Below are 56284 nucleotides of genomic sequence, written 5' to 3'. Positions count from 1 at the left end.
GAGGTGTCGGCGAGGAAGCGTTCATACCAGCGTAGCGTGAAGCCGACTGGTGGGAAGGTCAGATATTCGGTCTCGGTGAACGAGATGGCGACGATGATGATCAGCGGAAGTGCAAGGAAGGCGAGACCGGCCCAGACTAGCGCCACCAGCAGAAAACGGCCGATGCGTTCCGAGAGCGTCATCATCCGTTCACCACCTGGCGGCCGGAGGGCTGCCGCTCGATGAAGAGGAGGGAGAACGCGATCAGGACCAACGTCACCACGAGTAGGCCGACCGCAAGCGCCGCGCCGAAGTTGAAATCAAAGAGCGAACCGTATTGCTCGAAGATCGACATCGCCATCACCACGCTCCGGCCACCGCTCATGATGCTGGGGACGACATAGGCGCTGACGGCCAGGGTGAAGACGATGAGCGAGCCGGCGACGACACCGGGCAGGCTGAGTGGGAACGTGACCCTGGCGAAGGTTGCAATGCGGCTTGCGCCAAGGTCGAGCGAGGCTTCGATCAGCGACCGGTCGATCGTCTGCAGCACGCCAGCGACCGTCAGCACCATAAAGGGCACGAGGATATAGGTCAGGCCGATCACAATGCTCAGCTCGGTGAAGAGGATCGGCATTGGCCGCTCGGTCAGTCCGAGCGTCATCAGCGTCGTGTTCACCAGGCCCTGCCGCCCGAGCAGGATCATCCAGCCGAAGGAGCGCACGATGTTGCTCGTGAACAACGGCATGATGACGAGGATGTAGCAGAACCGCCGCGCCGCCCGACTCTGTACAACGGCTACGATGTAATAGGCGATCGGATACCCGATCAGGAACGACACCAGGGTTGCCAGGAGCGATAGCTTGAAGGTGACGTAGAGGACATTCGGATAGTAGCTGTCGCCGAGGATGCGCGCGTAATTCGCCAGGCTCCAGGCGCCGGCCCTGTCCTGGAAGCTAGCCATCACGACGACGCCAAACGGCACCAGGAAGAATGCGGCCATGAACGCGAGCGGAGCGCCGATCATCAGCGCAGCCCAGAAATTGCGGATTCTCATCGGGTCAGGACCTGACCGCTGTCGCAATGCCAGGAGAGCGTGACCGCGTCGCCGGCCGCAAAGGAGGCCGCACTGACCGTCGCGGTTTGCTGCGCAACGAACCCGAGCCCGCCCGCCGTCACCGCATAGATGCGCAACGCATTGCCGACGAACACGACATCCGTCACCCGCGCCGGAACGGCGACGGCTCCGGTAGCGGTCGGGAGCGTCACTGCGCTGACCGTGATAGCCTCGGGTCGCAGCAGATAGGTCACTTGGGCCGCGACCGCTGCCTTGTGCGTCGCCGGGACTGAAAAGCCGCCGCGCAGGTCGAGATCGCCGGTCGCGGCGACCTCCGCCTCAAGCAGATTGGCATCGCCGATGAAGTCCGCGACATAGCGTTCGGCCGGGGCATGGTAGATCTCGCGCCCGGGCCCGATCTGCGCGATGCGGCCTGACTCCATCACGGCAATGCGGTCGGCCATGACCAGCGCTTCTTCCTGGTCATGCGTCACAAAGATGAAGGTGATGCCAAGCCGCTGCTGGAGGGCCTTGAGTTCGATCTGCATCTGCTTGCGCAGCTTCAGGTCGAGCGCCCCGAGTGGCTCGTCAAGCAGAAGGACCTTAGGCTTGTTTGCGATTGCGCGCGCCAGCGCCACGCGCTGCTGCTGGCCTCCGGACAGCTGGGTCGGAAAGCGCTCGGCATAGGCGCTCATCCCAACTGTGGCCAGGCATTCCTCCACGATCGCACCCGCGGCGCGAGCGCTGGCGCCGGCTCGGCGCGGGCCGAATGCAACATTCTGGGCCACGGTGAGATGCGGGAACAGCGCATAGTTCTGGAAGACGGTGTTCACTGGCCGGCGGTTTGGCGGCAGGCGTTTCATCGAGCGTCCGTCGATCAGGATGTCCCCCTCGCCGATCTCGACGAAGCCCGCGATCGAGCGCAGCAGAGTCGTCTTGCCGCACCCGCTAGGCCCTAGCAACGCCAGGAATTCGCCCTCCGCGACATCGAGCGAGATGTCGTTGAGCACCACCAGATCGCTGTAGCGTTTGGTGAGGTGGTCGACCCTGATGAAGCTGTTCGACATGCGTGCCGGCAATCAGGTGATTGGGATCTGGATATTCATCAGCGGCACGTGCTGCTGGCAGCCATACATGTCGCCTTCGCCGGACGAGCCCTGGGCTCGCGGCCGCTTGATGGTGATCTTGATGGCGTTGGCCATGTCGATCTCGAAGAAGGACGAGATCTCAGACACCGGCAGGCCATAGGCCTTGGCGACCGTTTGGGGTGTGATCGCTCCTGATGACCGGATCAGCTCGTAGTTCGCCTTCTCCTTGCACAGGATGTCGAAGGTGATCCGGTAGGGGCCGGCGTTCTTGCTGCGGACGATGTCCGCGATCTCGCGCAGGGGACGGGTGGCCATGTCAGAGCTCCTCGAAGGTAACGGGGAAAAGTTCGGTCGGCGACGTGACCTTCATCAGGTGGTAGGCGCTGAACTCGTAGACGGGGCCGACATCGAGGTCCGACGGCGAGTACGGGAAGGCGAGATTGCCCGAGGGGTTGATGATGCCATCATAGTGATGGTGCAGCATCGCGCCGCTGATCTGGTGGCAAGCGGCGTGCGCCAGCTCCTGCGTCGCGGCCGTGACCTCGATCACCAGCCCGACCTCGCGTTGCGGACCGGATTCCCGTTCCAGCTCCTTCATGACACCATCGCGGCCATAGACGTGGAACTGGATCGAAATGGGCAGGGGAGCAAAATACGCGCTCGCCCGCTCCTTGAGCTGATCGAGAATGCCGTCCAGCGCGGCGATCGTCGTGGGGCAGCGGATGCCGGCGATCGAGATCGAGCGGTATCCTGCGAGGCGGGCGCCTTCGAGTTTGACGTAATAATCCTCTGTTTTGGTCAACTTCGCGCCCCTGACGCGAACCTGGCGCTCGCCGAGCTGCTCGAACGAACATGCCGACAGGTCGATCTCGTGGCCGGGGCCGCCCTGCTTGAACGGATTTTCGCGTTCGTAGAGCGAGTGCGCCGAAACCGATTTCACCGAGGCGCGCCGGTTGATGCTGCCGGGTTCGAGCACGAAGCTGTCCTCGTGGATCGTGCCGAGCATGACGTCCATCGCGAACGGCTCGGCCGAAAAGGCTCCGCATTCGAGGATCTTGCCCATATGGATCGCCAAAGCGGGATCGGCGCCTTTCCAAATAGGATAGGCAGCGATCACCGAATCGTCGCAGGCACGCCCGGCGATGATGACGTCCGCTCCGGCGTCGAGCGCTGCGCAGATCGGCTCGTGCCCCATTTGGGCGACAAGGGTCACGGTCTCGTCGAGAGCCTCTTGCGTCAGCGTGTAGCCGGCTTCGAAATCGATGATCTCGCCGCTGGCGACCGCGCGTTTCGCCCGCTCGATCGGAATGTCGGAGCGGATCGTGGCAAGCTTCAATGACAGTCCGTTTTCGAGCGCAATCTCGCGGACGAGCGCGGCGGTACGGTCGACCTGAACGCCCGATCCGGCGCCGCCGACACTGCCGACGATGATGGGAATGCCCGCCTGCCGGCCGGCAATGATCAGGGACGTCAGCTCTCGCTTGATGCTGACGTCGGAGACCAGCGGCTTGCCGGAGCCAAGATAATGCGGACCGGGATCGGTCGAGCCGGCATCGACGGCGATGACCGCCGGATTCAGCGACATGCCGCGCGCCAGCGCTTCGTCGCCGAAGCCATATCCCAGCGTCCCAGTCGGCGTGAGTACGGTAATGGCAGTCATCTGAGCCTCGTTCGACGGGCCGCCGATGCTGGAAATGCGCCAGCTCCGCGCCGTGTGTCGGTTATGCCCGCCATTGAGGCCGCGACCCGCGGCAAGGGTCAAATAGCTTGTTCGGCGTCAGCCATAACCAGCGGATATGCGTAAGCGCCGTGACGCCGAAGGCGATGCCGCGCTTACGGCTCGTCCCCGATCGATCTCGCCATCTCGGCTAGCTTTGCGGCGAGCTGCAGGCGGACATGGTCGATCAACGCCTGCGTTGCGAGCGAGGGCTGCCTGAAGCTTGGCGTCAGGACCCAGATGTTGAAATCGACCACCGGGCGAAATGGGCGCACGATCAGTTCGTCCCTGCCGAAGCCCTCCGTGCTCAACGGATCGACGATGGAAACGCCGACACCGCTTGAGACGAAGGAGCAGCAGGCTTCCGTCAGCTGCACCTTGATGACGATGTTGCGCTCCGATCCGCTCTCGCTGAAGACCTGGTCGATCTGGAGCTGTGCGCGGTCTTCGTCGACCATGCCGACGAAGCGTGCATTGTGCAGGTCACCGGCATGAATGATCTCTCGCGCCGCCAGCGGGTGATCCGGCGGCAGGACGCAGACAGCCCGCATCGAGCACAGCTTGTCGAAACGGACGCCTGGGCGATCGAGTGCGAACATGCCGAAGCCGACGTCGAGCCCCTGCGTCGCCATGGTCTCGACCAGGAGCCACGAGTTGCGGCTCGACATTTCGATGCGCAGGCCCGGCCGGGATTTTAGAAATCCGCCGAGGATCGGCGGCAGCACACGCGACGCCAACGACGGATAGCAAACGACATTGACCTTACCATAGTCAAAATCCCTGATCGCGCGTGCGCGAGCCGAAACGGAATCGACGCCGAGAAAGACCCGCTTCACCTCCGAATGGAGCATCTGGCCTTCTGCGGTCGCAATCACGCCGTTCTTCTGCCGATGGAACAGCGCGAAGCCGCATCGCCGTTCCAGCAGGAAGACCAGCTTGCTGACTGCGGGCTGCGACAGGCCGAGCCTTTCGGCTGCCCGGGTGAAGCTGCCGAGCTCCATGATCGCCTTAAAGGCTTCGAGTTGGCGGATATTCATAGCCGGAGGTTATCTCAGATGCCTTGATTTCAATTTGATGCTGCGCGCCCGGCGCGGCCTGATGCGTGGACCAGGGGAACGATGCCAAAATGGCGAAGGAGAAGCTATGCCGGGGATGAATTCATACATGCTGTCGAAGGCCGCGCTTGTTGCGCTGCTGGCGGCTGCGCCGGGCGCCGTCATGGCGCAGGAATCGATCACGGTCGCGACCTATGGCGGCGAGTGGGGCGCTGCGATGCAGGCCTGCATCATCGATCCCTTCACGCGCGACACCTCGATCCGCGTCGTGCCCGAGCCGGGCGTGTCCGGGGTAACGCTGAGCAAGCTGCGCCAGCAGAAGGACGCGCCTACCCTCGACGCGGTCTGGATCGATGGCGGCGTCTCCGAGATTGCAGCTGGCGACGGGGTGATCGCCTCCGTCGATCCAACGAAGGTAACCGCTGTGTCCGGCATGATCCCGGAAGGCGTCTACAAGGGCGCCGACGGCAAGATCTTCGCGCTCAGCACGGGCTTCTATTCGCTGGGCCTGGCCTACAATGCGCGCGACATCAAGCAGGCGCCTGTGTCTTGGCTCGATCTGTGGAAGCCCGAATTTGCCGGCGCGGTAACCTTCCCCAGTCCCTCCAACGCGATGGGCGTTCCGTTCATCGTGCATCTGGCGGGCCTGACGGGCGGCAGCATCGACAATGTTGCCCCGGCCTTCGAGAAGCTCAAGCAACTCAAGGTCGCCGCTTATTTCGATACGGCAGGGGCAGGCACCAATCTGTTCCAGAGCGGCGAGATCGTCGTCGGAGCGCACTATGCGAGTTCGGCCTACGCCCTGCGCGACCAAAAGCTGCCGATCGCCTTCGTCGTGCCGAAAGAGGGTGCAATTGGCGGCGACATCCGCCTCCATCTCGTCGCCAACAGCAAGAAGCAGGCGCTGGCCGAGAAATTCATGAACTATGCGATCGGCACGGCGCCAGCGCAGTGCATGGCCGAGCGCATCTATGTCGGCCCGGCGACCACAAATGTGGCGCTGTCGGAAAACGCCAAGCAGCGCATGCCATGGGGCGCCGACGGCTCAATCAAGAGCCTCGCCCTCCCGGATTGGGTCAAGATCAACGCCAACCGGGCCGCGATCATCGAGGCTTTCAATCGCACGGTGGTCGCAAAGAAGTAGGCGTTTCGGCCAGGACTAGGACCTGACAAATGGGCTGCAGCGTTGGACGCTGTGGCCCAAGTCCGGTCGCATCCATCGACATGAGAGCGGAGCCGATTCATGCTGGATGACAAGCGGTCGCACGGATTGTGGGAGCTTTCCGCACCGCCGCCACCGAAGACGAGGCCGCTGCAATGCCACGTCTCGGCCGATGTCGTCATTATAGGGGCCGGCTATACCGGACTGTCCGCTGCACTCCATCTGGCGAAGGGCGGGCGCAAGGTCGTGATACTCGAAGCCGCCGAAATCGGCTTTGGCGCGTCCGGCCGCAATTCCGGCTTCGTCAATGCGGGGCTTTGGGTCATGCCGGACGACCTGATCGCCACGCTCGGCCCGATCTATGGAAACCGCCTGATCGGTCTGCTCGGCGAAGCGCCGCGCGAGGTGTTCGCGCTGACACAACACTATGGAATAAACTGCCAGGCCGACCATCGCGGCACTTATCATTGCGCCGTCGGCGTTGGCGGGCTGAAACAGCTTCGCGAACGTCAGATGCAGTGGAGCCGCCTTGGCGTCAAGGTCGAGCTGCTGAGCATGGCCGAAACGCAATCCAGGACCGGAGCGACAGGTTATGCCGGCTCGCTGTGCGATCCGCGCGCCGGCACGATACAGCCGCTCGCCTATGCGAGGGGGCTGGCGAGTGCCGCCATCAGCGAAGGGGCGACGATCCATACTGCGAGCGCCGTGACGTCTCTCGACCGCAGCAACGATGGCTGGCTGGTCAGGACGGCCGGTGGCAGTGTGCGTGCAGGCTGGCTGGTCATGGCGACGGACGCCTATTCGGCTGGCCCGACCTCGGCGATCCGAGAGGAGCAGGTGCATCTGCCATATTTCCACGTCTCGACTGCCCCGCTCAGCCACAATGTTCGCAACACCATCCTGCCGAATGGCGGTGCGGGCTGGGACACCAAGACGGTCTTGAGTGGATTCAGGCTGGACGCAGAGGGCCGCTTGATCGTGGGCAGCGTTGGGGCCTTGCGCGGGACAGGACTCAAGATTCATGCTGCCTGGGCCAAGCGTCACATCCGCAAGCTGTTTCCACAACTCGGTGAGTTCGAACTAGAGACGGAATGGTACGGCAAGATCGGCATGACGCCCGATCATCTTCCGAGGCTGCACTCTTTCGGACCGAACGCGGTCGGCTTTAGCGGCTATAACGGGCGGGGCATCGCGCCGGGCACCGTGTTCGGGCGCGAACTCGCGCGGCTTGTGCTTGGCGAAGTCGATCTTGACGGCATGCCTTTGCCCGTCTCGAAGATCGCCCCGCCAGCGTTCCGCGCCGTAAGGGAAGCATATTACGAATTCGGCGCCCAGATCGCGCATTTGCCGATGGCGCCGATCTCTTAGGATGGGGAGCCCTTTGGTCGCAAAGCCGAAGTTCGCAATCACGGCTTCAGCGAACGGTGCCGGTAAGTGCCTGCTCTAGGAAGTTTTGGGTGTTGACTACAGCCCTAAGTCCGCAATCGGCGGATCTTGCCCGGGCGAACGGCTGGCGATTTTGGCCCATTGCCGACGTTTGGAACGTCTGTTTCCGGGCGAGTTTCAACGGTTGGCGGGCTAGCAACGGAAGTTGGCCATCCCGACGCCTGGAGAGTTCGCATTCCGGCTCGCTATCTTCGTAGCCTCGCCGTGAACCGCTGAGGCAAATCTAGGATAATTCTCGACGTCCGTGGTGGTGAGCTGCCCGCCCCGCTGGCGAAGGACACCCACCCGATTGTGCTGTGGGCCCAGATATAGTCGGAGGCGGACGGTGGGGGGCGCTTCCTTCAGCTACCATTTTGACATCGTGCGCCAGGCTGCGTCGTCGTCCGGGAAAATCGCGTCCTCGTCGCATCGACGCAACTGATAGATACCGTTGTCGGAGCCATTGAACATCTCATGCGAATGCGGGACGCTTCCTGCGCTTGCCCCGCTTATACGCATTCCGGACCAATTCCGCCTTGGACACGCCGAATTCGGCAGTGTCTATCGCGGGACGTGACTGCGATCTGGAGGGGATGAATCCGATGCGACGCCATATTGCCGCCGCCCTTTTTCTGACGCCCGGCCTTGCCAGCGCCGCCGAAACCGAATTGTCGAGCCGGATCGACCGTGTCACGGTCTTTCCGGACGGCGCGGTGGTGACGCGGCTCGGAAAGGCCAATCTGCTGCAGGGCGCCTCGCAGATCGTGCTGCGCGGCCTGCCGGCGACGATCGACCCCGCCTCGATTCGCGTGGAAGGTAACGGCGACGGCACCTTCTCGGTCGGCGCGGTCGATGTGCGCATCACGCCCGGCGACGCCAAGCCCGTGCTCGACGCGGCGCTGGAAGAGAAGCTCAAGGCGCTGCGCGACGAGAAGGAGAGGCTCTCCGGCCAGATCGGAGCGATCGAATCGAAGCGCGCCACGATCGAGCGCTTCGCGCAGGTCGGTCCCGACAAGCTTGGCCCTGACGGCAAGGCCCTGCCCGTAGGCGATTGGCCGGCGGTGTTCGAGGCGATCGGCACCGCGCTGATCAAGGTCCAGGACGAGTTGCGCGGTACCCGCAACCGTCTTGCCGATGTCGAGGCCGAGATCGCTTCATTGGAGCGCGCCCGTCCGCAGGCAGGCCGGCCCGGTGCGCCCAAGCGCGACATCGCCATCGCCGTCGAGGTGCCGCAGCCGGTCGCGGCAGAGTTCGCCATCACCTATCGCGTCACCGGCGCGAACTGGACTCCAACCTACGAGGCGCGCCTGACCACGACCGGTGACAAGCCGGAAATCGCCCTCACTCGGCGCGCCGAGATCCGCCAGCGCTCCGGCGAAGCCTGGGAAGACGTGGCGCTGACCTTGTCGACCACGCGCTCGACCGGCGGCACCCGCGCGCCGGACCTAACCCCGATGCAGGTCAGCTTCTTCGAGCCTCAGATCGTCGCCGAGGCGCGCGCACGCGCTTTGGCGCTGGCGCGTAAGGTAGAAGCCGAGAAGGCGGCGCCGGCGCCGACTGCGCCACGCTTCGGCGCGCCCCTCGCATTGGAGGATCGCGCCCCCAAACCTGTCGTAGCGGCCGAGGTCACGCTCGCGACGATCGAAGCCGGCGCCTATCAGGCAAATTTCCAGGTGCCCGGCCGCGCTACGATCCCGCAGGACGGCAGCTCCAAAACCGTGACGCTGAGCCAGCGCAAGGCGGAGGCGACGCTTGCCGCCCGCACCGTGCCGGAGATCGAGCAGAAGGCCTATCTCGAAGCCGGCTTCACCCACGAGGAAGAGGCGCCGCTGCTCGCCGGCCGCGTCGCCCTCCATCGCGATGGCACTTATGTCGGCATGGGCCAGTTCAATCTCGTCGCGCCCGGCGACAAGGTCGAGCTCGGCTTCGGCGCCGACGACCGGATCAAGGTCTCCTTCGCGCCGGTGAAGCGCCGCGAGAACGATCCGACCTGGTTCGGCCAGACCCGCACCGACCAGCGCGAGTTCCGGACTGTCGTGAAGAGCCTGCACACCCGTCCGGTCAAGGTCACAGTGCTGGAGCGCCTTCCCTACTCTGAAAGCAGCGCGATCACGGTCGAGACGATCGCCGCCCAGACCACGCCGGCGACCGAAAAGCAGACTGGCGACCGTCGCGGTGTCTCCTCCTGGACCTTCGATCTCGCTGGAGGCGCCGAGAAGGAGATCAAGCTCGCCTATCGCATCAAATGGCCAGGCGACCGCGAGCTATCCTACGAGGAGCAGCCACAGCCGCAGGCGGCGAAGTGAGGCCGAGCATGCGGTGCCGGCCCCAAAGCGCCCGTTGCGGAAGATGAAGCAACCCGTGCCGCCCCCGGGACCAACACCCATGAGCGACGGGCCGATCTGGCTATACGACGGCGTCTGCGTGCTCTGCTCGCGAGCCGTACGCTTTGCACTGAAGCATGAGCGCGACCATGCGATGCGCTTCGTCTCGATCCAGTCGCGTGAGGGGCGTGAACTGGCCGAGCGCCATGGCATCGATCCTGACGATCCGCAAAGCTTCCTCTTCATCGTGGGTGGTCGGGCGTTCGCGAAATCCGATGGCGTGCTTCGGCTGGTCGGACGCCTGAATGGCTCTGCCCGGTTGATTCTGGTCGGGTGGATCCTGCCGAAACTGATACGCGACTGGCTCTACGATCGTGTCGCACGCAATCGCTACCAAATCTTCGGCCGGAAGACCGCCTGCGAGACGCCGGGCCCGGCGCACCGCCATCGTTTCAGCCTGCCGGAGATGGAATGACCGGCCACCGCGTCCTGTTGATCGGCGGAACCGGCGTTTTTGGCAGGCGGCTGGCGCGCCATCTCGCAACCTTTGACGATCTCGACCTGATCCTCACATCCCGCGATGCCGAGAAAGCGCAGGCCTTGGCGGGGAGCCTCCGGCCTGCGCGGGGGACGCGCATCTTCGGCATCGGCCTCGATCACCGACACGGCCTCGCGGGCCAGTTGGCGGAGATCGCCCCTTGGCTTGTCATCGACGCTTCCGGGCCGTTCCAAGGCGCGGGGTACGGTGTGCCGCGCGCGGCGCTGGAAGCCGGCGCGCACGTTGTCGATCTCGCCGATGCGCGCGACTATATCCTTGGCTATGGCGCTGCACTCGATGAACTCGCGCGCTCGCACGGACTTGTGGCGCTGGCTGGGGCAAGTTCGACTCCTGCCCTCTCCGCCGCCGTCGTGGCCGAGCTGACAAAGGGTTGGCGGCGAATCGACAGCATCGACATCGCGATCACGCCCGGCGGGCGCAGTGAAGTCGGCGTGGCGGTGATCGCTGCGATCCTGACCTATGCCGGTTTGCCCGTCCCGGTCTGGCGCGAGGGCGAGTTGCAGGAAACGATCGGCTGGATCGATAGCCGCGTGCTAGCGATGCCGCGCCTTCGAACACAGCGCGTGGCCGCGGTGGAGACGGTCGACGCGCAAGGGCTCGGGCCGGCACTCCCTGTGGCTTCCCGCATCGCCTTCTATGCAGGCCTGGAATCCAGGATCGAGCAATGGGGATTGATCGCGCTGGCGCGGCTGCGCCGGGCCGGGCTCATCGTCCGCTTCGACGGGCTGATCCCGCTTTTGCTCGCCGCGCGCCGGCTGACGCGGATTACCACCTCGGATCGCGGCGGCATGCTGGTCGAGGTCACCGGGCTCGACGGGACAGGCAAGCTCCACCACGCACGCTGGTCGTTGCTCGCCGAGAAGGACCATGGGCCGCAGGTGCCGACACTTGCCGCCGCTGCGGCAGTCCGGGCTGTCCAGGAGCACCTGCTGGAGCCGGGCGCCCGTTCGGCTGCGGGCACGATGCCGCTGGCGTGCATCGAGGCTGAAATGGCGCCCTATGCGATCTCGACCCAACGCGAAACCGCCGCGCATTGCACGGCTGTGTTCGAGCAGGCATTGGGCAAAGCGGTTTTCACTACCCTCCCCGAACCGCTGCAGGCCTTCCACGTGGCGAATGGCTATCCGGTCTGGCAGGGCCGCGCGCTCGTCGAGAACGGACGCAGCCCAGCGGCGTGGCTTATCCGACGGCTGATCGGGCTGCCGGAGGCCGGCGAGGACGTACCGGTGATGGTCAGCGTCGAGAGGGTGGCTTCAGAGGCCGGCGAGGCAGAAATCTGGACGCGCAAATTCGGTGGAAAACGCTTTTCTTCGCATCTCCATCTGGATGCCGAAGGGCAGCTCGAAGAGCGCTTCGGCCGCATGACATTCCGCCTAGGCCTCGAGGTACGGCAGGGGCGTCTCGAACTGCCGGTTGTCGCAGCCCGTTTCTGTGGCCTTCCGCTTCCCCGGCTGCTGCTGCCGCGCACCGTTGCGGTCGAAGCGGTCGATGCCGAGGGCCGCTTCCGCTTCGATGTACGGCTGACACTCCCCGTTTTCGGTCTGCTGGTGCGCTACGCCGGCTGGCTCATGCCGGGCGGCGCACAGAGAGGATGCGCGGCGCCAAGTGGGGGGCGACGGTCCGCTATGAGCGGCTAAGGATTGTTGGGCGCGCTTCAAGCTGCGCGAGCGAGATCGCTGTCGATCGCGACCAGCGCCCGCTCGAGTGCCGCGAAGCAAGTCGGATCGAAAGCCGCGTCCACGTCCGCGCGCATGATGCCGAGCGCCTTGTCCAGCGGCATCGCCGCGCGATAGGGCCGGTTGGCGGTCAGCGCATCAAACACATCGGCCACGGAGACGATACGGGTCTCCAGCGCGATCGCATCGCCCTTCAAGCCCCGCGGATAGCCCTTGCCGTCGAGACGCTCGTGATGACTGCCGCCGATGATGGCCATCTCATGGAAGACAGGCACGCGGGTCAGGATCGTCTCTGACAAGCACGCGTGGTTGCGCATTGACCGCCACTCCGCATCATCCAGCTTACCGTTCTTATCAAGGATGGCGTTGGAGACTCCTAGCTTGCCGACATCGTGCAAGAGCGCGGCTCGCTTGAGCCAGCGACGGCGCTCCGAGGAATATCCGAGCTCGGCTGCGATCATGTCGGCATAGACCGCAACTCGCTCGGAGTGACCAGAGGTGAACGGACTTTTGGCATCAATGATTTGAGCAAACGCGCGGGCGATGTCGTCGAGATAATCCTCGTCCACATTTATTGAGCTAGGTGGCGCAAGCTTGAAGACAGCCAACTCGATATCTTCGGAGGCCAGCATGTCCCAGAAGCCAGGTTCGGCTGCGGCCGCCTCAAAAGCGGCCACAACCTGAGGATCGAACCATGTACCCGAGCGCGACCGCACCTCAGCGATCGCGGCCGCCGAGCCGGCTGCGCTGTGAAACACATCCACAACCTGCGCAAGCAGGGCCACCCGTGCGTAAAGCGGGATCGCGGGACCTGTGACCCGGTCTGGCCGCCCGCCGCCGTTCCAGTGCTCGTCCAATGCATAGATTGCATTGCAAACGTTGGCGGGAAAGCGCAGCTGGCGAGCGATTTCGGCACCGCGCTGACAGCGGGTCTGAATGAGGTCGTCGACGATCGTACCGCCATTTTGGAGAACGTTGAGCACCGCACGAAAGCGTTCGGCCAGCCCCGCTTTGAGGCCAGTGTGAGAGAAGACGAAGCCGAGCACCTTTGGCAGGCTGTCACTGACAGTCTTGAAGTCCCGCTTGAAGCTGAGATCGTCTGACAGATAGAGTTCGCAAATACGCGCGGCATTGCTCGAGCAACCGAGGTCCTTGAGCATCACCGTGTGGTAAAGTTCCCAAAGCTGCGAGTCGGGCAGGTGCATTTTACGGCCGATATGAAAGCCAACCCATGTCGCGCGAATGCAGTGCCCGACAGGCTGGCCTTCTGTCAGATCGAGCGCGTGGCTCAAGGCTCCGAGAACTTCCGAGAGCTGAACTGCCCCAGCGCTTCCTTCATCACCTGACAAGATCCGCATCGTCATCATCCAGCCCGCTGCCTCGACGAGCAAAACTACTTCTAGAGGTTTATGAAAGTGTTGAGCAGTCGCTTTCATCGGGCCGGCGTACGGATCCCAAGACGACAACATTATGCCACGTGGGTATAGCCCGGTCCGATCCAACGTCTGCTATCGGGCCAATCAGCCACTTTCGCTTCTGGCGCTGAGTCTCCGGCCCCCGAGCTACGCGGCCAAAAACCGACTATTGCTGCGTCCTTCGCAGCATCCGGGTGTCGTAGCCCAACGCACTGGCGCGGCTGACTAGAGCTTCGTATTGACGGGAGCTGACTTTCGGGGCTCTCGTCAGGATCCAGAGATACTGGCCCGAAGGCTCGCCGACGATCGACCAAGAATAATCGTTGGCGTGGTCGAGGACCCAGTAGTCGCCTTGTAAGGGCCAGACGAAAGTCACCTTCAGTTTCGCTCCGTTCGACCCATCCACGATCCGCGCCGAAGCCTCTGCCGTCTTGAGCGGCCCTGCTAAGGCGCCTCGCCGGCATGAGTTGACCACAGCCACGGAACCATCGGGCTGAGCGGCGTAATCGGCGGTAACGCCCTCGCAGTTCTTCTGGAAGCTCGCCTCATAACGGCCCTGCTCATACCACTTGCCCAAGTAGCGGCCGATTTCCACCGGCTTGGTCGGCTGTGGGACGCTTGTGTTTCCGACCGGTTGCTTCTCCAGCGGGTTGCAAGCGGACAAGGCCAGTCCGAAGAGCATAGCCAGCGCGATCAACGGGGGCTTATTCATTGACGATCCTCACAAGAGCTCGCCTCTCAACGCTGGCGAGTATGCTGAGCTCCGGGCCGGCTGCGCCACCGGTGCGGGCGTGCCAGCTCTTTTGGGACGGTTGTAACCGCGTGCCAGCATCCGGTTTTACATCAAGGCGAAATTGACGGCGGGCAAGGCTTCAGGCTCCCAAGCGCCCAGTATCGTTCTCAATCTGAACACCGGGCCAGCGGCGCTACCACTGCGCTGACATCTGGTCGGAGGCAACGAGGCCAGCGACCGCGCGCAGGCGCCAGATCCGGTCCACCAGCCAGCGCGAAACCGGCCCACGAGCGGGACCGATCGAAATTTCAACGAGGCCTGGAATGGCGACCTGCTCCGGCGTCCAACGCAGGCTGCTGGTCGCCGCGAAGTCCGCGACCAACTGCATCATTCCGAGCGAGACGACCCCGTGGATCGCCCCATCCCGATTGCGCAGAACGATCCACCCCGGCGCGTCGCTGCTTGAGCCAGGCATGGCGAAAAACGGAGGACGGCGGCAGATCGTCAGCGTCCAGCTTTGGTCGGGGCTGATCTCATTCATCCAGGGCTCGTCGCAGGCAAGGCGTCCTTCGGGAGCCAGGAGCAGGCACAGCATGACAAGGGCGGGCAGCCCGGCGAGGACGATGAGCAGGCTGACGCGCAGGCGCCTCACGTTGTCGAGGCCGAGCTTCGGCGGCTGCGGACCACCGACGTCAGCGCCCCGATGATGCTGGCCGCCAGAGCAGCTGCAATGACTAGCAAGGTGATTGTCCGATTCCACAGCCTGTTGAGGCCGAGATCGGTGCTGATGAGGTCGAGCCGTGCCGGGTCGGCCCTGACCCCCGTACTATAGTCGCCGACATGCAGGCCGGAGAAGACGTAGTTCACTCGGCGCGTCACCGTCCCTTGTGGCGTGTGCAGGTTCAGAGTCACGTCGCAGATGTGAATGACGATCTTGGTGCTGCAATTGCCATCGGTCATCCTGGCGGCAGCCACCGGCTGCGCGGTGTCTCGGATTTGCCAGTCCGAGACCACCACCGGCGCTGTGTAGACCAAGCAGGCGGCGAGCATGCCTCCAAGCGTCACAACGCCGAACAGGATCCAAAAGCTGGCGAGCCAGTGCTGCATCGGCTGCGGCAGATGAAGGGGCTCGGCCATGCGCGGTAGAGGCATGTCCGCAGGTGACGTCCTGGCGGGTTCGGCGGGCCCAACGAGGGGTTGGAACGAGCGGTCGATCTCAGTTTCGAGCAGGGTCTGCCGCGCTTGCGCCGCAGCCCGGTAGCTCCCGATCAGGTCGGCAAAGCTCATCGGCTTCAACCCGCGCGGCACGAGCACCGTCAATGTGACGATGCGGTCTGCGGAATCGAGAGCGGCGCCTCGCGCGCGCTTCATCCGCACCGGCCACGCAGCCGCGGATGATAACAGCAGGCGCACGATCATCCCGCCATAGGTCGTCGTCATGTCGACATCGGTTATGTCCGCCCAGGGGATCGTCCGATCCAGCCCCGGCGCCTTGAGCCCTTGTGGGCTCAAGATCAGGACGACCGGTTCCTGCCGTAGCAGCATGAATGCAGCGGGGGCACCCATGAATGCACTCAAGATAAGGAGTGTCCCAAGAACGACGCGCGCTTCATGGGGCGAAATTCCAGGGATGCCGAACGGAAGGCTGGCAAGCGCCAGCAGGGCAAAGAGAGCAGCGCCGATCGCCAGTACGGTCCCGCGGGCGCGATAGTTCGCGCGCAACACGCGCTCCTGCATGCCGACTTCCGCCACGGTCGCTTCGAGATGGGCACGGATCGCCGCTTCATGCGCGCGAACTGCACCGACAAAATCGTCCGTCGCCGCGCGGCACAAGGCATTCGGATCGGCGAAATAACCCGCAAGTTGGTCGATCGCATGAGCCGGCGGCGTCAGTCCGGCTGCGGCAAGGAGATCGGGGTCTATCACCAGTCCAAGGGCGGTGACGCGCTCGCTGGTCGGAGGATGTGTGTCGGTCGGGTGCGGCTGTCGGTTCTCGCCATGCGCTTGAGGGTCGTCGAGCCCTCGTGCAACGGCGTTGTCCAGCACGGCCGCAACGAGGTTGGGCGATGCTGACGCCGGCGCCATAGCAGCGGCGTCGAGAACCTCGGCGATGCGAGGCTCGATTGCGCCGCTGCGCAGCAGCGCCCGCGCCGATGCCTGCGCGGAGGTTACGTCAGCGCCGACCGCGTCCGCAGCGAACTCGCGGACCCGGCTCCAGTGCCGGACTGCGAGATGGAAGCGTTCCATGACGAAGATGCCCAGCCGCAACGACGGTCCAAGCAAGCCGAGCCCCCCGGCATGCCCTGCGGCCACGGCGTCGAGAGAGCGCTCGACGCCCGCATAGATCGGTAGAAAGCGCTGAGTATAGTCAGTATCGCCGCCGGCGTAATGTGCGAGCTCATGGCCGATGATCGCCGCAGTTTCGTCGCCACGCAGCAAGGCCAGATGAGGCAGCGGTAGATAGAGAGTCCGGCCTGTCAGCTGCGAGCCGCTTGGCTGGAGCACCACAGGGCCAGCTGTCACGAAGAAACCCTGGGTCAGGCCGACAATCACGGCATCTGGCCCGAGAGCCCCGAGCCGGCCGCCAAGGCCTTCGATCAGACGCCAAAGCCCCGGCGCTTCTGTTCGCGTGACCCTCCGTCCCAGGATTGTCAAAGGATCGGGCTCGAAGGCGCCACGTGCGCGATACAGCGCAAGCAGCGTTCCGCCAGCGGCGAGGACGACCGCCCCGACGGCCACGATCGCGATACCCGCGAGCTTCAGCGTATCGCCGCTGAACCCACCCTGGATTAAAATCGCAGCCTCAAAAACGACGACGGCGACGAAGCCGGCCGTCGCGGCCAGGATCTGAATCGCGAGCGCCGCCGGCAGCAGTCGGCGCACCAAAGAGAAGCCGACGACCAGCGCGGTACGCGAGAACAGACCCAGCCGCCCCAGTAGCGCACCGGCCAGCAATATGAACAGCGACAGTGCAGCTGCAAGTCCACCGCCGATGACCGCGACTGTCGGTAAGATGCGACGCCAGTCCATGATGGTGGCGAGGGTTGCGGCCTCGTCCCGGGCGTCACGCGCCTTCTGCAGCGCCAAAGGACCGGCATAGTTTTGACCCCCATGCCGAAACTGCATTGTGAAATCTGTCCGCCCATTTTGCGGCGCACGGCCTTCGAACGCGACGACGACCTCGTTGAGACGTTGCTGTTCCGCGACAAACGCACGCCAGTCGTCGATACCGCGCGGTCCCTCCCAGAGGCCAAGCAACAAGATCGAAATCGGTAGAAGCACAGTGGCAGCGATGAGGCGCAGAAGGTCGCGCGAGCGCGACACGGCGTGTGGGGTCGGTGGCATCAGGACGTAGACCTCTGGGCAGCGGCGGACTGTCTATCCCGTCGGCCGGGGAGGGTCGACCGGTTTCCCCTCAAGCCGGTCCCATGGAGTTCGGCTTTCGGGCCGCGGCGGCCGTTGCTTCCCGGCGATGTCCCATCAGGCACGTGGCGCGAGGCTGCTCCTACGTACCCACGGGGGGGCATGCCGGTATAATCCTCGTCGAAACGTCCGTGGATGTGGATGATAATCGAAGTCGGCCGGCCGGCCGGGAAACGGCAGGTTGCTCGGGCGCAGCTTTTAATTGCAGGGTCGCACGCCTCGAACAGCCGGTCGAACTTGGTAGTAACCAGCCTTGGCCTTCCATCGGAGCCCGTCAAAAGACCGTCAGCGCCTGATGGCCGCGAATGTCTACCGCCGACCCGGGCTTAAGGATTCTGGCGACGGATATCCGGACGTCATGGGCTCGAACTCCACGTCCAGCAAGGTGAACATTCTATCTACTGGGACGAAGGGCTTGGCGCCGGTTGGTAGCCTGGTGCTTGCAGCGTCGTGCAACTGGCGAGCAGGGCTTCCCATCACCGACTTCTCGCGTGGCACGCCATGGAATCGCCAACACGCATCTTTCGCAGCGTTCCAGCCTGACGGTACCACTGCTCGACCGGCTTACCCAGGCAGTGCGAAGAGTTGCGGCCAAGGCGCTACAGCCTGACGCCAAAGAGATCTGCCGCTCAAGGAAGGGATGAGGACAGCGATCCTGCTAGGCCGAGTTTGAGTCCTGAGCGTCCGCTTCATGGCAGAGCATCAATGTCAGCTGTTGGCGCATCGTCCCCGCGTGGCATTCCGCTCGACCATTCGGCCACTTGTCAGGCTCACCCAGCGGCATTTCGCCTATGTCAGCTGTTGTTATGCCCTTGGCGACGTGAGCGCTAGAAGCGCTTGTGGAGACGCCTATCGACCATCAGCAGTATGCTGCTGACCACGGCCGCAAAAGCGACGAGGAGCAGCGTGATCGCCATGATGACGTCGACGTTGTGCAGGCCGATGGCGTTCATCAGCATGTAGCCGAGCCCGCGTTGTGAGGCGAACATCTCCCCCAGTACCGTGCCGATCATGGTCAGTGAGAAGCCGATCCGCAGACCTGTGAAGATCTCTGGCAGCGCCGCTGGAAAGACGATCCTGCTGATCATATCGAAGCGGCCGAACTTCATTACCCGTCCCGTCTTAACGAGGATAGGGCGGACGTTGCGCACTGCATTGATCGTGAAAAGCGCGATCGGGATTAATCCGTGCAAGGCGCCGAAGGCGACCTTCGCCGGCATGCCGAGTCCGAAGGCGAGAAGCAGGATCGGATAGAGCGTGACCTTCGGAATTGAATAGAGCGCGACGAGCATCGGCTCCAGTATCTCGCCGGCAACCTTGCTCATCCCGAGCAGGAATCCTATGAACAGGCCTGACGCGACGGCAATCGCCAAAGCCACGCCGAAGGCCTGGGCGGTCTCCAGAAAATGCGGCCAGAAGGTCGGGCGCGTGAGCAGTTCGCCGGCAAACTTGAACGTGGCGAGCGGGGGCCGCAAAGCCAGATCGCCAACGATCCAGTAGGCGAGCTGCCACGCGACGAGGAGTGTGGCGACCAGCAAGATCGCGCCACGCAGCTTGTTGGTATCGCCGGTCATCGCAGGCCTCTCCGAATCAGGATTCGCCGCTCCCAGGCACCCAGGGCCATGTTGACGGTGATGGACACGAGAACGACCAGGACAATAAGCGGGTACATCGTTGCATTGTCGAAATTGCTGTAGGCGAAGGCAATCTCGAACCCCATGCCGTCGGTCGACATGATGAACTCTGAGCCGATGATCCCGATCAGCGCATAGGCGACGGCGAACTTGACGCCGGTCAGCACGAAAGGGGCAGCCGAGGGCAATGTGATCCGCACCGCGGTCTCGAAGCGCCGAAGACCGGAAATCTGCGCCGTCTTCAGCAGAACACCGGGCACCTTGTCCAGGCCGTTGAGCGTGTTCACAATCACGGCGATGACGCCAAGCATGAAGGCGATTAGGATCTTGGGGACGTCGCCAAGCCCGAAGACTAGGATCAGCAAGGGATAGAACGCGAGCACGGGGATCGCGTAATAGGTCGCAAAGAGCGGATCGAGTGCCTCGCGTAAAGGCCGCATGGCTTGGATGGCTACGGCCACGGTGATGCCGACCGATACGGCCAAGGCGAAAGCGATCGCCGCATTGGACAGTGTGCGCATGATAGCGCCGTTGAATTTTCCGCTCACGAGGATGGCGCCCAGATCGCTCGCGATGCGGCTGGGCGGCGGCATGGTGAAGTTGTCAATCACGCCGGTGCGGCAAAGCAGTTCGGCCAGCGCGATCAGTGCGAGGATGACGCCCAACCGCAGGATGACGACCGGTTTCATCTTGCCCCCGATCCGAGCGACTTCATCGATTCAGCCCGCAGCCACTGCCAGAGCCGGGCGGTGACGTGTCCGAACTCGGGCGTCTCGACGATCCGGCTGTCTCGGTCGGCCGGCCAGCCGGTCTCGACTGTCTCGAGCAGTCGGCCGGGACGGGCCGACATCACGCCGATGCGGTCGGCCAGCATCGCAGCCTCGTCGAGCGCGTGCGTGATCAGGAAGATCGTCGCGCCGGTCTCGCGCCACAGCCGCAGCAGTTCCTCGCCCATCAGCAGCCGCGTTTGCTGGTCCAGGGCGCCGAAGGGTTCGTCGAGCAGGATGAGGCGCGGCTGAAGCACGAGCGTCCTGGCGATGCAGACGCGCTGCCGCATGCCTCCGGAAAGCTGCGCCGGGTAGCTGTCGGCGAACCGCGCCAGACCCATCATGTCGAGCGCGCGCCTGACGCGGGTCTCGATTTCTGCGGCCGGCGTGCCCGTGCGCTTCAAGCCGAAGGCGATGTTGTCGTACACGTTAAGCCAGGGGAAGCTCGCATCCTCCTGGAAGACGACGCCAACGCCGTCCGCGATCCGGCCGCTGATGGAGGCGCCCTCGAATTCGATGCTGCCCTCGGTCACCGGCGCAAGGCCGGCGAGCACTTCAAGCAGTGTGGACTTGCCGCATCCCGACGGGCCGACGATGGCGAAGAACTCGCCGCGCCGCAGGTCGAGATCTATGGGCCCGAGAGCATGGACTTCCTCGGCGCCAGGGCGACGAAAGACCCTCGTCACGCCGCGCAGGCTGACATGCACCGCGATGTTGTTTTCCATTTTCATCGCGGCTTGCGGATATCTTCCGGGAGGAACTGCATGTCGACGATGTCTTTTGCGTCGACGTCCTTCGACAGCGCGCCCAGCGAGCGCTGCAGGTCGAGCATCCGCTGCAGACCTGACATGTTGAACTGGCCGGTGCCCCAGTACTCGATACCTTCGGTGCGCGACCCTACAAGGTTGTGGACCGCCGATCGAGCGACGTCTGGAGTCAGGTTGTAATGCTTGGCGACAATGTCGCCGGCCTCGTCGGGCTTCTCGACCATGAACGCTACCGCCTTGCGGCGAGCGCGGATGACTGCCTTAATGAAGTCACCCTTCTCAGCTGCCATGTTGGCCGTGGTGACGCCCACGACGTTGGACAGCGGCGGCAGGATATCGCTGGCGGTCGCGATCGCCCGGAGTTTGTCCTTGTACTGCGCCCAGAGCGGCTCTGGGATCGGCGCGATGTCGATCATGCCGGAGCCGAGCGCCGCGTAACCTTCGCCGAAGCCGCCGGTGCGCACATATTCGACATCCGTGGGCTGCAGTCCCGCCCTTTGGGCGACCATCTGGGCCAGCGCCTGGCTGGTCGAGCGCGGATTGGTATAGCCGATCTTCTTGCCCTTGATGTCGGCGAGGGACTTGATCGGCGAATCCAGTCGCACCGCCCAGACGAACTCGGCGACGGTCAGCACGTTGTCGGAGATGATGCGGAGGTCCGCACCCTGCTGGATCGCGGCGGCGACGACGCCGGGGTTGACCTCGCCATAGGGCACGCCACCGGCGAGCATGTTGCGCAGCGAGGTGCCGCCGCCGGCCGAGGTGATGATGCCGGTGACGGTGATGCCCTCGTCCTTGAAGAAGCCCTTATCCATGGCGACGGCGAAAGGCATCCCGTTCGCCGACACGCCGAAATTGCCGACTGCGATCTGCTGGGCCGATGCATTGGCCGACAGCGCGACCGCCAATGCGATGGCGGCCAGGGCCGAAAACGATCTCGATAGACGGTGAAGCCTCATGTCTCGTCTCCCTGAAGTGCCGCCCTTGTTGGCGGCTTTTTGTTTTATGGTCGTCGTATTGCCCCTCGAAGTCAGGGCTCGTGCCGGAACGTCACATTGACGTTCTTGATCTGCGTGCAGGCCAGAAGTTCGTCGATCGACTCCTCCCTCCCCATGCCCGACTGCTTGTAGCCGCCGAACGGAACGCCGACGTAGTGAGTGGCGGCGTCGTTTACCCAGACGTAGCCGGACTGCACCTGTCCGGCGAGACGATGCGCCCGATCGAGATCGCGCGTCCAGATCGAAGCCGTCAGCCCGAGATCGAGCTGGTTGACGCGCCTGATCATGTCGGCCTCATCACTCCATTTCAGCAGCGAGACGACCGGGCCAAAGATCTCCTCGCGCGCGATCCGCATGTCGTCCGTCACGTCTGCAAAGACAGTCGGCTCGACGAAGTAGCCCTTGGCCAGCGAGGGGTGGGCGACGCGCTTGCCGCCGTATAGCAGCCGCGCGCCTTCCTGCTTGCCGAGTTCGATATAGCTCATCGTCTTGTCGAACTGCGGCTTGCTGGAGAGGCAGCCCATTTCGGTTGCGCGATCCATCGGCAGGCCAATCCTGATCTTCGAGACCTCCTCGACGATGTGAGGCAGGCAGGCGTCGTAGATGTCCTCGTGCAGGAAGATGCGGCTCGTCGAATTGCAGGACTGGCCGGTGACATAGCGAAAGTTCATTCCGCGCACGACGGCGCGCCCGATCACCTCCGGGGCGGTATCGGGGCAGGCGATCAGCGCGTTCTTGCCGCCGAGCTCCAGCGTGAGCTGCTTCAGCGTCGCGCTTGCCGCCTGCATCACCGCGCGCCCCCCGGCGACCGAACCGATGAAACCGATCTTGGCGATGCCGGGATGGGAGGCAAGCGCCGCACCTGCATCGCGGCCGCCGGTGACGATGTTGAACACACCGGGCGGGAACACGTCCTGCCAGAGCTCGGCAACGCGAAGCGCCGAGAGTGGCGTCTGGTCGGCAGGCTTTATGATGATGGTGTTGCCGGCGGCCAGCGGCGCGCCGCATTTGCCAGCGACGAACAGCAGCGGGTGGTTGAACGCTCCGATCCGGGCCACGACACCGAGGGGCTCGCGCATCGTGTAGTTGAGTACGCCCGGCTTGAGCGGGATCGTCACGCCCTTCATTTCGACGACCAGGCCAGCGAAGTACTCCATGTACTCGGCGCTGATGTCGACGTCGTGATACATCGCCTGCCAGGGATTGCCGCCGTCCAGCGCATCGAGCGTGGCGAGTTCGTCGGCATTGGCGCGCAGGATCGCCGCAGCCTCGCGGACGATGCGGGCGCGTTCCTTGGTCGGCGTATCGCGCCAGCCCGGAAAGGCCGCCCGCGCTGCCTGCACGGCGAGGTCGGCATCGGCCGCGCCGCCCTCTGCGGCATGGCCGAGCGACTCGCCCGTCGAAGGGTCCCAGACTTCGAACCGGCCGCCAGCGACGGGCTCATGCCAGGCGCCGCCATAGAAGAGGCCGCGGTTTGCAGGAAGTGTCTTGTCTGTCGAAATGGCCATGATCGTCGCTGCTTCTCAGGAACCGGGGCTGGACTGGCGAAGCATGGCGTTCGATGTCGCCCGGGCGTATTCGGGAGCGACCGAGACGTCGATCACGGCCACCTTGCCGGCGCGGACATCCGCGACTGCCTGACGGATCATCGCGGCAAGCGCGTCGGGCGTCGCCGCCGGGCCATGGCCCACCGCACCTTGCCCCTCAGCGAGTTTCGCCAGGTCGAGCGGAGGATCATCCATGCGCAGGCCGATCGAGCGATTCTCGACCGGGCGGCCGCGCATCCGCGCCATCCGCTCTTGGTGCAGCTCGTCGTTGAAGAAGGATTTGTTGTTGGCGACCAGGACCAGCAGCGGCACGCGGTAGTGGACCGCGGTCCAGAGCGCCGTCAGGCCCATCAGGTAGTCGCCGTCGCCGAGTACCGCGACCGGCAGGCGGTCGCTGTTCATGTCGCGCAGCGCCAGCGCGGCACCAACCGCCATGCCCGGCCCCGAGCCGATGCCGCCGCCGCCGTCGAAGCCGACATAATCGAGCGGATCCTTGAAGCGGCAGCAGGAGCCGGGCCAGCCAAGCGGAAGCCGGATATAGGAGGGGTTTTCCTGCGCCAGCGTGTCGGTGACGGTGCGTGCCATCGCTTCGACCGAGATGCGTCCCTCGATCATGTCCGGGCCGGGATCGGACGGCGCGGCGACGACCGGGACAGGGGCCTTCGACGGTGCCGAGCCGAGTTCGCGCAGCAGGCATTCGACCAGGCGGTCGGGCGATGCGAGCATGTTGACGTCGGCAGGCGGCAGCGCCTGATAGTCCATGCTCCAGCCATTGTGGCTGTATTGGTCGAGCGAACACTGGATGATCTTGGCGCCGGGCATCGCGCCCTGGCAGGCCTGCCGCATCGTGCCGGCAGGATCGATCCAGTCGAGGCAGAGGATCACGTCGGCATCGCGGATCAGCCCGCCGGCCTCGGGTGTCACATACAGGGTCGGCGGAAACGGCTGGAGCGGATGGTCGGTCGGAAAGCTCGCCGCCGTCTTGATGTCGGTCAGGACATGGGTGCCGAGCTTTTCGGCGAGCGCGACGCGCTGGTCCCAGCAGGCGCGCGTCGCCGAGACCCGGCCGATCATCAGGAGCGGGCGTTTGGCACCGGCAAGCAGGGACACCGCCTGCCGCAGCGCGACCTCCGACGGGTCGGCCGAAGCGGGCGTTGCGTAGCGCGCCAATAGAGGAAGCTCCACCGGCGCGTCGAGCAGTTCCTCCTGCAGCGCGGCGTCGAGACAGACATAGGTCGGCCCGGCGGGCGCGGTCGTGGCGATCTGGTTGGCACGGACGATGGCTTCGAGCGCCGCCGGCACGGAGCCCGGCTGGTTGTCCCATTTCGTGTAGCCGCGAATGAGCGCGCCGAGATCAGTCGAAGTGTGGATCCAGTCCACCCAGGGGCGGCGCGACATCGCGTCGAGCGGACCCTGCGCGCCGATCAGCACCATCGGGATGCGGTCGCACCAGGCGTTGAAGATCGACATGGTCGCGTGCATCAGCCCGACATTGGAATGCAGCGCCACGGGCAGCGGCTTTCCGGTCACCCGCGTCCAGCCATGGGCCAGCGCCACGGCACACTCCTCATGGATGCAGAGCAGCAGTTCGGGTCGGGTGTTGCCGAGGAGATTGACCAGGCTGTCGTGCAGGCCGCGGAAGCTCGCACCGGGCGTCAGGGCGATGTAGGGATAGCCAAGCTCGCGCAGGAGCATCGCGATCGGATCGCTGCCGAACTGCTTGCTGTTGTCGGTGATCGGCTTGACCGGCTTCATTTGGTTCACGCGTTGTCCTTGGAGGTTGGGTGTTTCGCGGCGGCTTCGATCCCGCGCCAGCGCAGCAGATCGACCGCTTCATCGAGGATTTTCCTGGCCTCTTCCGGCGCGGCCATCGGCTCGAAGACACCTTGGCCGAGGCTCGTCGATCGAAGCGCGGACAGGGTGTCCGCGATCGTCCGCGTGACCCGGAAGATCAGGCTCGCCGGATAGGAGATCATACGGAAACCCATGGCCGCGAGGTCGGCGGGGGTGAACCAGGGCGTGCCGCCGCTTTCGAACATGGCGGCCGACAGCATAGCGCCCTTCAGCGTCCGGCCGACGCGGTCGAAATCTTCGGGTTTGTTCAGGCCGGCGATGAAAATGCCGTCGCAGCCGAGTTTGAGGAAGCGCTCGGCGCGTAGCAGCGCCTCATCGAGGCCGAGCGCTCCATAGGCGTCGGTCCGGCCGATGACGAAGGTCTCGGGATCGGAGCGCACCGACAGCGCGGTCGCGAGCTTCGCCTCGACCACCTCGCGATCGACGACGGCACCGCCGTGGTCTGCACGCTGCTGCTTGCGGTCCCGGTCCTGGTCCTCGATCAGTAAGCCGCCGACACCGATCTCCTCATAGGCCTTGACGAGCCTCGCGACCGATTTGACATCGCCATAGCCGTCATCGGCATCTGCCAGGAACGGTAGGTCGCTGGCCGCAGCCAGATCGCGAAGCCCCTCGACCATGTCGCGCAGGCCGATCAGCCCGATATCGGGGAGGGCATGGCGGGCAGCCAGCAGCGCCGAACCACCGACGGTGAAGGCGCGAAAACCCGCCTGCTGGATCAGCCGCGCCGACAGCGCGTCATGCGCCAGGGGAAGCACCAGCGGGGTTTCCGCCTCGAGCGCCCGCCGAAAGGCCATGCGAGTCATAACGAGGCTCCGATCGCGTGAATCCACGGGCGCGCGATGCGGTCTGCGGCCGTGAAGCGGGCGATCTCGGCATCGAGACGCAAGGTCGTCTCGATCTCGTCGTCGCCGCACAGCAGCGCCTCGCGCCTGAAGTGCGGGATACGGAAGTCCATGACGTATCCGCCAGGCCCGATGATCGTGCTGGCCGGCAGATCGACGGCAAAGCTCGCCCCGCCTGGCGCACCGGCCAGTTCGAGTGCCACCGTAAGATCGTCCTGCGCGACGATGGCCGGCAGCAATCCGTTTCGGAACGCGTTCTCGTAGAAGATGTCGGCGAAGCTCGGCGCCACGACGCAGCGAATGCCAAAGCGCACCAGAGCCCAGGCCGCAGCCTCGCGCGAGCTACCGCAGCCGAAATTCGGCCCTGCGAAGATCAGGGTAGCCGTTCTGAATGCCGGCTGGTTCAGCACGAAGTCAGGGTTTTCGGCCCCCGCCTCGTCATAGCGCCAGCGCGCGAAAAGCCCGGCCGCGAGATCGGCGGTGGTCGTGCGCAGATAGGGGGCGGGAATGATCGCGTCCGTATTGACGTTCTCGAGGGGGAGGGGCGCAGCGACGCCCGAGAAGTTGGCGAAGGGGGTGCCCATCAGCCCATCCTCCGGACATCGGCGATGGCGCCGGCGATCGCGGCTGCGGCAGCCATCGCAGGACTTGCGAGATGCGTGCGGGCTCGCGCGCCTTGGCGGTTCTCGAAATTCCGGTTGGACGTCGCAATCGAGCGCGCGCCGGGCGGCACGATATCCTCGTTGATGCTGACGCACATCGAGCAGCCGGCGCTGCGCCACTCGAACCCGGCCTCGGAGAAGACCCTGTCGAGACCCTTCGCCTCGGCCTCGCGTTTCACCGACGATGAGCCGGGCACGACCAGCGCCCGGACATGCGGCGCGACGCACTTTCCGCGTACGACCGCGGCGGCGGCCTCGAGATCGGACAACCTGCCGTTCGTGCAGCTGCCGATGAAGGCGACGTCAATAGGCAGTCCCTCAATCGGTCGACCGGGCGCGATCCCCATATAGGCCAGAGCGCCCTCGACGCGGCGACGCCGGTCAGGATCGGCAATGCCCAGAGGATCGGGGACGCATTCGTCGATGCCGACCACGTCCTCCTGCGTCGTGCCCCAGGTGACTTGCGGTGCTGCGCTTGCGGCATCAACGTTGAGCTCTCGATCGAACATGGCGCCATCATCGCTGTAGAGCGTCCGCCAGACCGCGAGCGCGGCGTCCCATTCCGTGCCCGCCGGCGCGAAGGCCCTGCCGGCGACATAGGCGAACGCCTTGTCGTCCGGGGCGATGAGGCCAAGCCGTCCGCCGAACTCGATCGACATATTGCAAACGGTCAGCCGCGCTTCCACGGTTAGCGCGCGGATGGCGGGACCGGCATATTCGATCGCGTGCCCCGCGCCGACGGCGATCCCGAAGCGGCCGAGCGCATGAAGCACGAGATCCTTGGCGGTTACGCCCACGCCCGGCTTGCCCTCGAAAGTCATGCGCAGCGTTTTCGGGCGGGGCAGCGCAAGCGTCTGGGTGGCGAGGATGTGCTCGACCTCGCTCGTGCCGACGCCGATGCCGAGCGCTCCGAGCCCTCCGGCCGTCGAGGTATGGCTGTCGCCGCAGGCGACCAGTGTGCCGGGCATTACGAGACCTAGTTCTGGGCCGATGACATGCACAATGCCCTGGCGCGGGTCTTCCAGCCCGAAATGCGCGATCCGGTTGGTCGTCGCATTGACCCGCATCAGGCGCATCAATTCGGCGCCGCCGGGGTTCGTGCCTTCGTCACGCCCTGGCTTGGTTGAAACAATGTGATCCTGAGTGGCGACGGTCAGCTCGGGGTGCCGGACCTTGCGCCCCGCGGCGGCCAGCCCGTCGAAGGCGGCAGCGCTCGTGGTCTCCTGAAGGATATGGCGGTCGACGAAGATCAGATCGCGCGTCTCATCGAGAGCGCGAATGCGATGAGCGTCCCAAATCTTCGCAAAAAGCGTGCGTGCTGGAGCCATTTCCGTCCGAGCCGTTTCCTGCCGCTCTCGCCAAGCCCCGCGCTTTATGCGCTTGTGTGGTTCGGGGCCCGTCTCCAGGCGGCATCGGAGCTTCGCCTTGCCGGAGGGCGGGTACAAACGATTAAATTGCGTCTAGCTTGAGGAAAACTCAATCATGGGCCACGCCAGGCGCCTGCCGCCGCTCAATGCGATCCGCGCTTTCGACGCGGCGGCGCGCTATCTAAGCTTCACTGCCGCGAGCGAGGAGCTCAATGTCACGCCCGGGGCAATCAGCCGACATATTGTCACGCTGGAGGAGGGTCTCGGCGTCAAGCTGTTCAACCGGCTGCATCGCAAGGTCGAGCTGACGAGTTCCGGCGAGTTCTTCCTGCGCGAGATCGGACCCGCCTTGGAGCGCATCGCCTATGCGGCCGAGACGGTCTCGGCCGGTGCCAATGACAAGGTGCTGCGCATCAAGCTGCCGCCGACCTGCGCCATCAGATGGTTCGTGCCACGGCTCGGCAGCTTCCACGCGCGCAATCCGACCTATTCCGTCCAGGTCACTACGTCACACGAACCCGTTGATTTCGAGCGAGACCAGATCGACGCGGCGATCTACTGGGGCGAGTCGATCCGGCGCGGCCTCGAGGGCGAGCGCCTGTTCGGAGAACGGCTTGTGCCGGTTTGCAGCCCCAGACTGCTGGCCGAGGCCAGTGACGGCAAAGGGTCGATTCCGGCCGCGCGTCTGGTGGAGCAGCCCCTGCTGCACTCGTTCCGCCGCCCTGACGACTGGGGGCGTTGGTTCGCTGCAGCAGGCCTGCCCGGCGTAAAGCTGGAGCGCCTGCTGATCTTCGAGAACTCTGGCCTGACCTATCAGGGCGCGATCGACGGCCTCGGCTTCGCCATCGCGCAGTTGGCTTTCATTGCCGAGGATCTCCGGTCCGGCCGCTTGGTCATCGCCAATGATCTCGTGATCGAAACCGACACCGCGTATTTTCTGACGTATCCGCGCGAGCGGGCACAGTTCCCACGCATCCGGGTGCTTCACAGCTGGCTGGCAGATGAAGCCCAGCGCAATTCATGAGAGGTCCAGTTCGACGGCGCCGCGCGCCTACGGTCTAACAACCGCCTCTCGTAAAAGCCTCGTGATCCGTTTGTGGGCGCACTCTGGCGGCACAGTCGACCATTGACAAAATCTATTGATTTGAAAAGATTTAATCGATTTTAACTCTTGCTAGGGAGCTGTTATCCATCGCCTCGCCACGCGGTTGTCCGCGCGCCGCGAGAAAACTCATGAACAGCAATATGGTCGGTCTGGGCATTGTCGGCCTGAGCCCGGGGGGCTCCTGGGCCGCGCGCTCGCATATCCCCGCGCTCAAATGCGTTCCCGGTTATGAAATCCGCGCTCTTGCGACCTCCCGGCCGGAATCCGCCGCGCAGGCCGCGACGGATTTCGGCGTGCCGTTCTTCACGGATAACCCGATGCTGCTGATAAGCCGGCCCGAGGTCGATGTCGTGGTCGTGGCGGTCCGGGTGCCATATCACCTCGAGCTGGTCGAGGCTGCGCTGTCCGCCGGTAAGATAGTCTATTGCGAATGGCCTCTCGGAAATGGCCGCGCCGAGGCCGAGCGGATGACGCAGGCCGCACTGCTCCAGGGCACGCGGAACTTCGTCGGTCTGCAGGGGCGTTCCTCGCCCGTGATCCGCTATCTGCGCGATCTCGTCGCGTCCGGACGGATCGGGGAGGTCATCTCCACGACCTTTGTTGCCTCGGCCGGGGCCTGGGGCGCGACGATCGAGCCGCGGCTCATCCATGGCCTCGATCGCCGCGTCGGCGTCTCGATGCTGACGGTACAGTTCGGCCACGCGATCGACGGTTTCTGCTGGTGCCTGGGCGAATTCCAGGATCTTTCCTCGACATTGGCGACCCGCTATCCTGTGGTCCGGCGCACGGACACGGGTGAGGAGCTCGTCAAGACCATTGACGATCAGATAGCACTGACTGGCAGGCTTGAGAACGGCGCCGTGGCAGCGGTGCATTACCGCTCGGGAACCTCGCAGGCCGCGAATTTCTTCTGGGAAATCAATGGCAGCCAGGGCGATCTCGTGATCACCGGCGATTCAGGCCGGTTGCAATATGGCGACTACCGCATCCGTGGCAGCAACGGAGCAGGGGGGCTCGAGGAGCTGCCGGTTCCCGAAAGCTACCGGATGATCGGAGGCTGCGGACCCTCGGACATGTTCTACACGCTCGCCCATGCCTATGCGGCCATGCACGGCGACATCACGCGCGGCAGCCGCAACGTTCCGACCTTTGCCGACGCCCTCGTCCGGCACCAGATGATCGAGGCGATCGAGCGTTCCTCACGGACAGGGACGCGCCAGAACTATCGGTGACCAATCGCTATCTCCGATCATTTGAACAGTTGGTGATGGGCGATCAGCTCTTTGGTCAGGTCGACGATCGCCTGCAGGTTGGGGCCGAACTGGGCGATCTGGTAGCAGAGCGAGACGCGATGCGCGCCGACAGCCGGCGACACCGGAATGCGGACCATGCGCCCCTGCGCCATTTCGTCGGCGACCACGCGGATCGGCACGAGGCCGATAGCAAAGCCGCTGCGCACCATGAGCAGCGTTACCGACAGGCTGTTGCAGGTGCTGACCCGGTCCGGCTGCACACCGCCTTGGGCAAACCAGTTGGTCATAGTCGTGTGCAGCCGCGCCGTCTGCGGGCTGACGATGAGGTGATGCGCGGCAAGCTGCGCCGGCGTCAGCGTGCCCGAGGGCAGATCCATGCTGCTGCTGGCGACCCAGGCCAGCTCGTTGCGGCCGATCGGCACCTGATGGACGTGGTTGGCCACTCCCGGCTCCGAGATCACCGCCAGATCGAGCTGGTGGTCGTTCAGCAACGTGCTGACCATGCTGGTGTCACCAACGATCACGGACGTCTTCAGCTTCGGATATTGCCGCTCCAGCCGGCGCATCAGATCCGTCAGGCAGATCAGTCCGAAGCTTTCGTTGACGCCGATGCGAAGAAGGCCGAGCAGCGGGTCGCGACGCTTGAAGCGCACCACGACATCGTCCGCAGTCTCCAGAAGCCGGTCGGCATATTCGAGCAGCGCATGACCGTCGGCGGTCAGCGCGACGCGGGGTCCGTTCCGCGTGAACAGCTCGACCCCGAGAATGTCCTCGAGATCCTTGATGCGCTGCGAAATGCTCGGCTGCGTGATGCCGACATGCTTGGCGGCCGCGTGAAAGCTGCCGAGGCGGGCGATCCGCTCGAAGGCTCTGACCTGGGCGATGGTGATGTTCATGATAGTCCAGACTTATCGCAATGGCCCTAAACAATCGATTTTTTCATCGTGGCGCAAGCTGCTATCGATGCGCCGTCGCCCTCGACGGCGATGTTGATCTCCGACGAATGGCGGAACATGAATCAAATAAGCTTAGGGGAGGACGGGGCTGTACTTGCGGATGAAGCCGCGCTCGGCCCTTCCATCACGCCGATCGAATTGCCGCGCTGGCTCGATGTGCTCGACGGGCTGATACTGGCGATGCTCAACGTCGCGCTCGCCGTCGAAGTGGTGCTGGTGTTTTCTAACACGCTGGCGCGCACGATCTTCGGCGCGCCGATCATGCTCGGCATTGAGGAAACCTCGCAGCTTCTGCTGATCGTCATCGCCTTCCTTGGCGGCGCGATCGCCTATCGCCGCGGCGACTTCATGTCCATCAAGATCATCGTCGACAGCGCGCCGGAGAGGGTTCGAACATTCCTGAACGCGACCAGCGAATGGGTCGTGATTGTCAATTCGGTGGTCATCGGCGTTTTCTCGATCCCGCTGATCAAGGCCAATGAGGGCGCCCGCACGACGATGCTGAGCCTCGATCACATCTGGCTCACCCTGCCGATGACGATCGGCGCTGCGTTTTTCGTGATCTTCGCGCTGATCTCGCTGTGGCGCGCGCCGCTCGCGGCGATGATCGGCTCGGCCGTGCTTGTCGCCGTCGCGGTCGCGCTCGTTCTGCTGAGCAAGGAAGCCGCCTGGGTCGATACCTCCTGGTATTATGGCTACCTGATCGCGATCTTCATCGTGCTGCTCGCGATTGGCGTGCCGATCGGCTTCGTGCTGGCGTCCGTGGGACTGGGTGCGATCGTGGTTAGCGGCAGCGCGCCGATGACGGCGGTGGCGATGAACGCCCAGCGTGGCGGCGGCGGCTTCATCTTCCTGGCGCTGCCCTTCTTCATCCTGGCCGGCTACATCATGGACCGGGCCGGAATCGGTGCGAAGATCGTCGATTTTCTCGCGTCGCTGATGGGCCATGTCCGGGGCGGCATGCTGCAGGTCATGATCGTCGGCATGTATATTTCTTCGGGCATATCGGGCTCGAAGGCCGCCGACATGGCGACGATCGGCATCCCGATGAACCGGCTCCTGAACAAGCGCGGCTATAGCAAGCCGGAATGCGCGGCCTTGCTGGCGGCCTCGGCGGCGATGGGCGAGTCGATCCCGCCCAGCATCGCCGTGCTGGTGCTCGGCTCCGTCACCTCGGTCTCGACCGGTGCGCTGTTCCTCGCGGGCTTCCTGCCGGCCGCGGTGATCGCCGCCAGCCTGATGCTGCTGGTCTATGTCCGGGCCCGGTTTTCGGGCTGGGCGCCGACCGCGCGTGCGAGCTTCAGCGAAGTGCGCTCGACCGGCAAGGCCGCGATCCTGCCGCTGCTGATGCCGGTGGTGCTGATCGGCGGCATCGTCGGCGGCGTCGGCACGCCGACGGAGGTCTCGACCTTCGCCGTCGCCTATGGCCTGGCGCTCGGCGTGCTCTACCGCAAGTTCAGCTTTCGCGACCTCTGGACCGTGCTCAGCGAAAGCTCGGTCCTGAGCGGCATGATCTTCTTCACGCTGGCCGGATCGACCATCTTCTCCTGGGCGCTCTCGCTCGAAGGCGTGCCGCAGGCGATCGCCGGGGCCGTTGGCGAACTCGGCCCCAAGCTGTTCCTGCCCGTCGTCATCCTTCTGACGATCATCATGGGGGCGCTGCTGGAAAGCCTGGTCACCATCGTCATTTTGGCTCCACTGCTGCTGCCGGTGGCGATCCAGTTCGGCATCGACCCGCTCCAGTACGGCATCGTCATGGTCGAGGCCTTCGGCATCGGCGGAATCCTGCCGCCGATCGGGATCGCGCTCTATGTCGCCTGCTCGATATGCAAGACCAGCGTCGAACAGGCGATGCGTCCGCTGTTCTGGTACCTCGCGGTCATGGTGCTGGCGCTGCTCTTCGTGGCCTCGATCCCCTGGATCACGACAGCGCTGCCGACCGCTTTCAACATGAAGGGCTGACCCGGAAAACGGGCTGATATTGGGAGGACATCATGACCAGTTTCGACGCTCACACGGACGGCATTTCGACCCTGAGCCGGCGCGGCATCATGCGCCTCGGCGTAGGCGCTGCCGCGGGCTTGGTGGCCGCGCCCGCCATCGCCCAGCGGCGCTCACGTGTGAAGCGCATCCGCTACGCCCATTCGACGCCCACGACCCATGGCTGGCACCTCTGGGGCGAGCGCTTCAAGAACGTCGTCGAGGAGAAGACGGCCGGCGCGATCGAGGTCACGATCTTCCCGAACGCGCAGATGGGCAACGAGCGCGACATCGCCCAGGCGGTGAAGCTGGGCTCGCTGGAGATGGCCTCGGTCGGCGTGGCGTTGATGAACTGGGTGCCGGAATTCTCTGTCACCGACGCGCCTTTCCTCTTTAAGGACCGCAAGCAGTGCTACGCCGCGCTCGACGGCGCGTTCGGCGCCGAGCTCAAGAAGCGCTCGCTCGACAAGGGTTTCCTGCTGGTCGGCTGGAACGATCTCGGCTCGCGCTCGATGACCAACAACAAGCACCCGATCAACAGCGCCAAGGACCTCGGCAGCCTGAAGATGCGCGTGCCGGATTCGAAGTCCTATGTCGCGATGATGCAGGCGCTGGGCGCCTCGATCGTCACAATCGATCTGAGCGAACTCTACCTCGCGCTGAGCCAGGGCGTCGCCGACGGGCAGGAGACGCCGCTGCCGGTGGTCAAGTCGAACAAGCTCTTCGAGGTGCAGAAGTTCATCTCCAAGACCGACCACGTCCTGACGACCTCATATTCGATCGTCAGCCCCGCCGCCTTCGACGGGTTGACGCCTGACGAGCAGAAGGCCTTCACCGAGGCCGCCGACGACGCCACGCAATGGCTGCGGACCTATACCCAGAAGGAAGAGCTGGAGACGCTCGACTTCCTCAAGACCAAGGGCATGGAGGTCAACGCCTCGCCCGATGTCGAGTCCTTCCGCGCGGCCTGTTCAAAAGTCGTCACCGACTTCCCCGATCTGTTCCGGCCCGACCTCGTCAAGCTGGCGCAGTCGGCCCAGGCCTGAGCCCCGCCTTGCTGGCGACGCCTGCCGCAGGCGTCGCCGCCCGCTAAACAAGAGACCAGACCATGTACGAAAAAGAAGTCCAGATCATCACGCGATACGGCCGGCAGCACGCCTTCGTGGCCTGCCCGAACGAGGCCGGCAGCTATCCTGCCGTGATCCTCTACATGGACGCGCCCGGCTACCGCGAGGAGCTGTGCAACATGGCCCGGCGCATCGCCAAGCAGGGCTATTACTGCATGATGCCGGACCTCTACTACCGGCTCGGCCATCTCCGTTTCGACGTGGCGCGGCGCGATCCGGCGATGTCGGTCGTGGTTCGCGGCGCCATGGTCAGCCTGACCAATGCGATGGTCGCCGAGGATACGCGCGGCATGATCGCCTTCCTCGACGCGCAACGCCAGGTCAAGGCCGGTCCGCTCGGTTGCGTCGGCCACTGCATGAGCGGTTCGTTCGTGACCACGATCGCCGCGCAGTTCCCGCGCATGAAGGCGGCAGCCTCGCTTTATGGCGTCGACATCGTCACCGATAAGGACGACTCCCCGCATCTCCTGCTCGATAAGGTCGAGGGCGAGCTTTATTTCGGCTTTGCCGAGGTCGATCCGTCCGTCCCCGCCAACGTCATTCCCGATTTGCAGGCGGCGATCGACCGGACCGGCACGAAGGGAAAGATCGAGACCTATGAGGGATCGCATCACGGCTTCTGCTTCGCCGCGCGGCCCGATTACGACCCGATCGCCGCCGAACGGTCCTGGACCGTGCTGTTCGATCTCTGGGACCGCAACCTGAAACATTGATGCGGTCACTTCGGGTCGAGGCGGGATGAGGGAGACGACGATGGCGCTGCTGCCGATCGATAAGGGCGAACTCTACTACGAGGTGTCGGGCCGGGAGAATGGTTTTCCCGTGCTGCTGTTCGCGCCCGGTTTCCTGAGTTCGCGTATCGAACGCTGGCGCAGCAACCCGTCCAGTCCCGGCAAACCGCAGGCCTGGCGCGATCCGGCGCCGGTGCTGGAGCCGCATTTCCGAGTGATCTCGCTCGACGTCCGCAATGCCGGCCAGTCCTGGGCCGATGTCGGGCCGGATTACGACTGGTCCTCCTACACGGCCGATCACCTGAAACTGCTTCGCCATCTCGGCGTCGAGCGCTGCCATGTCATGGGCGGCTGCATCGGCGTCTCCTTCGCGCTCGCACTGGAGCAGGCCGCGCCGGGCATCGTTTGCGCCCAGGTGCTGCAGAATCCGATCGGCCTGTCCGACAGCAACCGCTCCGCCGTCGACGAAGAGGTCGCGCAATGGGCGGACAAGGTCGCCCAGCGGCCGGGTGTCGACCTGGAGCAGGTCAATTCCGCCGGAGCCCGCATGTTCTCCACGGACTTCATCTTCAGCGTCACCCGCGAATTCACCGGCCGCTGCGGCGTGCCCTCGCTGCTGATGCCCGGCGATGACACGATGCACCCGGTCAGCGTCTCGGCTGATCTTAAGCGCCTGACCGGCGCCGAGGTGATCGCGCCCTGGAAAGGCGATGATTATCGGGACGCTGCCATAAAACACACCTGCGACTTTCTACTTGCGCATGTGGCGTAGAGCCCTGGACCTCGGTTGGCGTTGGCCAAATCAAGCGCCGAAATAGATCGTCTGGACCGAAATAACGGAAAGAAGGCCGGCGAGCGCCGGGTAAAGATATGGGGAACAACGATAAGGACAGCGTCGTAGAGGAGTGGGAAGCAGAAGAGCGGACCTGGAACATGCAGGTCCACGAGCAACTTTCGATTCTGCCCGCCGCGCTGCGCCGTTTGGACCGCGGTCTCATCAGGGGGACCGAGCTGGTGCTTGTGGCGTCTGGCGTCCTGTTCACCTTCTTGATCGCCTATGACGTGGTCGCGCGTTACGCCTTCGGCGCCTCCTCGCTCTTCGTCAGCGCCGCCGCCAAATTCCTGCTGTTGTGGTTCTTCCTGCTCGGCGCCGGGCTCGCCTTGCGGCAGGGCAGCCATGTCGGCTTCGAGCTGGTCGCAAAGAGCCTGCCTCTCCCCGCATATCGCGTCGTGCGGATTGTGGCCCAGCTTGTCGCGCTCGGCTTTTTCGCCCAGATGCTGTGGAGCGGGGTCATCTCGCTGGGGCCGGCTGCCCGGCAGAACGACCCGGCGTTGGATCTCAGCCTGTTCTGGGCCTTCCTCGCCATGCCGGTGGGCTTCGCGCTGCTGATCTACCATCAGCTCGTGCTCATGCTGCTGGACCGTCTCGCGCCGCCGGAGCTCGCCACTCCATGATGCTGCCCGTCGTCGGAGTTCTCTTCCTGCTGACCCTGCTGATCGGCATGCCGGTCGCGTTCGGCATGGGTTTCGCCACTTCCACGTTCATGCTGTTCTGGGAGGGCATGGAGCCGACGATCCTGACGCGACGGTTCTATTCCTCGCTGGGGTCTTTCCCGCTTCTCGCGATCCCTCTGTTCACGATGCTCGGCATCCTTGCCGATCGCGCCGGCATGCTGCCGCGGATGGTGGTCTGGCTCCAAATGCTGCTGGGGCGTTGGCGGGGGGGCATGGCCTATCTCAACGTGCTGCAGTCGCTGGTCTTCGCCGGTGCCGGCGGCACCGCGGTCTCGGATATCGCCAGTACAGGGCGGGTGCAGATCCAGTTGATGGTGCGCGCCGGCTATCCCGTGATGTACAGCGCCGCGCTTACGGCGGCGACAGCGGTCATCGGGCCGATCATCCCGCCGAGCCTGGCGATGATCATCTATGCGATGTCGGTCGGGAACATCTCGGTGGGCGCGCTCTTCATCGCGGCGATCATCCCCGGGCTGCTTTTCACGGCCGGGTTCATGGTGATGACCTGGTACACGACGCGCCGCCACGGATACGGCACGGTCACAGATCGCCCGCCATTGCGGGAGCTGGTGCGCCACACCATCGCGGTCGTCCCTTTGCTGTTCCTGCCCGTGATCATTGTGGGCGGCATCGTGCTGGGTATCTTCACGGTCACGGAATCGGCGGGAATCGGCGTGGTCTACACGCTGCTCATCGGCTTCCTGTCGAAGCCGCGTCTTCGGTTTCGCGATATCTACGATGCCATCGTCTACAGCGCGATGATCAGCTCGGTTGTCGGAATGCTGCTCGCGACTGGCGCGCTGATCTCGTGGCTTTTCACCTTCGAAGGCGTCACGCAGACGCTAGCGGACTATTTGATCGCGTTCACCGACAGCCCGACGGTTTTTCTACTGCTCGTCGTCGCCGCGCTGCTGGTTCTCGGCATGGTCATGGACGCGGTGCCGATCATGGTGGCGGTCGCCCCGCTGCTGGCGCCGATCGCCGCTCAATACGGCGTTCCCGACGTGCAGTTCGGGCTGATCTTCGTGGTCGCCTCGATGGTCGGGATCGTTCACCCGCCGGCCGGCGTGATCCTGTTCATGACGGCCAGTCTCATGAACATTTCGGTCGAGCGGTTGTCGCTGGCGATACTGCCCTTCGTGTTCTGGCTCGTGCTTGTCGTCCTGCTGATGGTGTTCATCCCCGGCCTGACGACATGGCTGCCAGCGCTCGTCCGATCCTGACGGCGACAATCGAAACAAAAACATAAACGGGAGGAAGATGTGGTAGAGAAAATGACATCCGGGAGGGCAGGCGGGATCGGCCGCCGCGAAGCTCTCAAGCTCGGCGCCGCCGCAGGGGTGGGCCTGCTTGGCCTGCCGATGCCGGCGATCGGACAGTCGTCGAGGCGGTTACGCTTCGGACACACGGCCCCGCCGAACGCCGTCTACAGTGAGGCGATCAAGCGGTTCGGCGACGAGCTGGCGCGGCTGTCCTCCAACAAGCTGCGTCTGCAAGGCTTCCCAAGCTCGCAGCTCGGGCCGATCTCGGAGATGCTCCAGTCCGTCCAGGCCGGCTCGCTCGATTTCAGCATGGCGGTGCCAGCCTGGTACTCCAACTTCGTCAAGGAGATGAACGTCTTCGCGCTGCCCTATCTCGTGGGCTCGCAGGCGAGGCTGCGCACCGCGCTCGACGGCGATATCGGCGCCGAGATCGCGCGGATGACCGAGGCGGCCGGCCTCAGGGTTTTCGGCTACTGGTTCATGGGCCAGCGCCACATCGTCAACCGCGTGCGGCCGGTCAACAAGCCGGCTGACACTGCCGGGCTGAAGCTGCGCGTCATCAACAACGAGGTTCACATGGCGACCTTCAAGGCGTTGGGCGCGAGCCCCGTCGCTATGGATCCGTCCGAGCTGTACCTCGCCTTGCAGCAAGGCGTCGTGGACGGATTCGAGTTTCCGCTGCCGGACCTGATCGACCAGAAGCTGCACGAGGTCGCGCCCTTCGTCTCGCTCGACGCGCACACGAGTGATTTCTTCCTCGTCGCAATCAGCCCCGCGACCTGGAAATCGTTCTCCGCAGAGGAGCAGGGCATGGTCGGCCATGCGATGAAGACCGCCATGGACTGGCAATGGGAGGCCCAGCCGAAGGACATCGCGCGGGCGCGCGCGGCGCTGGAGAAGGTGGTGAAGGTCAACGACATCGCGCCGGAGAACCTCGCGCTATTCGTCAAGGCGACGGAGCCTGTCTACGCCCAGTTCGCGCCGAAGATCGGGCAGGCCTGGCTTGACCAGTGTACGGCCGCACTGAGAGGCGCTTAACGCCGAAGCTTGAGGCTACGCGCAAGCATGGCGAGCGGACGGTTGATTGGAAGGGACAGCATGACAATCAGAATCGCCGTACTGGACGACTGGCAGGGCGTGGCCGGCAAGAGCGCCGACTGGTCGGCACTCGCCGCCCGCGCCGAGGTCAGATTCCACGATGATGCGCTGGCTGACGAGGACGCGGCAGTTGCGCGCCTCGCGGATGTCGACATCATCATGTCGATGCGTGAACGCACGCCGTTTCCTGCCAGCCTGATCGCGCGGCTGCCGAAGCTGCGCATGCTCAGCGTCACGGGAGGCCGCAACAAGTCGGTCGATCTCAAGGCGCTGGCCGAACGCGGCATCGTAGCGACCAAGACCGAAGCCGGCGAAAACGGCGCCGCCACGTCGGAGCTCGCGCTGCTGCTTATGCTGGAAGGCTCGCGTCGGGTCGCCGCGGGCGACGCATCCATCCGTGCCGGCGGCTTTCAGGCGGGCATAGCGCCAGGCTTCGCGCTACAGGGCCGGACGCTGGGCTTGATCGGTCTTGGCCGGCTGGGCGCGATGATGGCGCGCTATGCCCGCGCGCTCGGCATGAATGTGCTCGCATGGAGCCCGAACCTGACGCCGGAACGCGCGAGAGAGGGCGGCGCCGAATGGATGGCAAAGGATGAGCTTCTAGCCAAAGCCGACGTCGTCAGCCTGCACCTGGTCCTGGCGCCGACGACACGCGGCATCATCAGCGCGCGCGAGATCGGCTTGATGAAGCGGGGTGCCGTGCTAGTCAACACCTCGCGGGGGCCGCTGGTCGACGAAGCCGCTCTCGTCGCTGCAGTGACGGAGGGTCGGATCGTCGCGGCGCTGGATGTCTATGACCGTGAGCCGCTGCCGCGCGACCATCCGCTGCGCAGCGCCCCCAACACCGTGCTCTCGCCGCATCTCGGTTACTGCGTGCAGGAGAACTTCGACGTCTTCTACCGGCAGTCGATCGAAAACGTCCTCGCCTTTCTCGATGGCAAGCCGATCCGTCCTTTGACGGACGGCGCCTGATTTTCACGATCCTTCACACCTTTTCGGGGCACCGACCATGAATGACATGCAACACAGCAGGCTGAAGCTAAGCCCCAACGCCGTGAAGCGCGCGGCCGCCACCGGCGACAAGATCAGGGGCTGCCATCTCACCTTCGCCGCCCCGCCGATCATCGAGGTGCTGGCCTCGATCGAGATCGACTTCATCTATCTCGACGGTGAGCACGGCACCTTCGATTTCAAGGATATCGAAGTCGCCTGCGTCGCCGCCGAACGCCACGATATCGTACCTATCGCCAGAGTGCCGGACCGGACGTCGGGCACGATCACCCGCTTTCTCGATCGCGGCGTCCGCGGCATCGTCATCCCGCATGTGAATTCGGCGGCCGATGCAGCCGAGGCGCTGGATTCGATCTACTTCTCGCCGGTGGGCCACCGTTCCTTCGGCGGCGGCCGTCCCTATTATCTCGCTATCGATGATCTGCCGAAGCATCTGGCCCACTGCAACACCGACATTTCGGTCGGCATCATGATCGAAAGCGTCGAGGGGCTCGAGGCGGCGCACCAGATCGCCGCGCTCGCGGGCGTCGACTATCTCAGCTTCGGCCTGAACGACCTGGCCCAGGCGCTCGGCTACCCCGGCCAGCCTACCCACCCGGACGTGGCACGGCAGGTCGAAGAGGCTTCGACCCGCATCCGCAAGGCCGGCAAGCCGATCCGCGAGGATTTCATGAAGGTCGCCTGGATCAACCAGGTCATCCTGTCGGGGATGCGCGAACTGATGGCGCGCCCGATCTCGCTGCCCTATTGAGCCGGGACGCCATGCAAACCTTCGCTATCGCCGAAGCCGCGCGCCTGCTCGGAGCGGCGCGCCGGGAAAGGCGCCCGCTCGCGGCCTTGCCCGCCGGTCTCCAACCCGAGAGCTTCACCGAGGCCGTCGCGATCCAGGAGGCGACGGTCGCGCTGCTGGGTGAGACGACGCCGGGCTACAAGGTCGCGGGGACGAACCCGGAAACGGCGACGTGGGCGCCGATCCTCGGCTCCCTGATGATTTCAAATCCTGGCCGTTTCAAAGCCTCCTCGGTTCCGCTTCTTGGCATCGAAGCCGAGATCGCGTTTCGGCTGAAGGACGACGTCAACGCCGCCGATCGCGCCCTCACGATGGCCGATCTCGACGCGCGCCTGATCGTCGTCCCGACCATCGAGATCGTTGACACCCGCTTCACCAGCTACCTCAACACGCCGCCGCTGCACCGTGCCGCCGACTTCATGTCGAATGGCGGCCTGGTCTATGGCGAACCGTGGCTCGATGCCGGGAAGCAGGACCTGACCAAAGTGGCGATCGAGCTCCGCGCCAGTGGGGTCCTGATCTGTGACACGGTGGGAGGGCACGGCGCCGCGGATCCGCGGATTCCGACGCTGGCCTTCCTCCAGGCTCCGAGGCGTCCAGATCATCTGCCCGCGGGAACGCTGATCACCGCAGGCTCCTATACCGGCCTGCTCTATGTGAAACCCGGCGACACCGTCACGGCCCGCTTCGCCGGCTATGGCGAGATCAGCGTGACCTTTCCGGCCTGAGCGCGGCGCGCGCGAAGGCCTTTCGATCGATCCGGCGCGGCCCGCGCCGCCGACAAGCCCCAGGAAAAGACCGATGACCGCCTTTACCCTGTGCAATCCGACGCAAATCCTGTTCGGCGCCGACCAGCTTGGCCAGTTGAAGAACCTGGTCGCGACCGGGACGAAGGTGTTGCTCCTTTATGGCGGCGGCAGCATCAAGCGCAACGGCGTCTATGACCAGGTCATGGCCGGCCTCGGGCATTGCGAGGTCGTCGAGTTTGGCGGCATTGAGGCCAATCCCGTCTACGAGACCATCCTGAATGCGGTGACGCTGGCGCGCGGTTCGGGCACGGAGTTCGTGCTCGCGGTCGGTGGCGGCTCCGTCGCGGATGCCGGAAAATTCCTCGCCACCATCATCCCGATCGAAGGCCCGGATCCCTGGGACCATCTTGTCGCGGGCGGAACGATCGAGCGGACCCTGCCTGTAGGCGTGGTTCTCACCCTGCCGGCGACGGGGTCGGAGAGCAATCCAGTCTCGGTGATTAGCAACAAGGCCAAGGGGCTGAAGCTGCCGTTTCCCAACGAACAGGCCCGGCCACGCTTTGCCATCCTCAACCCGGACTTCATGAAAAGCCTCGATCGCCGCCAGCTTGAGAACGGCGTGGTCGATGCCTTCACCCATGTCGTTGAGCAGTATCTGACCCTGCCGGTGAATGCCCCGGTGCAGTTCGGCTTCAGCGAGACCCTGCTCAAGGTGCTGATCGAATGGGGCCCGAAGCTGATCGAGACCGGCAGCGACGAGGCGCGCGAGAACGTCATGTGGGCGGCGAACCAGGCCCTGAACGGCCTGATCGGCGCCGGCGTGCCGCAAGACTGGTCGACGCATATGATCGGCCACGCCATTACCGCGCTCTACGACATCGACCACGCCCGCAGCCTGACGCTGGTGATGCCCGCGCTGCTGCGCTTCAAGTCCGCCGACAAGCGGGCGATGTTGGTGCGCTATGCCCGCAATGTCTGGGGTATCAAAGAGGCGGACGAGGCGAAAGCGGCCGAACTCGCCATCGCCCGCACCGAGGCCTTCTTCAGCCGCATGGGCTGCCCAGTGCGCTTCAGCGAGATCGCACCGACCGCCGTGATCACGGCCGACATCGTCCACCATCTCGAGCAGGCCGGCCACACGGCGCTCGGCGAGAAACAGGACATCGGCATTTCGCAGGTCCGCGACATTCTCGCCATGGCGGCCTGAGCCATGAGCATCATTCTGGGATCGGGCCCATATCGCTACGAGGCGCTGGAAGGCTGGGGCGCACTGCCCGAGGGCTGGATGCTGGGCGAGGTCGCGGCGGTCGCGGTGGACGATCGTGATCGCGTCTATGTCTTCAATCGCGGCGACCACCCGATGGTCGTATTCGATCGAGATGGGAAGTTCCTGTCGTCCTGGGGCTATGATCTGTTCAAACGGGCGCATGGACTGCATATTGGCCCCGATCAGTCGATCTACTGCACCGACGAGGGTACGCACACCGTCTGCAAATGCAGCCTAGACGGCAAGCTGCAGCTCCGGATCGGCAACCCCGGCCAGCCAGCCGCGCCGATGAGCGGCAGGCCGTTCAATCGCTGCACCCATACGGCGCTCTCACCCTCCGGCGAGATCTACGTCTCGGACGGCTATGGCAACGCCACGGTCCACAAATATGCGCCCGACGGCCGCCATCTGATGTCCTGGGGCGGTCCCGGCTGCGACGAAGGGCAGTTCAACCTACCTCACAACATCGCCTGCGACGCCGACGGCTATGTCTACGTCGCCGATCGCGAGAACCACCGGATTCAAATCTTCGACGGCAATGGCCGCTATGAAGGCCAGTGGAACAACCTGCATCGCCCGAGCGCTATGACGCTGACCGCCGGCCCGTGCCCGCTCTGCTTCGTCGGCGAACTCGCGCCCTACATGGCGGTGAACCGCGATACGCCCAATCTCGGACCGCGCATCAGCATCCTGCAGGACGGTAAGCTGGTCGGCCGGCTCGACGCGGTCAGGGGCGCGGGAACCGGCATCGGCCAGTTCACCTCGCCGCACGGCATCGCGCTGGATTCGCATGGCGATCTCTATCTCGGCGAGGTCACGGTCGCCTCCTGGCCGTCGCTATTTCCGGGGAAGCCATTGCCCGAGAAGCTGAACTCGCTGCGGAAATTCAGGCGCCTTCCCGCCGATTGAGAGGCGCGGCGCAGCCAAGACGACAACCAGGACGGAAGCCGACCCATGAAAAAGCTGATGAACTTCCCAGCGGATTTCGTTGACGAGATGCTCGACGGCCTGACCGCCGCATTTCCCGCCGCCTTCGTGCGCGACGGCGAAACCCGGCGCGTCATCCGGCGGGCGCAGGGCGCGACCAAGGGCAAGGTCGGCGTCGTGTCCGGCGGCGGCTCGGGGCATATGCCACTGTTCACCGGGTATGTCGGGCGCGGCCTTCTCGATTCCTGCTCGATCGGCAACGTCTTCGAGGGACCGACGGTCGATTCCTGCATCGAGGCGATCACGCTCGCCGATGGCGGCCGGGGCGTGCTGCGGCTCTACGGCAACTATGGCGGCGACCGGATGAATTTCGACATGGCCGGCGAGTTCCTCGAAGGCGAGGTCGAGACCACAACCGTCTTGGGCACCGACGACATCGCCAGTGCCGGCCCCGACGAAATGGGCAAGCGTCGCGGCGTCGCCGGCATCATCTACGCCTACAAGACCGCCGCCGCGAAGGCGGAGGAGGGCGCTTCGCTTGCAGTCGTGACCGAAATCGCCCAGCGCACGGTCGACGCCACGCGGACGATTGGCGTCGCACTCAGCCCCTGCCTGGTGCCGGGCGCCGCGCAGCCGAGCTTCACCATCGGCGAGGACGAGATCGAGATGGGCATTGGCATCCATGGCGAGCCCGGCATCTGGCGCGACAAGCTCAGGACAGCCGACGTAATCGCGGACGAGATGGTGGCGCGCCTTCTGGCCGATGCCCCGACGGGACGAGGGACGCGCGTGTCGCTGCTGGTCAACAGCCTCGGCGCGACGCCGCTGGAGGAGTTGCTGATCGTCTATCGTCGCGTCGCCGCAAAGCTCGCCGCGGAGACAATCGAGATCGTGCGGCCGCTGGTCGGGCACTACGCCACCTCGATGGAGATGGCGGGCCTTTCGATCAGCCTCTGCTTCCTCGATGACGAGATCGAGACGCTGCTCGGACGACCCGCAGATAGCCCGTTCTGGAGGGTGTCGTGACCTCGGTCGATCTCGCGGCGCTGGGCCGCGCGGTCGAGCGCATCAAGGCGCGAATGACCACGCTCGAACAAGAGCTGAACGTCGCCGATTCCAGACTTGGCGACGGCGACACCGGCGTCATGCTCGCCCGCGTCTTCGATGCCATGGCGCAGATCGACTACGCCGCACAGGCGGATATCGGAGCGGCACTTTCACAGATGGCGCGAAAGACAGCCAGCGCGACCGGCTCGAGCCTCGGCACGTTGATCGCGACCGGGCTCCTAACCACCGCCAAGCGGGTCAAGGGCGCGACAGAGATCCCCTTCGGCGACATTGGCGGTCATATCGCCGCGTCGGTCGAGGCCATGGCCGCGCGAGGCAAAGCCAGCCTCGGCGACAAGACCGTGCTCGACATCCTCGATGCACTCACCGACGCCTTGGCAGGCGCGAGCGATGCATCGTCAGCCGCGCGCGCCGCCACCGACGCCTGCCAGGCGACGCTTGATGCATTTCGCGACCGGCCCTGCAAGATCGGGCGGGCGCGCATCTTCGGCGACAAGAGCATCGGCATGGACGATCCCGGCATGCTTGCCGTCAACGGGCTGGTGCTTGCCATAGCAGATCCTGCCTAGAGAGAGATCCCGCTGGCTCGACGCGGAGCCTGACGGTCTCGGAAGTGGTTGCAGCCCTAAGCTCACGGTGACGGCTCGACAGGCCGGCGACCAGCGCAGCGAGGCGGCGGCTTAGCCGGCGCAGAGACGTATTGTCGAGGCATCACGCATGACACTGTTGAGCCGTTGCTATGATCTCGCCGACCTGCGCGAGGCCGCAAGGCGGCATCTGCCCAAAGGAATCCTCGAGTTCATGGATCGCGGCGCGGAGCGCGAGCTGGCGCTGGCCGAGAACGCGGCGGGGTTCAAGCGGCTGAAGCTGCGCACGCGCTTCCTGGTCGATCTCGAAAAGCGCGACATGAGCACGGAGCTTTTCGGCAAGCGCATTGCCTTCCCGCTGGCGATCGCGCCGACGGGCGCCGCCGGGCTGTGCTGGTATCAGGGCGAACTGGCTCTCGCCAAGGCCGCGGCGGCCTCGGGCGTGCCGTTCACGCTGACCGCGAACTCGATCACCGTGATCGATACGATCGCCCGGGAGGCGTACGGCCGGCTCTGGTTCCAGCTCTATATGTGGAAGTAAGAGGAGCTGTCGTTCCAGATGATCGAGCGTGCGAAGAGGCTCGGTTTCGAGGCCCTTGTGGTGACGATCGACTCGGCGCTCGGCCGCACGCGCGAATACAACGACCGCAATAGCTTCACCGACCCGATCTCGCTCAATCCACGCTTCGTCATGGACATGGCGCTGCATCCGCGCTGGCTCGTCGGCGTGATCGGGCGATACCTGCTCAATGGCGGCATGCCGCGCCATGAGAACTATCCCGAGCAATATCGGCGCCGCATCACCACGAGCCGGAGCAAGGGGCCCGCGACCACGCTGTCGATGACCTGGGACGGCATTCGCCGCATCCGCCAGGCTTGGCCCGGACCGCTGGTGGTGAAGGGCATCCTTAGCGGCGACGAGGCGCGTCGCGCCGTCGATCACGGCGCCGATGGCGTCGTCGTCTCCAACCATGGCGGGCGTGCGCTCGATTCCTCGATCGCGACGATCGACATGCTGCCCGAGGTGGTGAAGGCCGTCGGCAACGATGCGACCGTGCTGCTCGACAGCGGGGTGCGCCATGGCAGCGACATCATTAGGCGGTGGCGCTTGGCGCCAAAGCCGTCCTCGTCGGCCGGGCGACGCTTTACGGGATCGCGGCCGGCGGCCAGCCCGGTGCCGAAAAGGTGCTGAAGCTGCTGGCCACGCAGTTCGAGAAGAACATGAGCTATGTCGGTTGCCGCAGCATCGTTGAGCTCGATCGCGACATCTTCGCCGCTGTGCCGCGCTCGCCATGAACGTTTCCTCGATTCCGGCCGGAACGCGCTATCGCGTCGCCTGCCTGGGCTTCGTCTTCGATCCCTTCGCGCAGGCGGTGATGAACGCCATGGTGCCCGACGAACTCGCCCTGACCTATGCCGAGCGGCCGCAGGACATGAACGACGCGATGCTGACCGACAGCGACATGCTGCTGGTGGTGGCTCCCGTCACCGATGCGATGATGACGCGTGCGAGCGGCGTCCGGTTCATCCAGAAATGGGGAACCGGCTACGAGAAGATCGATACGGCGGCGGCGCAACGCCATGGCATCACAGTCGCGATCACCGCCGGCGCTAACGCCCACACCGTGGCCGAGCATGCCGTGACGCTGATGCTCGCGGCGATGCGGCGGATCGTGACCGCCGACCGCGCCGTCCGCGAAGGCCTCTGGATTCCGGCCGAACTGCGGCCGCTGTCGCAGCGGCTTTACGGCAAGACCGTCGGCATCATCGGCTTCGGCAATATCGGCAAGGCGCTTGCGCGACTGCTGCGCGGGTTCGATTGCACCGTGATCTATCACAAGCCCCGAGGGCCGGTCGCGGACGATGCGGCCTTTGGAGCGCGCTATGTCAAGCTCGACGAACTCTATGCCGCCAGCGACGTCATCACGCTGCATTGCCCGGGCGGCGCGGCCAACCGCCACATGATCGACCGGGCCGCGATTGCCCGAATGAAGCGCGGCGCGGTGCTCATCAACGTCTCGCGCGGCGAGCTCGTGGTCGAGGACGATCTCGTTGACGCCCTGCGCGGCGGCCAGCTCTCGGCCGCTGGCCTCGACGTCTTCGCCGAGGAACCGTTGCGAGCGGGCTCGCACCTGCGCGAACTCGAAAATGTGGTGTTGACACCGCATTCGGCCGGCAGCCTGGTCGACGACATCGCGATCATGGCCGCGCATTCCTTCGAGAACATGCTGCGCTTCCAGCGTGGCGAGGCCCTACGTGCCGCCGACCTGATCGTCGAGCCGACGCAACCGCGCCAAGCGTCGGCGTCAGGCGGGGACACGCCATGAAGATCTATGAGATTGGTCCACCCGCTCTCGATGCCCTTCGACAGGATCCTACGGACGGCGCATGAGCCGTCCGAGCGTGCGCAACTTATCTGCGTCGGATGGCGGCGGTCGGGCGCGTATTTATGTACCCGAGCGTTGCTGTAGCCGTTGGTCACATGGACCTCGCCCGAAGGCGACAGCGCCGTATGGGTGCAGCGGTTGAAGATGCTCGCTTATGAAGGGCTCGGGCCTGTCGCGCTCGCCGATGCGCGGCGGCAGCTTGCCGTCCAGCGAGCATTTGCAGACGATGTGGTTCATATCGTCGGTGCAGTAGATCGTATCGTCCGGCCCCATGCTGACGCCAGGGCATGCGCGAAGAGATCGCGCGCCCAGGAACTCAGGAATGTCCCGTCGCGGTCGAACACCATCATCGGGTGCCCGGCGGACCGGTTGAAGGCGTAGACGCGGTCGCGATTGTCGATGCCCACTGCAGCCACGTCGCCGAAGGGAAAACCCTTTGGCAGCCGGGCCCGGTTCTCATGGACCCGGTACGTATGATCGCCCGAACCGACGATGACATCGATGGTGGAGCCCCTGACCGGCAAGCTGCCAGTGCGAGAGGCGCACGGCGCTTCTCCAATAGCTCTGGTGTCGCAAGCGCAGGCCGCGGACGCTGTCGCTGGGGCGACATTTGGCTCCGCGGAGGTCGGCCGAAGGGCGCTCAGACGACGAGTCCGGTCACCGGGTCGATGATGTGCATCTGGGTCAGATCGATGGCAAGGCGAAGCGGTCTGCCATCCTGCGCCCCGGCCTGGGGCAGCAGCCGCGCGCAAATCTCGGTCGCGGCCAGCGTGAAATAGACGAAGGTCTCGATGCCGACCGGCTCGGTGATGTCGATGATCGTCTCGAATTCGGCTTGACCTGGCCGCGCGCCATCGGCCGCGGCGAAATGTTCGGGTCGCACGCCCAGCAGTAGGTCGCTGCGGCTTGCCAGCCCGGCGTAGCGCTCGGCGCGCCCGGCGGGAATCTCGAATGCGAGGTCTGGACTCTTCAGCAACAGCATCAGCGCGTTGCCACGCTGCTCGATCGCCGCCGGAATGAAGTTCATCGACGGCGATCCGATGAACCCGGCGACGAACCGCGTCCTCGGCTCGTGATAGAGTTCGTGCGGCGTGCCGATCTGCTCGATCTGCCCCTTGTTCATCACCACGATGCGATCGGCCAGCGTCAGAGCCTCGACCTGGTCGTGGGTGACGTAGACCGTCGTGGTCCTAACCTTCTTGCGCAGGCGCTTGATCTCGGTGCGCATCTGCACGCGTAGCTGCGCGTCGAGATTCGAGAGCGGCTCGTCGAACAAGAACACCTTCGGCTGCCGCACTATCGCGCGGCCCATGGCGACGCGCTGGCGCTGCCCGCCCGAGAGCGCCTTTGGTTTGCGCGACAGCAGGTCCTCGATGTTGAGGATGCGGGCGGCCTCGTCGACGCGAGCGCCGATTTCCGCCTTGGCCATTTTCTGCTGCTTCAGGCCGAAGGACATGTTCTCGCGCACCGTCATGTGCGGATAGAGCGCATAGCTCTGGAACACCATGGCGATGTCGCGATCCTTCGGCGCGAAGTCGGTGACCTCCTTACCGTCGATCAGGATGGCGCCGTCGCTGACCTCCTCGAGCCCAGCAATCATGCGCAGCGTCGTCGACTTGCCGCATCCCGACGGCCCGACCAAGGCCACGAACTCGCGATCCGCGATGGTGAGGTCGATGCCGCGCACCACTTCGACATCGCCGAAGCGCTTGACCACCTTGCGTAGATTGACTTCGGCCATCCGCTGAAAGTCGCTTTTTCAGTTTGAGAGATGAAGGCGAGGGAGAAAGGCGGGGCCGCGTGGCCCGGCCGGAATCTCAGGCCTCGCCGCGCAGGAACTTGGCGCCCTGCTGGTTGAACTGCGCAGCCGTGATGTTTCCACGCACGGCTTCCTGCCAGTAGGGCGGGATCTTGTCTTGGAAGTTCGTCCAGTGCGGGTGGTCGTAGGGCGGCGTCCACCAACTCTGGAGATGGTCCAGCGACATCTTGATGAATCGGTTGTTCTGAAAAATCGGCCGCTCCGACAGCGTCTTGCGCACGGGCGGCACCATGCGGTTGGCGGTGTAGAGCATCGCCGCTTCGCCGCTGGTGATGAACTTCATAAACTCGAAGGCGGCTTCCTTCTCCTTGCATGAAGCGACCATCATCGGGCCTTCGGGATTGGCGATCATGTGGTGCTGGGCGCCGACACGCGGGTTCTGTACTGCCTGGATCGAGTCGCCCAGGGCCGAGATCAACGCCGGGCTTGCATGTGGCCCGTAATACCACATGGCGCAGCGGCCCTTCTCCATCAGCGCATATAGTTCGCGATAGCCGTCATTGACCGCGGTGGGCTGGGCCGACTTGTCGCGCAGCACCATTCCCAGCCACTTATCGGTCACGGCGATCGCGGCGGGCGAATCGAAATCGACCTTGCCGTCCGGCGTCGCGAACTTCACGCCGGCGCTGGCCCAGATCGGGAAAATCACCTGGATGGCCGAGGCGGTCTGGCCGCGCATGGCGAAGCCGTAACGGTCGGGCGCCTTGGTCATCACCTTGGCGGCGGCGATGAACTGGTCGTAGGTCTCCGGCGGGGCGACCCCGGCTTCCTTGAACCAGTCGGCCCTATAATACAGGAAATAGGGAATGCTGGTCTGAGGCAGGAACAGGAAGGGCTGGCCCGGCTTCGAGCGGGTCTGCTCCATGATGTTGGGGAAGAAATCCGTCCTGTCGTCCCATTTCATGAACCGATCCTCGATCGGCTCGATGATGCCGTTCTCGAAATAGTCCTGCACCCAGTACTGGATGGTCATGATGACGTCGGGCGCGGCGCCCGCCGCATAGGACACGACCAGCTTCTTGCGAGCCTCCATCACTGCCATGTTGGCGTCGGTCTCGACCTCGATGAAGCCTTGCGAAGCATTGAACATCGCCACGGAATCGAGCGTGATCTTCTGGTGATTGGGATTGTCGGCCCAGTTCCAGAAATTCAGCTTCACCTTCTTTCGTATAGCCGGAGAAGCGATCTGGGCCTCGGCCGCGCCGATGCCACCCGCTGCCAGAGCGGCACCCGCAAGCGCCGTCTTCAGGGCCTGGCGCCGGGTGAGCGGATGCGCTCTGCCGATGCCACTGCGTGTCCTGTTCATGGTGTTCCTCCTGTAGAACGCCGGATTTCCGGCTTTGATTTTTGGTCTCGGATCTGGGCTTGCACCTTAGGCCAGGATTTCCAGCTTCATCCTTTGACCGCGCCTGCCGCGAGCCCGCTCATCAACATCCGTTGGAACAGGAGGAAGATCAGGGCCACCGGTAGCGTGCTGACCAGCGCACCGGCCGCGCTGACACCCCAGACGGCGGGCTCGCCGAGCGCGAACTGGCGCATGATCACAGGCAGCGTCTTCACCTCCGCCGTCGAGGTCAGCAGGAAGGCGAAGAGGAAGTTGTTCCAAGTCATGATGAAGGCGAGCAGCCCGCCCGCCACCAACCCCGGCAGCGACAGGGGCAGGATGATCCGCCAAAGCACCTTCAGCCGGCCGCAGCCATCGACCTGCGCCGCCTCGTCGAGATCGCGCGGCAGCGTCGAGAAATAGTTGATCATCAGCAGCATCACGAAGGGCGCCGAATGCGTCGCCTCGGCCAGGATCATCCCGAGATGGGTGTTGTTCAGCCCATAGGCGCGGAAGATCACCAGAAGCGGCACCAGCAGCACGACGCTGGGAATGGTGTAGGCTACGAGTATCGCCACCAGGAAGCTGCTGCGCCCAAAGAAGCGGAAGCGCACAAAGCCATAGGCGCCAAGGCTGGCGACCACCAGCGTCAGCACCATGTTGCCGGTGGCGATTATGGTGCTGTTGCGAAAATAGGACGCGAACGGCACCGTTTCGAACAATGCAGTGAAGTTAGCAAGCGTCGGCTCAGTCGGGAGATAGGTCACCGTCCTGGCGCTGCTGCTGACCCAGGCGCCCTCAGTACTCGCCTTCAGCTCCGGCGTGATCGACGCGATGAAGATCCATAGCAGCGGCCCGATCGAATATAGCAGCACGGCGGCAGAGCCGATCGCGACCCAGATGGTCCTGATGCGCGCCGCACGGCGCTTTGTGGGGTTCATGAGGTCTGCGACAGGACGGAGCGTGCAAGGTGGCGCACATACAGCGCCGAGAGCACCATCAGGATTCCAGCCAGCACGACCGCGATGGCCGACGCATAGCCGATCTGGAACTGATTGGTCAGCGAGAAGCTGTAGATCGCCTCGGTGTGGTTCGTGAAGCCAGGGCCGCCCGCCGTCATCACGTAGATCATGTCGATGTGGTTCGACATCCAGATCACGCGTAGCAGCATGAGGAACAGGATCGATGGCAGGATGTGCGGGATGGTGATGCTGCGGAACTGCGCCCAGCGACTGGCGCCGTCGACATCGGCGGCCTCGTAGAGTTCAGCCGGTATCGTCTGAAGCGCGGCCAGCAGGATCAGCGCCATCAGCGGTGTGCCGTACCAGACCATCGCGGAGACCACGATCCAGAAGCTCGCCACTGGATCACTCATCCAGGCGATGTTGCGTTCGATCAGGCCGGCTCGAATCAGCAGGTCGTTCACCACGCCAAAATTTCCGTCGAACATGAACAGGAATACCAGCCCCACCACTGCTGGCGGCGTGATGTAGGGCACCATCATCGCCGCGCGGACGAAGCCGCGACCGCGAAAATTCAGGTTGAGAAAGAGCGCGATCGGCAATGCAATGCACAGCTCAAGCGAAACGACGGCGAAGTCCCAGCGAAAGGTGCGCCACAGGCCATCGATGAAGACTTGGTCGCCCATCATTCGGACGAAGTTCTGCAGCCCGATGAATTTTGCGCGCGCCAGCCGTAGCAGCGACGCATCGGTCATCGAGAGATAGAGCGCCTGGATCGTCGGATAGACCGTAATTGCCGCAAGCAGAAGGCCGATTGGCGCGATCAACGCATAAGGCAGGAGGTCGACCCGTCGACGCCTTCGGGCTGGAGGGGAGAGTGCATCTGTCGCCAAGGCGGGACCCATCGTTCAACGTCTCTTCGTCGTCTTGAGCAAATGCCATATTGCCTAAAACGCTTGCGTTTGTTGCATTAGCTTAGCAATCGCCGAGCAAACTCAGGCGTAGCGGATTGAAGCTCTCTCTGCCTTCATTGGTTTTGTTAGGGCTAGCAGCTCCGCACTGCCATTTAAAATCGATTGTTATGGACCATTGTGATAGGCAAAAACAATCAGAGGGATGCGCCGCGCGGGATCCCGTTGTCGTAGTGCCGTGGCCGCTGCAGCACGGAAGCGCTGGCCCGACAGTGTTGACAGTTAGGCAGGCCCGCAGCGTAACAATCGGGTCGCGACAGCATACTCGAGTTAGGGCGTCGACTCATTACCGCGTAGCAAGATCCTGACGCATGCGAGCTTGAGGCTTGCGAGGAAGTTCTCCGCGAGCTTGTCGTAGCGTGTGGCGATGCGTTGAAATTGTTTTATCTTGTTGAAGAAGCGCTCGATCGGTTTCCTCTCCCTGTAGAGGTGGCGACTCAAGCAGATCGGGTCCTTTCGATTGCTCTTGAGCGGGATGTTGGCCCAGGCTCCGCGTTCACCGACGAGGGCGCGCAAGGCGTTGGCGTCGTAACATTTGTCGGCCATCAGCATCGCGCCGGGAGCGGGATGGCCAATCAGGTTGGTGGCGCTAGCGATGAAGCCGGCTTGTCCCGCCGTCAGCTCGAGCTGGATGCGGCGCCCTTGCGCATCGACGAGGGCATGGATTTTGGTGGTGAACCGAGCTGCTGCTTCCACTGATCGAGAACGCCGACGATTTTGTCGGTCGCGTTCATCTGAACCGCGAAATTGAGCGTCTGATGCTGCAGCACGACTACCCGCGACACGCGATCCGGCAGCGTCAGCTTCCGGCCAAGCTGGTCGTTGACAGAGCGTACGACGCGGCCCGTGACCGGCATCAATGGCGTGAGCAGCAGGGCTGCAGTCAAAGCCGCGACGCGCAGTGCAAGATTTTGCCAGCTCGAATCATTGAACGCCGGCGGTCAGCACGGCGATTAGCGGTAGCGCCTCAGCTTCTCATCCAAGCAAGGCCGACAAGATAAACACGAACATTCCGGATAATGCCTGGAACACGCTCTTCGGCCTCGTCGAAACCATAGTTCGTTAGGTCCCAAACCGGATCGTGCGCAGGATAAATCCTATGTCGGCACGACAAACTATCTCGGCACAAACAGAGCAAAGCGCCAATGCCTTCATCATCATCGCGCCCCACGCCAGCCCAGTACGCGGCCGTTTCGATGTTACGACTGAGGCACACTTCGCCATCATAGCCCGCCAATGTGTCTTGGTTGACGACTTTTCGCGCAAAGCGAGTGCCATGAAACAGCAAAGGTCGGTGGCCAGGAATGAGGCGACAGGCGCGCCTGACATCTGCGATCGTCCCGCGGTAAATCTCGAAACCATTGCCAGTATTTTCTTTCGCCCACCGCATACGGTACCTCAAGCCACAGCATTAGAAATTTACAATAAAATCACGTATTTTTCTTTTGAGATTACATGCGAACTCGGCGGCCTCGCTGCCGCACCCCCGAGAGATCGCGGGGAAGTACCTTGAGGGGGGCGGGGGGGCGCCGGTTCCCTGTCGCAATACGAGAGGCGGCCTGAGGCGCGTGCCAGGCCTTGGGTGCCGCGAGCGGGTGGCGGCCGTTCTGGTAAGAGCCGGCCATAAGCGGGACCACCATCACGCTGCCCTCCGCTCGTGCATGACGGCGGCATTGTGCGAGACCATCGCGCCGATGCGGGCAACCGAGGGGGGCAAGCTGGGGTCACTGGCGGTGACGTGAGGCGCGCGGGCGAAAGCCTGCGTCAGCCACTGCGGTGCGATAAGGCGCCGGACTTTAGCGGAAGGTTGGACCCGAAAATCGCGAATATAATTACTACCCTGAGCGACGTTGGGGTCCGGCTCCGGATCCGCCGCTCGCCGTTCGGCCTTGCGGCGGGCGAAGAGGGTAGACCGAGAGATGCCGAGCGCTGCTGCCTCTGCTGCCGCGGCGTCGCCTTTCTTCCTTTCCGGGACGCCGGCCGCCCTACGACGGGCGGTCGCTTTCGCCTTATCGTTGTCCTTCTTCCGAGCCCGGCGCATCGCACCAAATTCGGCCGGGCTCATGCCGGCGGGACGCATCGTGCGGAAATCGAGGTTCTCGCGTTCGTCGCGGGTCAGGCCAAGGAGGTTCCCGAGCCGCGAGGCCGAGAGGAACCGGGAGGCACTGACCTCATCGATCATCTTGTCAAATTCGTCAGGGCCAATGGTCGGCGCCCACCGACGCACCCAATGCGCGGCTGCGTTGGGTTCGACACAGGCGCTGACCGCTTTAGCGAATGCACTTTCGCAATAAGCGATGCCGGCGCTGGCCCTGTAACGGGCCAGCCGATCGATCTCGAAGAACCGGAACTGCAAGAAATTAAATCGCCAGCCCGCGGCTTTCGGGCTGATCGGTCGCTCGCGCCGGTTCATTTTTGCGCTGAGGTCGTGCAGCGCCGCGCCGAAGCCGGCCGGGCGCCTGGGCAGCCGGCCTGTGGGCAAGGCGGCGACCCTCGCCATCACTTTCCCCCCCGATAGCGATCGGGCGGCGGGGCCGCATCGGCATCGGCAACGGCCTGCGTGAGCGCGTCGATGGCGCCGCGGGCAATGCCGAGCGACAATTCCAGACGATTGGTGCGGCCGCCGCCGGCCGGGACGAAAAGAGCGATGATGCGCTTGTCGCCTTTACGGTTGTAGCCAGCGGCGACACCGCCGCTGGTGTTAGACCGGATAATCACAGGAGCACTCCCAAAGGGATGGCGGTGAATTTGAGGGGAGTGCGGCCGGTGCAGAGGAGCGCCACGCCGGCCGCGTCCCGTTTCCCGCATGGCGTCGGGAAACGGGTGTCTTGGCTAGGCGGCGAGGAGGGGACGCTTGGCGCGGGTCGTGGCCTCGGCGATGACCCTTTCGATCTCAGTATCGGTCACGCCGGAGCGGCCGCCGAACCGCACGATGGCGATTCGGCCGGCGCGAGCCTCGGAGTACAGCGTGCTGCGCGAGACCCCGAGGCGCTCACAGGCTTCGGCGATGGAAACAATTCGCATGGAAATCTCCGTTCGGGGGCCGGCGTGGGCCGGCGGCGAACGGGATCGTGCAGGGTTGGCGCGAGGGGCGTTACCGCAAGTCGAAAATTATGACCTGAGGTATCTTAAACAAGCCGCTCGATGGTCGGACCAAGTTTGGCAGCTGGGTCCTCTCCAAGGTCATCGAGATCGCCAGCGATCCACATCGCGGCCGCGAAGCGGACGAAAGGTCCGCGACGAGATTTGCGGGGGGGAGACCCCGTGAGGATGATCCACGCATCTTTGGCGGCGGAAATGAATTCGTGGCGGAGCGCCTCAGCCTGAGAGGGGTAAGGGGC

The 56284-nt window shown here is 64.3% G+C and carries 54 protein-coding genes and 1 pseudogene (2 of these 55 cut by a window edge); 24 read left to right on the top strand and 31 right to left on the bottom strand.

What is annotated here, in order from left to right; all coding sequences use genetic code 11:
* The 6 genes from AC1DR6_RS02985 to AC1DR6_RS02960 form a co-directional block, all read right to left on the bottom strand.
* Positions 1-185, bottom strand: partial view of an ABC transporter permease gene (locus AC1DR6_RS02985; RefSeq protein WP_476827678.1) — the 5' end (the start) only. It extends 625 nt beyond the left edge of the window; only the first 185 of its 810 coding nucleotides appear in the window; its start codon is at positions 183-185; its stop codon lies off the left edge, out of view.
* Entirely contained in the window at positions 182-1036 is an 855-nt protein-coding gene (locus AC1DR6_RS02980; protein WP_476827677.1) for an ABC transporter permease, read from the bottom strand. The genes AC1DR6_RS02985 and AC1DR6_RS02980 overlap by 4 nt, the downstream gene beginning before the upstream one ends.
* Entirely contained in the window at positions 1033-2103 is a 1071-nt protein-coding gene (locus AC1DR6_RS02975; protein WP_476827676.1) for an ABC transporter ATP-binding protein, read from the bottom strand. Before AC1DR6_RS02975 ends, AC1DR6_RS02980 begins: the two co-directional genes overlap by 4 nt.
* A gap of 12 nt (positions 2104-2115) precedes the next feature.
* On the bottom strand, positions 2116-2439 hold the full coding sequence (locus AC1DR6_RS02970) for a DUF4387 domain-containing protein (protein ID WP_476827675.1): 324 nt from the start codon (positions 2437-2439) through the stop codon (positions 2116-2118).
* A 1-nt stretch (position 2440) separates the two neighbouring features.
* The gene (locus AC1DR6_RS02965; protein WP_476827674.1) at positions 2441-3784 is read right to left on the bottom strand and encodes an acyclic terpene utilization AtuA family protein; all 1344 of its coding nucleotides are present in this window, start codon (positions 3782-3784) and stop codon (positions 2441-2443) included.
* A gap of 173 nt (positions 3785-3957) precedes the next feature.
* Positions 3958-4878 carry a LysR family transcriptional regulator gene (locus AC1DR6_RS02960; protein WP_476827673.1) on the bottom strand — a complete coding sequence of 307 codons (921 nt, stop codon included), beginning with the start codon at positions 4876-4878 and terminating at the stop codon, positions 3958-3960.
* 115 nt (positions 4879-4993) lie between these two features.
* On the opposite strand from AC1DR6_RS02960, the gene AC1DR6_RS02955 reads away from it, so the two are divergent.
* The 5 genes from AC1DR6_RS02955 (at position 4994) to AC1DR6_RS02935 (ending at position 12003) form a co-directional block, all read left to right on the top strand.
* Complete coding sequence (locus AC1DR6_RS02955) at positions 4994-6040, top strand: ABC transporter substrate-binding protein (protein WP_476827672.1); 1047 nt, start codon at positions 4994-4996, stop codon at positions 6038-6040.
* A gap of 99 nt (positions 6041-6139) precedes the next feature.
* Positions 6140-7426: an NAD(P)/FAD-dependent oxidoreductase gene (locus tag AC1DR6_RS02950; RefSeq protein WP_476827671.1), complete on the top strand. Its 1287-nt coding sequence runs from the start codon at positions 6140-6142 to the stop codon at positions 7424-7426.
* A gap of 659 nt (positions 7427-8085) precedes the next feature.
* Positions 8086-9789, top strand: coding sequence for a mucoidy inhibitor MuiA family protein (locus tag AC1DR6_RS02945; protein WP_476827670.1), 1704 nt, complete (start codon positions 8086-8088; stop codon positions 9787-9789).
* Positions 9790-9868: 79 nt separating this feature from the next.
* Positions 9869-10282 (top strand): thiol-disulfide oxidoreductase DCC family protein, encoded by a 414-nt coding sequence (locus tag AC1DR6_RS02940; RefSeq protein WP_476827669.1) that lies wholly within the window; start codon positions 9869-9871, stop codon positions 10280-10282.
* Positions 10279-12003: a DUF4166 domain-containing protein gene (locus AC1DR6_RS02935; protein WP_476827668.1), complete on the top strand. Its 1725-nt coding sequence runs from the start codon at positions 10279-10281 to the stop codon at positions 12001-12003. The genes AC1DR6_RS02940 and AC1DR6_RS02935 overlap by 4 nt, the downstream gene beginning before the upstream one ends.
* 17 nt (positions 12004-12020) lie before the next feature.
* Here the strand turns inward: AC1DR6_RS02935 and AC1DR6_RS02930 are convergent, their stop codons facing one another.
* The 13 genes from AC1DR6_RS02930 to leuC form a co-directional block, all read right to left on the bottom strand.
* Positions 12021-13400, bottom strand: a complete 1380-nt coding sequence (locus tag AC1DR6_RS02930) for an HD-GYP domain-containing protein (RefSeq protein ID WP_476827803.1) — start codon at positions 13398-13400, stop codon at positions 12021-12023.
* Positions 13401-13623: 223 nt separating this feature from the next.
* Complete coding sequence (locus AC1DR6_RS02925) at positions 13624-14169, bottom strand: lipocalin family protein (RefSeq protein WP_476827667.1); 546 nt, start codon at positions 14167-14169, stop codon at positions 13624-13626.
* Between the two features lie 214 nt (positions 14170-14383).
* Positions 14384-14842 (bottom strand): hypothetical protein, encoded by a 459-nt coding sequence (locus AC1DR6_RS02920; protein ID WP_476827666.1) that lies wholly within the window; start codon positions 14840-14842, stop codon positions 14384-14386.
* Positions 14839-17472 carry a M48 family metallopeptidase gene (locus tag AC1DR6_RS02915; protein ID WP_476827802.1) on the bottom strand — a complete coding sequence of 878 codons (2634 nt, stop codon included), beginning with the start codon at positions 17470-17472 and terminating at the stop codon, positions 14839-14841. The genes AC1DR6_RS02920 and AC1DR6_RS02915 overlap by 4 nt, the downstream gene beginning before the upstream one ends.
* Positions 17473-18440: 968 nt before the next feature.
* Positions 18441-19187 carry an ABC transporter permease gene (locus AC1DR6_RS02910; RefSeq protein WP_476827665.1) on the bottom strand — a complete coding sequence of 249 codons (747 nt, stop codon included), beginning with the start codon at positions 19185-19187 and terminating at the stop codon, positions 18441-18443.
* Positions 19184-19936, bottom strand: coding sequence for an ABC transporter permease (locus AC1DR6_RS02905; RefSeq protein ID WP_476827664.1), 753 nt, complete (start codon positions 19934-19936; stop codon positions 19184-19186). Before AC1DR6_RS02905 ends, AC1DR6_RS02910 begins: the two co-directional genes overlap by 4 nt.
* Positions 19933-20739: an ABC transporter ATP-binding protein gene (locus AC1DR6_RS02900; protein WP_476827663.1), complete on the bottom strand. Its 807-nt coding sequence runs from the start codon at positions 20737-20739 to the stop codon at positions 19933-19935. The genes AC1DR6_RS02905 and AC1DR6_RS02900 overlap by 4 nt, the downstream gene beginning before the upstream one ends.
* A gap of 2 nt (positions 20740-20741) precedes the next feature.
* Positions 20742-21740, bottom strand: a complete 999-nt coding sequence (locus tag AC1DR6_RS02895) for an ABC transporter substrate-binding protein (protein WP_476827662.1) — start codon at positions 21738-21740, stop codon at positions 20742-20744.
* A gap of 71 nt (positions 21741-21811) precedes the next feature.
* Entirely contained in the window at positions 21812-23287 is a 1476-nt protein-coding gene (locus AC1DR6_RS02890; protein ID WP_476827661.1) for an aldehyde dehydrogenase family protein, read from the bottom strand.
* A gap of 15 nt (positions 23288-23302) precedes the next feature.
* Positions 23303-25081 carry a thiamine pyrophosphate-binding protein gene (locus AC1DR6_RS02885; protein ID WP_476827801.1) on the bottom strand — a complete coding sequence of 593 codons (1779 nt, stop codon included), beginning with the start codon at positions 25079-25081 and terminating at the stop codon, positions 23303-23305.
* A 5-nt stretch (positions 25082-25086) separates the two neighbouring features.
* Positions 25087-25986 (bottom strand): isocitrate lyase/PEP mutase family protein, encoded by a 900-nt coding sequence (locus AC1DR6_RS02880; protein ID WP_476827660.1) that lies wholly within the window; start codon positions 25984-25986, stop codon positions 25087-25089.
* Positions 25983-26609: a 3-isopropylmalate dehydratase small subunit gene (leuD, locus tag AC1DR6_RS02875; protein ID WP_476827659.1), complete on the bottom strand. Its 627-nt coding sequence runs from the start codon at positions 26607-26609 to the stop codon at positions 25983-25985. The genes AC1DR6_RS02880 and leuD overlap by 4 nt, the downstream gene beginning before the upstream one ends.
* Positions 26609-28015 carry a 3-isopropylmalate dehydratase large subunit gene (leuC, locus tag AC1DR6_RS02870; protein WP_476827658.1) on the bottom strand — a complete coding sequence of 469 codons (1407 nt, stop codon included), beginning with the start codon at positions 28013-28015 and terminating at the stop codon, positions 26609-26611. Before leuC ends, leuD begins: the two co-directional genes overlap by 1 nt.
* 154 nt (positions 28016-28169) lie before the next feature.
* On the opposite strand from leuC, the gene AC1DR6_RS02865 reads away from it, so the two are divergent.
* On the top strand, positions 28170-29078 hold the full coding sequence (locus tag AC1DR6_RS02865; RefSeq protein WP_476827657.1) for a LysR substrate-binding domain-containing protein: 909 nt from the start codon (positions 28170-28172) through the stop codon (positions 29076-29078).
* A gap of 209 nt (positions 29079-29287) precedes the next feature.
* Positions 29288-30391 carry a Gfo/Idh/MocA family protein gene (locus AC1DR6_RS02860; protein ID WP_476827656.1) on the top strand — a complete coding sequence of 368 codons (1104 nt, stop codon included), beginning with the start codon at positions 29288-29290 and terminating at the stop codon, positions 30389-30391.
* 17 nt (positions 30392-30408) lie between these two features.
* On the opposite strand, the gene AC1DR6_RS02855 is transcribed toward AC1DR6_RS02860, so the two are convergent.
* Positions 30409-31308 (bottom strand): LysR family transcriptional regulator, encoded by a 900-nt coding sequence (locus tag AC1DR6_RS02855; RefSeq protein ID WP_476827655.1) that lies wholly within the window; start codon positions 31306-31308, stop codon positions 30409-30411.
* A 117-nt stretch (positions 31309-31425) separates the two neighbouring features.
* Here AC1DR6_RS02855 and AC1DR6_RS02850 point away from each other — a divergent pair, with 117 nt between their 5' ends.
* From AC1DR6_RS02850 to AC1DR6_RS02775, 16 genes and pseudogenes are all read left to right on the top strand, one after another.
* Positions 31426-33330, top strand: a complete 1905-nt coding sequence (locus tag AC1DR6_RS02850) for a TRAP transporter large permease (protein WP_476827654.1) — start codon at positions 31426-31428, stop codon at positions 33328-33330.
* A gap of 32 nt (positions 33331-33362) precedes the next feature.
* Complete coding sequence (locus tag AC1DR6_RS02845) at positions 33363-34394, top strand: TRAP transporter substrate-binding protein (RefSeq protein ID WP_476827653.1); 1032 nt, start codon at positions 33363-33365, stop codon at positions 34392-34394.
* A gap of 62 nt (positions 34395-34456) precedes the next feature.
* The gene (locus tag AC1DR6_RS02840) at positions 34457-35188 is read left to right on the top strand and encodes a dienelactone hydrolase family protein (RefSeq protein WP_476827652.1); all 732 of its coding nucleotides are present in this window, start codon (positions 34457-34459) and stop codon (positions 35186-35188) included.
* A 25-nt stretch (positions 35189-35213) separates the two neighbouring features.
* Entirely contained in the window at positions 35214-35978 is a 765-nt protein-coding gene (locus AC1DR6_RS02835) for an alpha/beta fold hydrolase (protein WP_476827651.1), read from the top strand.
* A gap of 98 nt (positions 35979-36076) precedes the next feature.
* On the top strand, positions 36077-36661 hold the full coding sequence (locus tag AC1DR6_RS02830) for a TRAP transporter small permease (protein WP_476827650.1): 585 nt from the start codon (positions 36077-36079) through the stop codon (positions 36659-36661).
* Complete coding sequence (locus AC1DR6_RS02825) at positions 36658-37944, top strand: TRAP transporter large permease (protein WP_476827649.1); 1287 nt, start codon at positions 36658-36660, stop codon at positions 37942-37944. The genes AC1DR6_RS02830 and AC1DR6_RS02825 overlap by 4 nt, the downstream gene beginning before the upstream one ends.
* A gap of 51 nt (positions 37945-37995) precedes the next feature.
* Positions 37996-39021: a TRAP transporter substrate-binding protein gene (locus AC1DR6_RS02820; protein WP_476827648.1), complete on the top strand. Its 1026-nt coding sequence runs from the start codon at positions 37996-37998 to the stop codon at positions 39019-39021.
* 60 nt (positions 39022-39081) lie between these two features.
* Entirely contained in the window at positions 39082-40053 is a 972-nt protein-coding gene (locus AC1DR6_RS02815; protein ID WP_476827647.1) for a D-2-hydroxyacid dehydrogenase family protein, read from the top strand.
* Positions 40054-40090: 37 nt separating this feature from the next.
* Positions 40091-40843: an HpcH/HpaI aldolase family protein gene (locus tag AC1DR6_RS02810; protein WP_476827646.1), complete on the top strand. Its 753-nt coding sequence runs from the start codon at positions 40091-40093 to the stop codon at positions 40841-40843.
* Positions 40844-40854: 11 nt separating this feature from the next.
* Positions 40855-41610 carry a 2-keto-4-pentenoate hydratase gene (locus AC1DR6_RS02805; protein ID WP_476827645.1) on the top strand — a complete coding sequence of 252 codons (756 nt, stop codon included), beginning with the start codon at positions 40855-40857 and terminating at the stop codon, positions 41608-41610.
* Between the two features lie 73 nt (positions 41611-41683).
* Positions 41684-42838 carry an iron-containing alcohol dehydrogenase gene (locus AC1DR6_RS02800; protein WP_476827644.1) on the top strand — a complete coding sequence of 385 codons (1155 nt, stop codon included), beginning with the start codon at positions 41684-41686 and terminating at the stop codon, positions 42836-42838.
* Positions 42839-42841: 3 nt separating this feature from the next.
* Positions 42842-43807: a peptidyl-alpha-hydroxyglycine alpha-amidating lyase family protein gene (locus AC1DR6_RS02795; RefSeq protein WP_476827643.1), complete on the top strand. Its 966-nt coding sequence runs from the start codon at positions 42842-42844 to the stop codon at positions 43805-43807.
* Positions 43808-43852: 45 nt separating this feature from the next.
* Complete coding sequence (locus AC1DR6_RS02790) at positions 43853-44851, top strand: dihydroxyacetone kinase subunit DhaK (protein WP_476827642.1); 999 nt, start codon at positions 43853-43855, stop codon at positions 44849-44851.
* Positions 44848-45462, top strand: a complete 615-nt coding sequence (locus AC1DR6_RS02785) for a dihydroxyacetone kinase subunit L (protein ID WP_476827641.1) — start codon at positions 44848-44850, stop codon at positions 45460-45462. The genes AC1DR6_RS02790 and AC1DR6_RS02785 overlap by 4 nt, the downstream gene beginning before the upstream one ends.
* Positions 45463-45610: 148 nt before the next feature.
* Positions 45611-46776 (top strand): annotated as a pseudogene (locus AC1DR6_RS02780) (alpha-hydroxy acid oxidase).
* A complete protein-coding gene (locus AC1DR6_RS02775; RefSeq protein ID WP_476827640.1) occupies positions 46773-47807 on the top strand; it encodes a 2-hydroxyacid dehydrogenase in 1035 nt (344 codons plus the stop codon). The pseudogene AC1DR6_RS02780 and the gene AC1DR6_RS02775 overlap by 4 nt, the downstream one beginning before the upstream one ends.
* 293 nt (positions 47808-48100) lie before the next feature.
* On the opposite strand, the gene AC1DR6_RS02770 is transcribed toward AC1DR6_RS02775, so the two are convergent.
* From AC1DR6_RS02770 to AC1DR6_RS02740, 7 genes are all read right to left on the bottom strand, one after another.
* Entirely contained in the window at positions 48101-48391 is a 291-nt protein-coding gene (locus AC1DR6_RS02770; protein ID WP_476827639.1) for a hypothetical protein, read from the bottom strand.
* A gap of 116 nt (positions 48392-48507) precedes the next feature.
* A complete protein-coding gene (locus tag AC1DR6_RS02765; RefSeq protein WP_476827638.1) occupies positions 48508-49608 on the bottom strand; it encodes an ABC transporter ATP-binding protein in 1101 nt (366 codons plus the stop codon).
* A gap of 76 nt (positions 49609-49684) precedes the next feature.
* Positions 49685-50992 (bottom strand): ABC transporter substrate-binding protein, encoded by a 1308-nt coding sequence (locus tag AC1DR6_RS02760; protein ID WP_476827637.1) that lies wholly within the window; start codon positions 50990-50992, stop codon positions 49685-49687.
* An 86-nt stretch (positions 50993-51078) separates the two neighbouring features.
* Positions 51079-51951, bottom strand: a complete 873-nt coding sequence (locus AC1DR6_RS02755; RefSeq protein WP_476827636.1) for a carbohydrate ABC transporter permease — start codon at positions 51949-51951, stop codon at positions 51079-51081.
* Entirely contained in the window at positions 51948-52877 is a 930-nt protein-coding gene (locus AC1DR6_RS02750) for a carbohydrate ABC transporter permease (protein ID WP_476827635.1), read from the bottom strand. Before AC1DR6_RS02750 ends, AC1DR6_RS02755 begins: the two co-directional genes overlap by 4 nt.
* Positions 52878-53213: 336 nt before the next feature.
* Positions 53214-53639 carry an IS5 family transposase gene (locus AC1DR6_RS02745; RefSeq protein WP_476827634.1) on the bottom strand — a complete coding sequence of 142 codons (426 nt, stop codon included), beginning with the start codon at positions 53637-53639 and terminating at the stop codon, positions 53214-53216.
* The gene (locus AC1DR6_RS02740) at positions 53561-53830 is read right to left on the bottom strand and encodes a hypothetical protein (protein ID WP_476827633.1); all 270 of its coding nucleotides are present in this window, start codon (positions 53828-53830) and stop codon (positions 53561-53563) included. The genes AC1DR6_RS02745 and AC1DR6_RS02740 overlap by 79 nt, the downstream gene beginning before the upstream one ends.
* Before the next feature lie 212 nt (positions 53831-54042).
* On the opposite strand from AC1DR6_RS02740, the gene AC1DR6_RS02735 reads away from it, so the two are divergent.
* Entirely contained in the window at positions 54043-54456 is a 414-nt protein-coding gene (locus AC1DR6_RS02735; protein WP_476827632.1) for a hypothetical protein, read from the top strand.
* A 126-nt stretch (positions 54457-54582) separates the two neighbouring features.
* Here AC1DR6_RS02735 and AC1DR6_RS02730 read toward each other — a convergent pair whose 3' ends face one another.
* The 4 genes from AC1DR6_RS02730 to AC1DR6_RS02715 form a co-directional block, all read right to left on the bottom strand.
* Positions 54583-55443 carry a hypothetical protein gene (locus AC1DR6_RS02730; protein ID WP_476827631.1) on the bottom strand — a complete coding sequence of 287 codons (861 nt, stop codon included), beginning with the start codon at positions 55441-55443 and terminating at the stop codon, positions 54583-54585.
* On the bottom strand, positions 55443-55661 hold the full coding sequence (locus AC1DR6_RS02725) for a hypothetical protein (RefSeq protein ID WP_476827630.1): 219 nt from the start codon (positions 55659-55661) through the stop codon (positions 55443-55445). Before AC1DR6_RS02725 ends, AC1DR6_RS02730 begins: the two co-directional genes overlap by 1 nt.
* A gap of 114 nt (positions 55662-55775) precedes the next feature.
* Positions 55776-55967 (bottom strand): helix-turn-helix transcriptional regulator, encoded by a 192-nt coding sequence (locus AC1DR6_RS02720; protein WP_476827629.1) that lies wholly within the window; start codon positions 55965-55967, stop codon positions 55776-55778.
* Between the two features lie 104 nt (positions 55968-56071).
* Positions 56072-56284, bottom strand: partial view of a hypothetical protein gene (locus AC1DR6_RS02715; protein WP_476827628.1) — the 3' end only. 429 nt of this gene lie beyond the right edge of the window; only the last 213 of its 642 coding nucleotides appear in the window; its start codon lies off the right edge, out of view; it ends in the stop codon at positions 56072-56074.

The sequence above is a fragment of the Allobosea sp. P5_A5 genome, assembly GCF_056400625.1.
This window is presented reverse-complemented; position numbering and strand designations above follow the sequence as displayed.

Excerpts from the sequence above, each read along its gene's own strand:
- AC1DR6_RS02980 (WP_476827677.1), bottom strand. The coding sequence starts at position 1,036 with ATGAGAATCCGCAATTTCTGGGCTGCGCTGATGATCGGCGCTCCGCTC.
- AC1DR6_RS02975 (WP_476827676.1), bottom strand. The coding sequence starts at position 2,103 with ATGTCGAACAGCTTCATCAGGGTCGACCACCTCACCAAACGCTACAGC.
- AC1DR6_RS02970 (WP_476827675.1), bottom strand. The coding sequence starts at position 2,439 with ATGGCCACCCGTCCCCTGCGCGAGATCGCGGACATCGTCCGCAGCAAG.
- AC1DR6_RS02965 (WP_476827674.1), bottom strand. The coding sequence starts at position 3,784 with ATGACTGCCATTACCGTACTCACGCCGACTGGGACGCTGGGATATGGC.
- AC1DR6_RS02960 (WP_476827673.1), bottom strand. The coding sequence starts at position 4,878 with ATGAATATCCGCCAACTCGAAGCCTTTAAGGCGATCATGGAGCTCGGC.
- AC1DR6_RS02955 (WP_476827672.1), top strand. The coding sequence starts at position 4,994 with ATGAATTCATACATGCTGTCGAAGGCCGCGCTTGTTGCGCTGCTGGCG.
- AC1DR6_RS02950 (WP_476827671.1), top strand. The coding sequence starts at position 6,140 with ATGCTGGATGACAAGCGGTCGCACGGATTGTGGGAGCTTTCCGCACCG.
- AC1DR6_RS02945 (WP_476827670.1), top strand. The coding sequence starts at position 8,086 with ATGCGACGCCATATTGCCGCCGCCCTTTTTCTGACGCCCGGCCTTGCC.
- AC1DR6_RS02940 (WP_476827669.1), top strand. The coding sequence starts at position 9,869 with ATGAGCGACGGGCCGATCTGGCTATACGACGGCGTCTGCGTGCTCTGC.
- AC1DR6_RS02935 (WP_476827668.1), top strand. The coding sequence starts at position 10,279 with ATGACCGGCCACCGCGTCCTGTTGATCGGCGGAACCGGCGTTTTTGGC.
- AC1DR6_RS02930 (WP_476827803.1), bottom strand. The coding sequence starts at position 13,400 with ATGCGGATCTTGTCAGGTGATGAAGGAAGCGCTGGGGCAGTTCAGCTC.
- AC1DR6_RS02925 (WP_476827667.1), bottom strand. The coding sequence starts at position 14,169 with ATGAATAAGCCCCCGTTGATCGCGCTGGCTATGCTCTTCGGACTGGCC.
- AC1DR6_RS02910 (WP_476827665.1), bottom strand. The coding sequence starts at position 19,187 with ATGACCGGCGATACCAACAAGCTGCGTGGCGCGATCTTGCTGGTCGCC.
- AC1DR6_RS02905 (WP_476827664.1), bottom strand. The coding sequence starts at position 19,936 with ATGAAACCGGTCGTCATCCTGCGGTTGGGCGTCATCCTCGCACTGATC.
- AC1DR6_RS02900 (WP_476827663.1), bottom strand. The coding sequence starts at position 20,739 with ATGGAAAACAACATCGCGGTGCATGTCAGCCTGCGCGGCGTGACGAGG.
- AC1DR6_RS02895 (WP_476827662.1), bottom strand. The coding sequence starts at position 21,740 with ATGAGGCTTCACCGTCTATCGAGATCGTTTTCGGCCCTGGCCGCCATC.
- AC1DR6_RS02890 (WP_476827661.1), bottom strand. The coding sequence starts at position 23,287 with ATGGCCATTTCGACAGACAAGACACTTCCTGCAAACCGCGGCCTCTTC.
- AC1DR6_RS02885 (WP_476827801.1), bottom strand. The coding sequence starts at position 25,081 with ATGAAGCCGGTCAAGCCGATCACCGACAACAGCAAGCAGTTCGGCAGC.
- AC1DR6_RS02880 (WP_476827660.1), bottom strand. The coding sequence starts at position 25,986 with ATGACTCGCATGGCCTTTCGGCGGGCGCTCGAGGCGGAAACCCCGCTG.
- leuD (WP_476827659.1), bottom strand. The coding sequence starts at position 26,609 with ATGGGCACCCCCTTCGCCAACTTCTCGGGCGTCGCTGCGCCCCTCCCC.
- leuC (WP_476827658.1), bottom strand. The coding sequence starts at position 28,015 with ATGGCTCCAGCACGCACGCTTTTTGCGAAGATTTGGGACGCTCATCGC.
- AC1DR6_RS02865 (WP_476827657.1), top strand. The coding sequence starts at position 28,170 with ATGGGCCACGCCAGGCGCCTGCCGCCGCTCAATGCGATCCGCGCTTTC.
- AC1DR6_RS02860 (WP_476827656.1), top strand. The coding sequence starts at position 29,288 with ATGAACAGCAATATGGTCGGTCTGGGCATTGTCGGCCTGAGCCCGGGG.
- AC1DR6_RS02855 (WP_476827655.1), bottom strand. The coding sequence starts at position 31,308 with ATGAACATCACCATCGCCCAGGTCAGAGCCTTCGAGCGGATCGCCCGC.
- AC1DR6_RS02850 (WP_476827654.1), top strand. The coding sequence starts at position 31,426 with ATGAATCAAATAAGCTTAGGGGAGGACGGGGCTGTACTTGCGGATGAA.
- AC1DR6_RS02845 (WP_476827653.1), top strand. The coding sequence starts at position 33,363 with ATGACCAGTTTCGACGCTCACACGGACGGCATTTCGACCCTGAGCCGG.
- AC1DR6_RS02840 (WP_476827652.1), top strand. The coding sequence starts at position 34,457 with ATGTACGAAAAAGAAGTCCAGATCATCACGCGATACGGCCGGCAGCAC.
- AC1DR6_RS02835 (WP_476827651.1), top strand. The coding sequence starts at position 35,214 with ATGAGGGAGACGACGATGGCGCTGCTGCCGATCGATAAGGGCGAACTC.
- AC1DR6_RS02830 (WP_476827650.1), top strand. The coding sequence starts at position 36,077 with ATGGGGAACAACGATAAGGACAGCGTCGTAGAGGAGTGGGAAGCAGAA.
- AC1DR6_RS02825 (WP_476827649.1), top strand. The coding sequence starts at position 36,658 with ATGATGCTGCCCGTCGTCGGAGTTCTCTTCCTGCTGACCCTGCTGATC.
- AC1DR6_RS02820 (WP_476827648.1), top strand. The coding sequence starts at position 37,996 with ATGACATCCGGGAGGGCAGGCGGGATCGGCCGCCGCGAAGCTCTCAAG.
- AC1DR6_RS02815 (WP_476827647.1), top strand. The coding sequence starts at position 39,082 with ATGACAATCAGAATCGCCGTACTGGACGACTGGCAGGGCGTGGCCGGC.
- AC1DR6_RS02810 (WP_476827646.1), top strand. The coding sequence starts at position 40,091 with ATGAATGACATGCAACACAGCAGGCTGAAGCTAAGCCCCAACGCCGTG.
- AC1DR6_RS02805 (WP_476827645.1), top strand. The coding sequence starts at position 40,855 with ATGCAAACCTTCGCTATCGCCGAAGCCGCGCGCCTGCTCGGAGCGGCG.
- AC1DR6_RS02800 (WP_476827644.1), top strand. The coding sequence starts at position 41,684 with ATGACCGCCTTTACCCTGTGCAATCCGACGCAAATCCTGTTCGGCGCC.
- AC1DR6_RS02795 (WP_476827643.1), top strand. The coding sequence starts at position 42,842 with ATGAGCATCATTCTGGGATCGGGCCCATATCGCTACGAGGCGCTGGAA.
- AC1DR6_RS02790 (WP_476827642.1), top strand. The coding sequence starts at position 43,853 with ATGAAAAAGCTGATGAACTTCCCAGCGGATTTCGTTGACGAGATGCTC.
- AC1DR6_RS02775 (WP_476827640.1), top strand. The coding sequence starts at position 46,773 with ATGAACGTTTCCTCGATTCCGGCCGGAACGCGCTATCGCGTCGCCTGC.
- AC1DR6_RS02765 (WP_476827638.1), bottom strand. The coding sequence starts at position 49,608 with ATGGCCGAAGTCAATCTACGCAAGGTGGTCAAGCGCTTCGGCGATGTC.
- AC1DR6_RS02760 (WP_476827637.1), bottom strand. The coding sequence starts at position 50,992 with ATGAACAGGACACGCAGTGGCATCGGCAGAGCGCATCCGCTCACCCGG.
- AC1DR6_RS02755 (WP_476827636.1), bottom strand. The coding sequence starts at position 51,951 with ATGAACCCCACAAAGCGCCGTGCGGCGCGCATCAGGACCATCTGGGTC.
- AC1DR6_RS02750 (WP_476827635.1), bottom strand. The coding sequence starts at position 52,877 with ATGGGTCCCGCCTTGGCGACAGATGCACTCTCCCCTCCAGCCCGAAGG.
- AC1DR6_RS02735 (WP_476827632.1), top strand. The coding sequence starts at position 54,043 with ATGTCGGCACGACAAACTATCTCGGCACAAACAGAGCAAAGCGCCAAT.
- AC1DR6_RS02730 (WP_476827631.1), bottom strand. The coding sequence starts at position 55,443 with ATGGCGAGGGTCGCCGCCTTGCCCACAGGCCGGCTGCCCAGGCGCCCG.
- AC1DR6_RS02720 (WP_476827629.1), bottom strand. The coding sequence starts at position 55,967 with ATGCGAATTGTTTCCATCGCCGAAGCCTGTGAGCGCCTCGGGGTCTCG.